Raw genomic sequence first — 49672 nt, forward strand, 5'->3', positions numbered from 1 at the left:
TAAAAGGCCGTCTGAAAACTTTTCAGACGGCCTTAGTTATTGGAGAAGGCTATTTCAATGCTTCTAACAGCTTCCCGTGTATTCCACCGAAACCGCCGTTGCTCATGACCAAAATATGATCGCCTGCTTCGGCATTTTTCACAATTTCGGCAACAAAGGCATCGAAGTCTTTGCCTACGTGCAGTTTGTCACCTAAAGGCGCGAGGGCTTCGGCGACGTCCCAGTCCACGCCACCGGCGTAGCAGAACACTTGGTCGGCATTGTTTAAGCTTGCGGGCAGGGCGGCTTTCATGGTACCGAGTTTCATAGTGTTAGAACGTGGCTCGAGGACGGCGAGGATGCGTGCGTTACCGACGTGCTGGCGCAGACCTTCGATAGTGGTTTCGATGGCGGTCGGGTGGTGGGCAAAGTCATCGTAAACAGTGATGCCGTTTACCGTGCCTTTGATTTCCATACGGCGTTTGACGTTTTTAAATGCACTTAAAGCTTCGCAGGCCGTCTGAATATCGACGCCGGCATGACGTGCAGCGGAGATAACGGCGAGGGCGTTCATACGGTTGTGTTCGCCCATCAGTTCCCACGCGACGTGTCCGACTGTTTCGCCGTGATGACGTACGTCGAACGAGCCGTCGGCATGGACGGTACCAACCTGCCAGCCTTGTTCGGTACCAAATTTTTCTACGGGCGTCCAGCAGCCTTTATCCAGAGTATCTTGCAGGCTTTGCTGTTGGCCGTTGCAGACGATGAGGCCTTCAGACGGCACGGTGCGTACCAAATGATGGAATTGGGTTTGAATGGCGCCCAAATCGGCAAAAATGTCGGCGTGGTCGAATTCAAGATTGTTCAAAATGGCGGTACGCGGACGGTAGTGTACGAATTTGGAGCGTTTGTCAAAAAAGGCAGTATCGTATTCGTCGGCTTCGATAACGAAGAATGGGGATTTTGAGTTAGGGTCTTGGCGCGGGGGTTGTGGCAGACGGGCGGAAACGCTGAAGTTTTCCGGTACGCCACCAATCAGGAAGCCCGGAGCGAGACCGGCATATTCCAAGACCCAGGCGAGCATGGAGGCGGTAGTCGTTTTGCCGTGTGTGCCGGCTACACCGAGTACCCAATGATGGTGTAATACGTTTTCAGCAAGCCATTGCGGGCCGGAAATGTAAGGCAGGCCTTTATTCAAAATGGCTTCAATCACATCCATGCCGCGTTTGGCAACATTACCGATAACGTAAATATCGGCTTTAAATTCGTCCAATTGAGCGGCATCAAAACCTTCATGTACGTCTATGCCCAAGGCTTCAAGCTGGGTGCTCATCGGCGGATACATCTTTGCGTCGCAACCGCTGACTTTAAAACCTGCTTCTTTGGCAATAGCCGCTACGCCGCCCATAAATGTGCCGCCGATACCGATAATGTGGATGTGTTTCATGATAAGACTGTCTTTGGATAAATTAATTTTAAAGCCGTCATTATAACGGAGTTTGGATAAAGAAAGGGGTCGTCTGAAAAGTTAGGCAACAACAAGAATAGGAAAAAATGCGAAGAATTGATTTTAAAAGGAGGGCGTTGAGGTTTTGCAAGTATGGGATTGGGGTTAGCCCTGCTTTGGAAAGAGTTATTTGATACGGTAAAGTCGTTCACGAAGGTCAGGTGAAGCATTGCCTCGAACTCCTCCATGCTTGATAGCGTGAAGTTTTCGATAATAGGTTTACTTGGATAGACTTTAGAGAATGGGGGGTATTCAATTAATGCCGTCTGAAAAATAAGTCCTGAGCAAACCACGCTACGACTTATTTTCAGACGGCATTTGTATTCTGTGTTTTGCGATTTCTATTAAAGCGCTGCTTCCGAGCGTTCACCGGTACGGATACGGATAGCTTCTTCAACCGGATAAATGAAGATTTTACCGTCACCGATTTTGCCGGAATGTGCGGTTTCTAAAATGGCATCAACAGCCTGATCGACTTTGTCGTCAGCCAATACCAATTCGATTTTCACTTTAGGCAGGAAATCAACTGCGTATTCTGCGCCGCGATAAATTTCCGTATGGCCTTTTTGGCGGCCGAAACCTTTGACTTCGCTGACGGTCATGCCGGTAATGCCGATTTCAGTCAGGATTTCGCGTACATCGTCGAGTTTGAAAGGTTTGATAATAGCTTCGATTTTTTTCATATTAAGTCTCCTTGTTTGCAAAAAGGCCGTCTGAAACATTCAGACGGCCTTTGTTCCATCAAGTTCGTTCAAATTTTATTTGAGTGAACTTATTTCTTTTTCTGAGCCGGTAGGTCGGTACATACGCCCAATGCCACTTCCGCAGCCATACCGATGGATTCTCCCAGGGTTGGGTGTGGGTGGATGGTTTTACCGATATCGGCGGCATCACAGCCCATTTCAATCGCCAAGCAGACTTCACCGATCATATCGCCGCCGTTAGGACCAACGATACCGCCACCGATGATGCGGCCGGTTTCAGCATCAAAAATCAGCTTGGTGAAACCATTGTCGCAACCGTTGGCAATTGCACGGCCGGAAGCAGCCCATGGGAAGTTGGCTTTGGTAATTTTGCGGCCGGAAGCTTTGGCAGACAACTCGGTTTCGCCAACCCATGCCACTTCAGGAGAAGTGTAAGCAACACCCGGAATAACGCGCGCGTCAAAGTAGGCTTTATGGCCGGCACAGTTTTCCGCAGCAACGTGGCCTTCGTGAACGGCTTTGTGTGCCAACATCGGTTGACCGACGATGTCGCCGATAGCGTAGATGTGCGGCACGTTGGTGCGCATTTGTTTGTCCACTTCGATGAAGCCGCGGTCAGTTACAGCAACGCCTGCTTTTTCGGCGCTGATGAGTTTGCCGTTAGGCGCACGACCGGCTGCCACCAATACGGCATCGTAACGTTGTGGCTCTTTAGGCGCATTTGCACCTTCAAAAGTAACGTAAACGCCGTCTTCTTTAGGCTCAACAGCAACAGTTTTGGTGTTGATCATGATGTTGTCAAAACGGTATTCGTTTTGTTTTTGCCATACTTTAACCAAGTCGCGGTCTGCGCCTTGCATCAGGCCGTCCATCATTTCAACAACATCCAGGCGAGACCCCAAAGTGCTGTAAACCGTACCCATTTCGAGACCGATAATACCACCGCCGATGATCAACAGTTTGCCTGGTACTTCTTTCAGAGCCAGTGCACCGCTGGAATCGATGATGCGTGGATCTTCAGGAATGAAAGGCAGTTTGGTTACGCGGCTACCTGCTGCAATGATACAGTTTTTGAAGGCAACGATTTTTTTCTCGCCGGTAGGAGTCGCTTGCTCGTACACGTCGCCGGTAGTCAGCGACACTTCCAAGTGGTGCGGATCTAAGAATTGGCCGTCGCCTTGGATAACGTCTACTTTACGGCCTTTGGCCATGCCTGCCAAACCGGTAGTCAAACGGGAAACCACGCCGTCTTTGTAAGCACGCAGCATGTCGATATCGAGTTCAGGCTCTGGGTATTTGATACCGTTGGCAGCCAAGTGACGCACTTCATCGATAACGGCAGCATTGTGCAACAGGGCTTTGGAAGGGATACAGCCAACGTTCAAGCAAACGCCGCCCAAAGTTTTGTAACGCTCGACGATGGCAACTTTCAAGCCTTCGTCAGCAGCGGCAAATGCAGCAGAATAACCGCCAGGGCCGCCACCCAATACAACTACGTCGTATTCGGCATCGGCAGAACCGCCGAATTGAGCAGCTTGAGGAGCAGGAGCGGCTGCTTTAGGTGCTTCTTGCGCAGGAGCAGCTGGTGCTTCGGCTTTAGGAGCGGCAGCCGCACCTTCGGCTTCAACGACTGCAATCAAGCCGCCTTCGGAGATTTTATCGCCGACTTTAACTTTAACTTCTTTAACGACACCTGCAACTTCGGCAGGTACGTCCATAGTGGCTTTATCGGTTTCCAAAGTAATCAGGGTATCGTCCACAGCAATGGTGTCGCCTACATTTACTTCAACCGCAATAATATCTACGTTTTCGTGACCGCCAATGTCGGGCACTTTTAATTCAACTAAGCTCATGTCTAATCTTTCTGAATGATGTTCGGACTTCTTTTTTCAGACGGCCTGAGTAAAAAGGCCGTCTGAAAATGCTCGGATTACAGAGTAATGCGGCGGAAGTCTTTCAACAGGTTAGCCAGGAATACGGTAAAGCGCATACCGGCGGCACCGTCGATGACGCGGTGGTCGAAGGACAGGCTCAATGGGCACATCAGGCGAGGAGCGAATTCTTTGCCGTTCCAAACCGGTTTAATTTGGGATTTGCACACGCCCAAGATGGCAACTTCAGGAGCATTCACGATTGGCGTGAAGCCTGTACCGCCGATACCGCCCAAGCTGGAAATGGTAAAGCATGCGCCTTGCATTTCTTGTGGTTTGAGCTTGCCTTCGCGGGCTTTTTTAGACAATTCGGTCAGCTCTTGGCTGATTTGTTTCAAGCCTTTTTGATCCACGTCTTTGATTACTGGAACAACCAAGCCGTTTGGCGTGTCTGCTGCGAAACCGATGTTGAAGTAGTTTTTCAGCACCAAGTTGTCGCCATCCAAAGAGGCGTTGAATTCAGGGAAGGCTTTCAGTGCAGCAACAGAGGCTTTAATGATGAAGGCCAATGGAGACAGTTTCACGCCTTCGCGTTCCCATTCTTTGTTCAGCTGTTTGCGGAATTCTTCCAATTCGGTCATATCCGCTTCCTCGTGTACGGTAACGTGAGGAATCACAACCCAGTTGCGAGACAGGTTTTGACCAGAGATTTTCTTAATGCGAGACAGTTCTTTAACTTCGACGCTGCCGAATTTAGAGAAGTCAACTTTAGGCCATGGCAACAAGTCCAGACCACCGCCCAAAGAGGCAGCGGCAGGTTTGCCTGCACCGCTTTGCATAACGGATTTAACGAAGGCTTTAACGTCTTCGCCCATGATACGGCCTTTCAGACCGGTACCTTTAACTTGACCCAAATCTACACCCAATTCGCGCGCCAGTTTACGTGTGGAAGGACCTGCATGGGCTTTGGCAAAAGCAGCTTCGTCAATTTTGGCAGCTGCAGGTGCAGCTGGAGCAGGCGTAGCGGCTGGTGCGGGAGCAGCAGGAGCCGGAGCAGCGGCTGGTGCAGGTGCGGCAGCTTGAGCGGCAGGAGCAGGAGCAGCTGCGGCGGAACCGGCGGTTTCTACTTCGATAATGGCAGAACCTTCAGATACTTTGTCGCCAACTTTTACAAATACGGCTTTAACCACACCGGCTTCTGTACATGGTACGTCCATAGTGGCTTTGTCGGTTTCCAGAGTAATCAGAGTGTCGTCAACGGCAACAGTGTCGCCAACTTTAATTTCAACGGCAATAATGTCTACATCTGTATGACCGCCAATATCCGGGACAACAACTTTTACAGTTGCCCCGCCTGCAGGGGCTGCGGCAGGAGCGGCAGCGGGAGCTGCAGGAGCCGGGGCTGCATCGGCAGCGGCGGCATCGGTTTCAACGGTCAGAATAACGCCGCCTTCAGAGATTTTATCGCCAACTTTAACTTTAACTTCTTTCACGACACCGGCTGCATCGGCAGGTACGTCCATAGTGGCTTTGTCGGTTTCTAAAGTAATCAGGGTGTCGTCAACGGCAATGGTGTCGCCTGCTTTAACTTCTACAGCGATGATGTCGACGTTTTCATGACCGCCGATATCAGGGACTTTGATTTCTACGATACTCATTTGAGTTCCTTTAATATTTTCAGTTTGATGCCGTCTGAAAACTGTTTCACACGGCATCGGTACAGTTTGTCTGTTCAAACCATTCAAACATTTGGTTTTCAGACGGCCTAATGTTAACAGGCCGTCTGAAACATCAATTAGCGTTTCCAGCTAGGAGCTGCATCGGCTTTAATACCATATTTTTCAATGGCTTGTTGAACGGTTTCTTTGCTGACTTTGCCCTGTTCGGCCAGAGCGCTCAATGCAGCAACGGCAACGTTGTAGCGGTCAACTTCGAAGAAGCTGCGCAGGTTGGCACGGCTGTCGGAACGACCGAAGCCATCGGTACCCAAGACGTGGTAGTCGTTAGGGATGTAGGCACGGATACGGTCAGCATAGCTGCGGATGTAGTCGGTAGCGGCAATAACCGGACCGTCATGACCTTGCAGTTGAGAAGTAACAAACGGTACTTTTGCAGTTTCCAATGGGTTCAGACGATTGAAGCGTTCCACTTCGATGGCATCGCGGTGCAGCTGGTTGAATGATGGGCAAGACCAGATGTCTGCTTCTACGCCGAAGTCGGCTTTCAACAATTCGGCACCGGCAATTACTTCTTGCAGGATGGTACCGGAACCCATCAATTGGACTTTTTTATCGCCTTTTCCGCCGGCTTTCAGCAAGTACATACCTTTCAGTATGTCTTGTTCTACGCCTTCAGGCATGTCCGGATGGGTGTAGTTTTCATTCATCAGGGTGATGTAGTAGAACACGTCTTCGTGGTTAACATACATGCGGCGCAAGCCATCGTGTACGATAACGGCTACTTCATATTGGAATGTCGGATCGTAAGTTACACAGTTTGGAATCAAGTCTGCTTGAACGTGGCTGTGGCCGTCTTCGTGTTGCAAACCTTCGCCATTCAGTGTTGTACGGCCGGCTGTACCACCCAGCAGGAAACCGCGTGCATGCATATCGCCTGCTGCCCATGCCAAGTCGCCAACGCGTTGGAAACCGAACATAGAGTAGTAGATATAGAAAGGAATCATGGCAAAGTCGTTGTTTGCGTAGCTGGTCGCAGCAGCAATCCAGTCAGCCATAGCACCTGGTTCGTTAATACCTTCTTGCAAGATTTGACCGTCAACAGATTCTTTATAGAACATCAGTTGGTCTTTATCTTGAGGGGTGTATTGTTGGCCTTTAGGGTTCCAAATACCGTATTGACGGAACATACCTTCCATACCGAACGTACGGCTTTCATCTGGAACGATAGGCACCACGCGTTTGCCGATTTTTTTGTCTTTCAGCAAAGTAGACAGGATGCGGACGAAAGCCATGGTGGTTGAGAATTCACGGTCACCGCTGGATTTCAGTTGAGTCTCAAATGCTGACAACTCAGGCACTTCCAGAACTTCTTGGGTAGGTTTGCGTTGAGGCAGGTAGCCACCCAAAGCTTCACGGCGTGCATGCAGATATTTGTATTCTTCGCTGTCAGGAGCAAAAGTCAGGTAAGGCAGGTCGCCGCTGTCGATTTGCTCATCGGTAACAGGAATGTCAAAGCGGTCACGGAATTGTTTCAAAGAAGCTTTGTCCATTTTTTTGGCTTGGTGGGCAACGTTTTGACCTTCGCCGGATGCGCCCATGCCGTAACCTTTAATGGTTTTCGCCAAGATTACAGTAGGTTTGCCGTCGGCGTGGTTCACTGCGCGGTCGTAAGCGTTGTACACTTTTTGAGGGTCATGGCCACCACGGTTCAATGCCCAAATTTGTTCATCAGTCATATCGGCGACCAATGCTTTCAGTTCAGGCGTATTGAAGAAGTGTTCGCGAACGTATGCACCGTCTTTGGATTTGTAAGTTTGGTAGTCACCGTCCAAGCACTCTTCCATACGTTTGCGCAGGATGCCATCTTTGTCTTTTGCCAAGAGGCGGTCCCAACGACGACCCCAGATGACTTTCACAACATTCCAGCCGGCACCGGCAAAGTTGCCTTCCAGCTCTTGAATGATTTTGCCGTTACCGCGTACTGGACCGTCCAAACGTTGCAGGTTACAGTTGATGACGAATACCAGGTTATCCAAGCCTTCGCGTGAAGCCAGAGCAATAGCACCTTGGCTTTCAGGTTCATCCATTTCGCCGTCGCCACAGAATACCCATACTTTACGGCCTTTGGTTTTAGCCAGGCCGCGAGATTCCAAGTATTTCAGGAAACGGGCTTGGTAAATCGCCATCAATGGGCCAAGACCCATAGATACGGTTGGGAATTGCCAGAAGTCAGGCAACAGGTGAGGGTGAGGATAGGAAGGTAGACCATGACCGGCAACTTCTTGACGGAAGTTGTTCAATTGGTCTTCAGTCAGACGGCCTTCAACGAAAGCGCGTGCGTAGATACCAGGGGCAACGTGGCCTTGGAAGAATACCAAATCGCCTTCTTCGCCTTCGCCTTTAGCTTTCCAGAAGTGGTTGAAGCCGACTTCGTACATAGTGGCGGCTGATTGGAAAGATGCAATGTGTCCACCCAATTCCAAATCTTTTTTACCCGCGCGCAAAACGATAGCGGCAGCGTTCCAACGAACGAATGCACGGATACGGTGTTCGATGTTTTGGTCGCCGGGGATGCCTTTTTCGTCTTCAACGGAAACGGTGTTCAAGTATGGAGTAGTGGTACCGTGAGGCATACGGATGCCTTTGTCACGGCTGTATTTGACCAAACTTTCCAGCAGATACTGGGCGCGTTCGCTGCCTTCATATTCTAAAACAGAGCTTAACGCGTCTAACCATTCTTTGGTTTCAATTGGGTCAACATCGTGTAATTGGGTGGACATAATATCTATCCTTGTGTTGAGTGTTTTTCAATGACGGAGTAGTACTCCGATATTTTCGTTTGTGAACAAATACGGCTTATAAACGAAAATTCCAAGAGTCAAATTCGAAAAAATTTTAATTATTTAAATATTTTCAATACGTTATATGAAGCAATGAAAATTCTGAAAAATTAAAATTTTTTGCAAACTGGCTAACTTGCAAATGCTATCAGTAATTGGGCAAACTAGCAAATCGCGCTGTTGATATTAATAGGAGGGTAGAGGTTGAATTGATGATTTTTAAAAGTGCCCTTATGATGGTTTTAAAATTAGAATATTAAACAGACACGGTAAAAGTCTCTGTTGTTTAGATGAATAAATTCGAATTCGAAAATTAATTTTCAAAATTTGTCTAAAATCGAAAATTAAATTTAAACTTTGAGTTTGAAAAAGAAAATTCAGACCGTGTTATTTTTTACAAGCGAATGGGCCGTCTGAAGATTTTGGAAGCGGTTAAGAAAGAGTGAAATTTTAAGAGGACGATGATTGAGGAAGGGAAAATTAAAAAATGACATGCACAGGCTGGTTGAATAGCTGGGCATGTCATTTGTTAGTAGTCTGAGAATTTCAGACGGCCTTTAAACTGCAGAGGATTTTTGAGCAAATTGCTTCCATTGAGCTAAAAGCTCTTTGAGAACATCTTGCTGCTCATGTCCATGTTGGATGGCTTCTTGCAGCCAAAAACATGCATTATTGATGTCTTTCTCTACACCCAGGCCGTGGTAATACAGACAGGCAAGATTATATTGAGCCATTGTATCCCTTTGTTTGGCTGCCGCCTCAAACCATTTCGCCGCTTGGGCATAATCGACAGGTACGCCTTGTCCGCTGTAATACATCATGCCAAGATTGGTTTGTGATTTACTGTGTCCTCGTTCTGCAGACTGAAGGTATAGCTCCAGTGCTTCAGCATAATTTTGTTGGCGTTTTAAGCCATAGTGCGCTGCAAATGCTAGCTTGTAAAGACGTTCAGCTTCCTGACGTTGGAGGGCGATTTCTTTCGTCAGCTCATAGTTTTGCTGGTTATTCAATGCGCTGTCAGACAGAAGTTTTTGGTAAGCGACAAGATTACCTAAATCAGCCGAGCGTTGATAATATTGACGCGCGGTGTCTGCATCAACTGCTCGTCCCAATCCGTAGCGATGGATATCGCCTAAAAGACGCAATCCTTCCGGGTCATTTTGATCTGCAGCCAATTTAGCATGCTGATAGGCCTTTTGAGGGTCTCGTTCGGTGTTTTTACCCAGAAGATAGATTTCGGCAAGTGCTACATGCGCATTGCTGTCACCTTGTTCGGCAGCTTTTTCAAACCATTCCAATGCTTCAGCAGGATTTGATACAGCTAAGAGTTCTGCAAGAGAAGTTTGCGCTGGAACAATGTCGTAATCGGCGGCAATACGCAAATGTTCGATTGCTTTTTCAGGGTTTTGTGCAACACCTTGCCCCAATTTGTATTGAAGGCCGAGTTGCCAGTGTGCCGCAATAAATCCCTGTGCAGCGGATTGCTGATAAAGTTTATGTGAATATTCCAAATCAGGAGAGCTGGAATATTGGTAATGCTGGGCTAAGAAGTATTGTGCCTGAGGATTTTGTTGTTCGGCAGCTTTCAGTGCCCATTTGACTGCTTCTTGGTCATTGCCATTGTCTGCATATAAACGCATCAGGCGCAGTTGGGCAGGAGCCAATCCTTCTTCGGCAAGCTCTTGATAGGCGTCAACTAAGTCTTCTATTGCAATCCCTCTGCTTTCTTCTATTTGCAGAAGGTTGTAACGAGCATATGGGTGACCGGCTTGAGCGGCCTGTTTGAGATATGAGACAGCAATTGCTAAATCTTGCGCATTTTCGTGATGTTCGATTAGGCATCCTGCCAGCTGAAATGCAGCCTCAATATGCCCGGCTTCTGCAGCTTCGCAGAGCAATGGGATGGCTCGTGCAAAGTCAGGTGGATCTTGAGTGATTAATTTTTCTGCCAGCAGAAAAGATTCTTCATGTTGTTGAGCATTCATCGGTTTGCTTTTATATTTTGTGAAGGATTAAGAATAAAATAATCGGCCGACAGGGTGCGGCCGTTATGATTTTGTAATTTTGGGGTTATTTACAAAAACAGGCAACCGTATTTGTATTTTTATACTTAGAATAATGGAATAATTTGTTTTATGCTGCATAAATACAACAGAGGCATATGATAAAGTGGGTTGAGAAAATACTTCTGCTGTTTATTCACTTTAAATTATTTATCGTCCGGTTTTTTACGCCACAAAACAAGTAATTTGCCAATATGTTGCACCAGTTGAGCACCCAGTGTTTCACATAGTGCATCACAAATTTCAATACGTTCAGCACGATCATCGCCAAAAACACGGACTTTAATCAATTCGTGCGCTGTCAATGCGGCATCGGTTTCTTTGATGACCGAGTCGGTCAAGCCTTGTTGGCCAACCATAACGACAGGGTGGAGGTGGTGTGCTTGGGCTTTCAAGGCCAAAATTTCTTTGGTGCTTAGTTTGTTGTCGCTCATATTAATAAGTATCCAATTAAAAAGAATAATGGCTATATTGTACGCGATTTAGAACATTTACGGGGGAAATAACGTACAATGCTGATTTTAACTTAAGCATTTCAAATCAAGATGGCTGTACGCTCAAAATCTTCAAAAGCATGGCTGCATGAGCATGTCAACGATCATTATGTCCATATGGCACAAAAGGATGGATATCGTGCCCGAGCGGCTTATAAATTATTGGAAATCAATCAAAAAGATAAATTAATCAAGCCGGGTACGGTTTTGGCGGATTTGGGCAGCGCGCCGGGAAGTTGGTCACAGGTTGCGGCCAAGCTGGTCTGTAAAACTGGGGCAGTCTTTGCTTTGGATATTTTGCCGATGGATGCTATTGAAGGCGTGTCGTTTATTCAGGGCGACTTTAGGGAAGATGCCGTTTTGGAGCAGTTTGAAGCTTTATTGGATAATCGTCCGTTAGACCTTGTAATCTGTGATATGGCACCCAATATGTCAGGCAATGCTGTAACAGACCAGGCACGCAGTTTTTATTTGTGTGAACTGGCTTTGGATTTTGCCTCGCAGCATTTGAAACCCGGAGGCAGTTTTTTGGTGAAGGTGTTTCAAGGCACGGGCTATCAGAAATATACGGCGGCAATGCGCGAAATTTTTGCCAGTGTACAAACTCGAAAGCCGGATGCTTCCCGCAATCGTTCCAGTGAGATTTACCTATTAGGCAAAAATAAACGCTGACAATGTAGGGTGGGTGCTTTAAAATTCTTTCCCTTGATTTTATTTATTTTGTAACCATGGAGCCTGTTCAGTGGGGAATACCATTAAAAACATATTAGTCTGGGTAGTGGGTGGTGCTATGCTTTTAGCAGCATTCAATGCACTCAGCGATAAGCAGGAAGATAAACAGCAAATCGAATATTCTCAATTTATTCAGCAAGTTAATAGTGGCGAAGTATCCAATGTCAATATTGAAGGATCTGTTGTCAGCGGCTATCTGATTAAAGGTGAGCGCACCGATAAAACTGCCTTCTATACCAATGCGCCTTTGGATGACAACTTGGTTAAAACACTGTTGGACAACAAAGTACGCGTCAAAGTGACTCCGGAAGAAAAACCAAGCATGCTGGCCAGTCTGTTTTACAGCCTGCTGCCTGTTTTGTTGTTGATCGGTGCATGGTTCTACTTCATGCGCATGCAAAGCGGCGGTGGCGGTAAAGGCGGCGCCTTCTCTTTTGGTAAAAGCCGTGCGCGTTTGTTGGATAAAGATTCCAATAAAGTGACTTTTGCCGATGTTGCCGGTTGTGATGAGGCAAAAGAAGAAGTACAAGAAATCGTAGATTATTTAAAAGCCCCCAATCGTTACCAAAGCTTAGGCGGTCGTGTGCCGCGCGGTATTTTGTTGGCTGGTAGCCCTGGTACGGGTAAAACATTGCTGGCCAAAGCGATTGCTGGTGAGGCAGGGGTGCCATTCTTCAGTATCTCAGGTTCTGACTTCGTAGAAATGTTTGTCGGTGTCGGTGCGAGCCGTGTCCGCGATATGTTCGAGCAGGCCAAGAAAAACGCACCATGCATCATCTTTATCGATGAAATTGATGCGGTCGGCCGTCAGCGTGGTGCCGGTTTGGGCGGTGGCAATGATGAGCGTGAGCAAACATTAAACCAATTATTGGTTGAAATGGATGGTTTTGAAAGTAATCAAACCGTTATTGTGATCGCAGCAACCAACCGTCCTGATGTACTTGACCCAGCATTGCAGCGTCCGGGCCGTTTTGACCGTCAAGTCGTTGTTCCATTGCCTGATATCCGTGGCCGTGAGCAAATCTTGAAAGTACACGCGAAAAAAGTACCTTTGGATGCATCTGTAGATTTGACTTCTTTGGCTCGTGGTACACCTGGTTTTTCAGGTGCGGATTTGGCAAACTTGGTCAATGAAGCAGCTTTGTTTGCCGGCCGTCGCAATAAAGTTAAAGTCGATCAAAGTGACTTTGAAGATGCGAAAGACAAAATTTACATGGGTCCGGAACGTCGCAGTATGGTAATGCACGAAGATGAAAAACGTGCGACAGCTTATCATGAGGCCGGTCATGCAATCGTAGCGGAAAGCCTGCCGTTTACCGATCCGGTTCACAAAGTAACGATTATGCCTCGTGGCCGTGCATTGGGTTTGACTTGGCAACTGCCTGAGCGTGACCGCATCAGTATGTACAAAGACCAAATGCTGAGTCAGCTCTCAATCTTGTTTGGTGGCCGTATTGCTGAAGATATTTTTATTGGCCGTATTTCTACCGGCGCATCTAACGACTTCGAGCGTGCAACTCAAATGGCACGCGAGATGGTAACGCGTTATGGTATGAGCGACAAAATGGGTGTGATGGTTTATGCTGAGAACGAAGGTGAAGTATTCTTGGGTCGCAGCGTAACCCGTTCCCAAAATATTTCCGAGAAAACCCAACAAGATATCGATGCGGAAATCCGCCGTATTTTGGATGAGCAATACCAAGTGGCTTACAAAATCTTGGATGAAAATCGCGATAAGATGGAAACCATGTGCAAAGCACTGATGGATTGGGAAACTATCGATCGAGATCAAGTTTTGGAAATTATGGCCGGTAAACAGCCTAGTCCGCCTAAAGATTACAGCCACAATGTCCGTGATGACAAAGTAGAAGAGCCTGAGGCGCCTGTTGCTGAAGCTGCTGAACCTGTTGAGCAAAATGAGGTTCAGAATACTGAGTCAGTAGAAGCAGACAAAGCAGATAAATCTGTATAAGGTCTGAAACAGAAAACGGTAGCTTTAAGCTACCGTTTTTATTTTGAAGATAAGCTAAAGGCCGTCTGAAAATTTTCAGACGGCCTGATTTTATTTGGTTAATTACAAAACAGCCAAAGCTGCTTCGTAGTCAGGCTCGTTCGCAATTTCAGAAACCAATTCAGCGTGGAGAACTTGGTTTTGCTCATTCAAAACCACCACTGCACGGGCAGTCAGGCCACGTAACGGGCTTTCTGTCAGTGTAACACCGTAATCGTTAGAAAAGCTGCTGCGGAATGTAGAAAGTGTCACTACATTTTCCAAACCTTCTGCGCCGCAGAAACGGGCTTGTGCAAATGGTAAATCGGCAGAAATGCACAAAACAACGGTATTATCCAAAGAAGAGGCACGTTTGTTGAAAGTGCGGACGGACTGGGCGCATACGCCGGTGTCGATGCTAGGGAAAATATTCAGCACTTTGCGTTTACCTGCAAAGTCAGCCAATGATTTCTCAGATAGGTCTGCCGCTACCAATGTGAAATCAGGTGCAACTTGGCCGATGGCGGGCAAATTGCCGTTTGTAGAAATAGGAGAGCCTTGGAAAGTAACTTGAGCCATGATTCAGTCCTTGTATCAGGGGAAAATAGGATGGGCAGGGTTTTAGTAATGACGGCGGCGGAAATAGAACATGCCTTCGCTGTCAATTTCTAAAATATAGCGGCCGTTTTGTACGGCGGCATAACCGCTTTTGCCTTCGGTATAAGGTTGCAAAGCAGCGTGTGAAATCAGATAGTCGGTCAGTTTGCCGCCATCTTGGGCAATATTGTCCACCATTTTTGCAAAGGCTGTGTGGCAGACGCCGTTGGCTGACCAGCCGGCTGAAACGCCTTTTTCATTTTTTTCCATGCATTGGCCGCTGATGACTTCTAAGTCGGTAGGGTGCTTGCCAATCAGATTGATGACGCCGCCCTCTATGCCGTTAATCGGATAGGTGCGTTGTTTCTTACCTTCTTTAGTTTCGCCTTCTTGAGCTGTACCCAAATCCAAACCGGCCATGGCTTGTTCATCGATATATTTAACTTTGAAGGTAGGCTTGGGCGCTTTGCCTGAAGCAGCATCATTGGCTGCAGTATCTTCAGATTTACCGCCACAGGCAGCCAATGAAAGGCTGAGCAAGATAAGGGGGAAGGTTTTTTTCATATGAGAAACCCTAGAAAACGATTATATTTCAAATGATAAACGATATTATGGCCGTCTGAAATATTCAGACGGCCTTACTATTATTATTTCAACGGACGAATACCTACCGCATCGCGTACTTTATCCAACAATTCGCGTGCTTCTTTACGCGCTTTTTGTGCGCCGGCCTGCAAAATGTCTTCAATTTGAGAGGGTTTGGCTGTCAACTCATTGTAACGCTCGCGCGGTTCTGCGAGCTCGGCATTGATCTTTGCACCCAAGAGTTTCTTAGCCTCACCCCAAGCAAGGCCTTCGGACAGCATTTGCGTGAACTCGGCAGTTTCAGACGGCGTGGAGAAGGCTTTGTAGATTTCAAACAGAGGACTTTCATCAGGCTGTTTCGGCTCGCCGGGTTCTTTCATATTGGTGATGATTTTGTTAACCGATTTTTGGGTTTTCTTGTCGTTTTCCCAAAGCGGAATGGTATTGCCGTAGGATTTGGACATTTTGCGTCCGTCCAAACCGACCAAGAGTTCGACATTTTCGTCGATTTTTACTTCAGGCAGGGTGAAGAGTTCTTGGAAGCGGTGGTTAAAGCGGCCGGCAATATCACGTGCCATTTCAACGTGTTGGATTTGGTCGCGACCGACTGGTACTTCATGGGCATTGAACATAAGAATGTCGGCAGTCATGAGGATAGGGTAGCTGTACAGGCCCATTTCCACGCCGTGATCCGGATCTTCCTGACCGTTTTCGGTATTTGCCTGTACTGCAGCTTTATAAGCGTGGGCGCGGTTCATCAGACCTTTTGCAGTGATACAGGTCAGAATCCAGTTCAACTCCATCACTTCGGGAATATCGCTTTGACGGTAGAAAGTGGTCTGTTCAGGGTTGAGTCCGCAGGCGAGCCATGTGGCGGCAACAGCTTGAGTAGATTGATGAATCATTTCCGGCTCATGACATTTGATGATGCCGTGATAGTCGGCCAAAAAGAGGAATGATTCGGTATTGGAATCTTGCGCCGCGCGGATGGCCGGGCGGATGGCGCCGACATAGTTGCCTAAGTGTGGAATACCTGTTGTGGTAACGCCTGTTAAAACTCGTTTTTTGCTCATGAAAGTATCCTTCGGCATAAAGGCCGTCTGAAAATAAATATGGTGTTGATTATACCTGATTATTCTTGATTTTTCAGACGGCCTTTTGAGTAAAGAGTAGATGGATAATAAAAGTTATGCACATAAAATTATAAAAATAAAACGTTATAAAACAATAAGATAGTAAAAATTGTTGATTAATAGGGTAAATGGCTCTTGAGTTATCCACATTTGTGCTTATATAGGCTCTAACAGAATATATTTGAAGAGGAACTTAAAATGAGATTTGATAAATTAACTGCCAAATTTCAGCAAGCTCTGCAAGAAGGTCAAAGTCTGGCTTTGGCTGCGGACAGCAGCTACCTTGAGGCCGGCTTTATCTTAAAAGCGTTGCTTGACGATCAAAACAGTGGTGCTGCTGCGTTACTGGCTCATGCAGGTGTGAATGTGCCTCAAGTAAAACAACGTTTGCAGCAACATTTGAGCAGCTTGCCAAAAGTATCCGGTCAAGGCGGCGATATTATGCCTAGCCGTGAGCTGCAAGCTGTATTGAACTTGATGGACAAGGCTGCGACCAAACGTGGCGATGCCTATATCGCCAGCGAACTTTTCCTGCTGGCTTTGGTTCAGCAGAATGATGCGACCGGCAAAATTTTGAAAGAAGCCGGTGCGACCGAACAAAATATCAATGCCGCGATCGATGCGGTACGAGGAGGACAAAACGTGAACGATGCGAATGCTGAAGACCAACGCGATGCTTTGAAAAAATACACACTTGATCTGACTCAACGCGCCCGAGACGGCAAGCTTGATCCTGTTATCGGTCGCGATGATGAAATCCGACGTGCAATTCAGGTATTGCAACGCCGTACCAAAAACAACCCTGTGCTGATTGGTGAGCCGGGTGTGGGTAAAACCGCTATTGTTGAAGGCCTGGCGCAACGTATTGTTAACGGCGAAGTGCCTGAATCCCTACGTAACAAACGCCTTTTGGTTTTGGACTTAGCGGCTTTGATTGCCGGCGCGAAATACCGCGGCGAATTTGAAGAACGCTTGAAAGGCGTTTTGAACGACTTGGCTAAAGATGATGGCAACACTTTGATTTTCATTGACGAAATCCATACTTTGGTCGGTGCAGGCAAAACCGACGGCGCAATGGACGCGGGCAATATGTTGAAACCTGCTTTAGCGCGCGGCGAATTACACTGTATCGGTGCGACTACTTTGGATGAATATCGTCAATACATCGAAAAAGACGCGGCACTCGAACGCCGCTTCCAAAAAGTATTGGTTGGTGAGCCAAGCGTGGAAGATACCATCGCTATTTTGCGTGGTTTGCAAGAGCGTTATGAAATCCACCACGGTATCGATATTACAGACCCCGCTATCGTTGCCGCAGCGGAGTTGAGCGACCGTTACATTACCGACCGCTTCCTGCCTGATAAAGCGATTGATTTGATTGACGAAGCTGCCAGCCGCATCAAAATGGAGCTGGATAGCAAACCCGAGCAGATGGACAAACTTGACCGTCGCATTATCCAGCTCAAAATGGAAAAAATGCACGTTGCCAAAGAAAGCGATGATGCCAGCAAAAAACGTTTGGAACTTATAGACGAGGAAATCGACGGCTTGCAAAAAGAATACGCCGATTTGGACGAAATCTGGAAAGCCGAGAAAGCCGCCTCTTCCAGCACTGCCGACATCAAGAAACAGATGGACGACATCAAAGTCAAAATTGAGCAGGCCAAACGCCAAGGCGACTTTGCCCGCGCGTCTGAACTCGAATACGGCGAGTTGCCGAAATTAGGTGCACAGTTGCAAGCAGCAGAAAGCAATCCTGAGGGCAAAAAACAAAACAAACTCTTCCGCACTGAAGTCGGCGCGGACGAAGTAGCCGAAATCGTATCGCGCATGACCGGCATCCCTGTGTCCAAAATGATGGAAGGTGAACGCGACAAGCTTTTGAAAATGGAAGAAGTATTGCATCGCCGTGTGGTCGGCCAAGATGAAGCCGTGCGTGCCGTGTCTGACGCTATCCGCCGCAGCCGTTCCGGTTTGGCCGATCCGAATAAACCTTACGGCAGCTTCTTGTTCTTAGGCCCGACCGGTGTGGGTAAAACCGAGTTGTGCAAAGCTTTGGCAGGCTTCCTGTTTGACAGCGAAGATCATCTGATTCGTATCGATATGTCCGAGTACATGGAAAAACATGCTGTTGCCCGCTTAATCGGTGCGCCTCCCGGCTATGTCGGCTACGAAGAAGGCGGCTACCTGACTGAGCAAGTCCGCCGCAAACCGTACAGCGTGATTCTTTTGGATGAAGTGGAAAAAGCCCATCCGGACGTGTTCAACATCTTGCTGCAAGTATTGGATGACGGCCGCTTGACCGATGGACAAGGTCGAACCGTGGACTTCAAAAATACCGTTATCGTAATGACTTCCAATATTGGTAGCCAACATATCCAACAGATGGGTACTCAGGACTACGAAGCGGTAAAAGAAGTCGTGATGGAGGATGTGAAAGAACATTTCCGTCCTGAAATGATCAACCGTATTGATGAAGTAGTCGTGTTCCATGGTTTGGATCAGGCCAATATTCGCAGCATTGCGAAAATCCAGCTTAAAGGTTTGGAAAAACGTTTGGAAGCACAACATCTGCATCTGAAAGTCGATGATGCTGCCTTGGATCTGATTGCCGAAGCCGGTTTTGATCCTGTGTATGGTGCCCGTCCGCTCAAACGCGCCATCCAGTCAGAAATCGAAAATACGCTGGCAAAAGCATTGCTTGAAGGTAAATATGCACCTGATAGCACAATCCATGTTAAAGAAGATGGTGGTAAGCTCTTGTTTGCATAGGATTTAAACAATGTAGTATGTTGTTGTAAAAGGCCGTCTGAAAGAATTCAGACGGCCTTTCTTAGTTATTGATTCACATCATATATTTATTATGTAATTTGATTATTCATTGAATTTTAGAGAATATTAATTGAAAATCTTGTGACATGGGTTGATAAAGAATGCGATATAATTCGACTTGTTTGCCGAGGTTCTTGCTAAATATCTCATTTTATGTAATAATACTACAATGCAGAAACTGACTAATCAAAATCTTCACATTATTTTGTCGGAACGCTTAAATGATACCGACTTTGTTCTTATTCTCAATGCATTAATCAAATTTTTACGCCGAGGAGGTAAAAAACAGGCTTCCGAACGTTTCGATTTGATTTTATCTACTTTAAAACAAGACGATGCTTTATGCCGTCAATTCAGCCTACGCTTTTATACTTGGCTGTCTAAAGTTCACATTTATCCTGCGCTGATTAAACTGGGTATTTTCTCGCGCCATAGTTTTACCCGGGAAATGGGCATACGGATTTATGAGCGGTTCAGTCCGTCTTATAAAGATTTTTCCAACTTGCGCGAAGTGTTTTTATATCTTTTTCATTCGAAAAACGATGATAAATGGTTGCAAACTTTAAGTTTGCGACAGTGGCTGGGTATGTATGAATTGTTGTTGGCTAAGGCGGATCCCGCTTTACTTCAGACGGCCAGCCGACAATTAACAGATGCACGTTTGCGTGCGGTAGAAATGTTGTCCATCTGGATTGCTTCCGAAGCGATTGAGCCGGATTTAATACGGATTGCCCCCCGTTTGTTGGAAGCGGATTCTGCATTTGTCGCTTTACAGCGCGAAATTGCGAAGATGGTGGAACACTATCGCCATAGCGAAGAAACTTATGACACGGCGCATTTGGAGGTTATGTTTGACCAGTGTGAAAAGCAAATTGACTATTTGCGCCGTCGTGGTACCGGAGCCGGGTCTGGTTCGTCAGTAAAAGTTGCCCACTTGCTCGAACGCCTGCAACAAACCATAGACCGCCTGAAACTGTTGACCAATATTCAAATCGAAACCAGCCGAACCCGCTTAACCGTCAATCTGATGAATGCGATGATTTATGCGGCGGTAGAGCAATACAGCACCAGCCACTTGCGCAAAAGCAGTATCCGAATGCTGGCGCGCAGTATTACGGAAAACAAAAGCCATCATGGTGAGCATTACATTACGCGCAACCGTAGCGAATATTTCAAAATGTTTTATTCCGCAGCAGGCGGCGGCGTAATTATTGCTTTGATGGCACTGAATAAAATCCATATTGCATCTTTAGGATTCGGTGAGTTTACGACTTCATTCCTTGCCGGTCTTAACTACGGCTTAGGTTTTATGTTGATTCATATGTTGCACTGCACCGTTGCAACCAAGCAGCCTGCTATGACGGCGGCGAGTTTTGCCGAGCAGGTGGACTCAAATGAAGGCAGTAAAGCGGTGGACAACAAATTGGCTAAACTGCTGATTGATGTGTGCCGTTCGCAAAGTGTTGCTGTGTTTGGCAATGTATCGATTGCCGTATTGTTGGCGGCAGGGATTGCTTTTGGCTATGCCCATACGCATGGTCAGCCCTTACTAAATGAGGCAGTTACGGCCTATCAGTTCAAATCCATTGAGATTTTTACCCAGCCGACCTTGTGGTATGCCGCTATTGCCGGCGTATGGTTGTTTTGTTCGGGTATTATTGCCGGCTTCTTTGACAATCGTTCCGATTATCTGAACCTGCGTCAGCGCCTGCCGTTTAATCCGTTGTTACGAAAAATCATGCGTCCGGAGCCACGCCGCCGTTTGGCCGCTTATATTCATAAGCATTATGGTTCGCTTATGGGTAATTTTATTTTCGGTATGCTTTTAGGCATGACAGGCTATTTTGGCCATCTTTTCGGCTTGCCGCTGGATATTCGTCATGTAGCGTTTTCTTCGGCAAATTTGGGTTATGCCGCGATTAGCGGTCATGCAGATATATTCACTTTTATGCTTGGCTTGGTAAGCGTATTGGCAATCGGTATGGTAAATTTAGTGGTCAGCTTTTCTTTGGCTTTGGCTGTTGCGCTCCGTTCTCGCAGTACGCGTTTGGGCAGTATGCGTAATCTGCTGAAGAGTTTCTGGAGTCAAGTGAAAGCCAATCCTTTGATTTTGCTGTATCCGGTTCAAGTGAATAACAAAGACAACACGAAGTAAGATTGAAGAAAGGCCGTCTGGATATATATTTTCAGACGGCCTTTTGATTTAAAAACTATAAAGATTAGGCTTGTAGAGATTCGCGGTTTTCCAAAACTTGGTCAATCAAACCATATTCTTTAGCTTCATCGGCGGACATATAATTGTCGCGGTCGGTATCGCGTTCCAAGTCAGCCAAATCGCGATCACAATGTTTGGCGAGTAAGCGGTTCAGTTTCTCTTTGATTTTCAGCAGCTCTTTAGCGTGAATTTCAATATCGGAAGCCTGACCGGCCAAGCCGCCGCTGATGAGCGGTTGGTGAATCATGATGCGGCTGTTTGGCAGGGCAAAGCGTTTGCCTTTTTCGCCTGCGGACAACAGGAATGCGCCCATGCTTGCCGCTTGGCCCAAGCATAAGGTAGAAACATGAGGCTTGATGAAGTTCATGGTGTCGTAAATCGACATACCGGCAGTAACCGAACCGCCCGGAGAGTTGATATAGAAGAAGATATCTTTATCTGGGTTTTCGCTTTCCAAGAACAGTAATTGCGCAACAACCAGATTGGCAGATTCGTCTGTCACCGAGCCGATCAAGAAAACGATGCGCTCTTTCAAAAGGCGTGAGTAGATGTCGAATGCGCGCTCGCCGCGACCGCTTTGTTCGATAACGGTAGGGACAAGGTAATTATTGAAATCGAAGGACATTTTTGTCTCCTGTTAATGATGGAAAAGCACCAAAGCATTTAAAGCGCTTCGGTGCTTTTGATTGTCTGTTTCAGACGGCCTTGGAGCAATTAAGCTTGTGCGCCCATTACTTCGTCAAAAGACAGCGCTTTTTCAGTTACTTTAGCTTTGCTCAGAACGAAATCAACAACGTTGCTTTCTACTGCCAAAGAAGTCGGACCTTGCAGGCGGGAAGGCTCTGCGTAGTACCAGTCGATAACTTCTTGAGGATCTTCGTAGCTTTCAGCGAAGTTGGCAACAACGGCTTTGATTTGGTCTTCAGTTGGCTCAAGTTTGTTTTCTTCAACCAATTTAGCCAAAATCAGGCCCAAAGAAACGCGGCGTTCTGCTTGTTCTTTGAACATATCCAAAGGCAGATCCAAGTTTGCAGCGTCAGCCATACCTTGGTTAACGAAGTTTTGTTTCATTTCGTTTGCCAAGCGGGCGGCTTCTTCGTTGACCAAAGCAACAGGAACTTGCAAATCGGCTGCTTTGAGCAGGGCGTTCATTACTGATTCTTTGGTTTGTTCACCGATGCGGCGCTCAACTTCGCGGCCAACGTTTTTCTTCACTTCTTCGCGCATTTTGGCAACGTCGCCGTCTTCAATACCCAGAGCTTTAGCGAAGTCAGCGTCAACTTCAGGCAAAGTAGCTTCAGAAACGTTGTTCAGAGTGATGGTGAATACGGCAGATTTACCGGCAACATCTTTACCGTGGTAGTCTTCAGGGAAGTTTACGGTAACATCTTTGCTTTCACCGGCTTTCATGCCGACAACACCGGCTTCGAATTCAGGCAACATTTGACCTGCGCCCAATACGAAAGCGTAGTTTTTAGATGCACCACCAGCGAAAGGTTCGCCGTCGATTTTGCCTTCGAAGTCGATGATGACGCGGTCGCCGTTTTGGGCTTCGCGGTCAACATGGTTGAAGCGGGTGCGTTGTTTGCGCAGGATTTCTACAGTTTGGTCAACTTCGGCATCGCCAACAGTCGCAGTAACTTTTTCTACTTCTTGGGCAGACAGGTCGCCAATAGTTACTTCAGGGAAAACTTCAAAAATAGCGGCAACTTTGAAAGACTCTTGATCGTCTTGTTTTTCAACGCCTTCAAAGCGTGGGTAACCGGCAACTTTCAATTCTTGAGCAACGGCAACTTCGTAGAATTCGCGTTGTACCAATTCGTTGATAACGTCGTTTTGTGCGCTTGCGCCGTACATTTGGGCAATCATTTTGAACGGTGCTTTACCCGGACGGAAGCCGTCAATTTTTGCGCGGCGTTGGGTTTGTTTCAGTTTTTTCTCAGTTTCTGCGTTGATTTTGGACCAAGGCAGAGACAATACTACTTTGCGTTCCAGATTTTCTAAAGTTTCAACAGTTACGCTCATCGTAAGCCCTTAAATTTGTTGTGTTTAAACGGTTATCCTTCTGCTCAGTATTCCGAAGAACTTCGGAAGCGTGCATAAGGTCAAAATTTAGCTGCTTAGTATAACACAATGTTTCACGAATAACATAAAAAGGCCGTCTGAAAAGTGGGAAATTCTTTTCAGACGGCCTTTGAGTTTCGATATTGTTGTTTTTTACAGCTGGTCTTTTTGAGCCAGAATCCGTCGGCTGCCGTTGATGTCTGCCGGAGAAAGAACACCGGCATTTTCAAGCGCATCTACCAAATTGGCGGCTCGGTTGTAGCCGATGCGTAATTGGCGTTGGAGGGCGGAAATGGAAGTTTTCCGGCTCTCCAATACGAAGGCAACGGCTTGATCGAATAGCTCATCGCTGTTTGCGTTCGGATTAACAATATTGGTGGTTTCGATGGCTGCTTCGCCACTGAGCAGGCCTTCCACATAATTGGTCGGAGCCTGTTCTTTGACGAAATTGACGACCTGATGCACTTCATCATCGGAAACAAACGCACCTTGCAGGCGTGTCGGTTCTGCGCTGCCCGGTTGCAGGAATAACGAGTCGCCGTATTTGAGCAATTCATCTGCACCCATTTGGTCAAGAATGGTGCGGCTATCGATTTTGCTTTGTACGGTAAAGGCCATGCGTGTCGGGATATTGGCTTTAATCAGGCCGGTAACTACATCAACGCTTGGGCGTTGGGTGGCGACAATCATGTGAATGCCTGCAGCACGTGCTTTTTGGGCAAGGCGTGCGATTTGCTGCTCGACGGATTTGCGTTCAGTCATCATCAAGTCAGCCAACTCATCGATAACGACCACAATCAACGGTAGTTTTTCCAGAGGCTCAGGATCGTCAGGATTTAAGCTGAACGGATTGAGTAATGGCTTGCCTGCCGCTTTGGCCTGTTCGACTTTTTGGTTGAAGCCGTCCAGATTGCGCACGCCGGCATGGGAAAGCAGGCGATAGCGTTTTTCCATTTCGGCAACGCACCAGTTTAACGCTTGCCCTGCCTCGCGCATATCGGTTACAACCGGGCAGAGCAGGTGTGGAATGCCGTCGTAAATGCTCAATTCCAGCATTTTCGGGTCAATCATAATGAAGCGGACTTCGTCGGGCGAGGCTTTGAAGAGCATGGACATAATCATGCCGTTCACGCCGACGGATTTACCCGATCCGGTCATACCTGCGACCAAAAGATGAGGCATTTTTGCCAAGTCGCCGACAACGGGCGTACCTGCAATATCTTTACCCAAAGCAACGGTCAGTTTGGACTTGGCATCGGTAAACACGGGAGAAGAGAGGATCTCACTCAACATCACGTCTTGGCGTTTCTCATTGGGTAATTCGATGCCCATGGTGTTTTTACCGGCAATGGTTTCTACGATACGTACCGCTTGCAGAGACATTGAGCGCGCCAAATCTTTGGACAGGGCGACAATTTGGCTGCCTTTGACACCTTGTGCCGGTTCGATTTCGTAGCGGGTAATCACAGGGCCGGAAGTGGCGGAAACAACCTGTACGCCAATGCCAAATTCAGCCAGTTTGGCTTCAATTAATTCTGCGGTCTGTTGCAATTCATCCGGATTGACGGCAACCGGTTCTTCAGACGGCATACGCAACAGGTTCATGTTGGGTTTGTGGTATTCGCCGTTGTTTTTAGGCTCGGTATCGTCAAACAGGGAAGTTTGGATTTTAGGGGGCGGCGCAACGGATACGGCAACGGTTTTGCGGTTGCTGCTGCTGCCTGCCAACGGAGCAACCGGGGTGGCGGTAATGGTTTTGGCCTCTTTAACCATGCGGCGCGTATTTTGGGTTTCCAAAGCTTCGGAGTGGACATCTTCTTTTTTATTTTGGAATTGAGACAGTTTTTTCATTAGGCTGCCAAACAGGCCGCCCATATGGCTGCCGGATTTGGCCATGACTTCCAACCATGACACCTGAGCCAGCAGGGAAATGGACAACAGCAACATCACCAGCATAATCAACAGGCTGCCTGATTTGCCCAACAGCCAAGCCAAGCCTGAGCCCGCAAGTAAGCCGACCAAGCCGCCGGCGCCAACGGGAAGGGATTCGCTTAATGCGTTGTCAAACAGGAAGTGTTCGATAATCGGGCTGCACACCAGCAGGAGAAACAATGCCAAAGCGGCTACGCCATGATTGTAGGGCTTGTGGTTTTCCTGCTTTTTCATGGGGCGGAAATTTTTGTAGAGGAAAACGCAAGAGGCGGCTATCCACCACCAAAACGATAAGCCGAACAGATAATATCCAACATCGGAAAGATAGGAGCCAAAGAGGCCGCCGAGGTTGGCAACATCATTGCTTTTGGGAACGCTGCGCGACCATGCAGGATCGTCCATGCTGAAGCTGGCCAGGGAAATGGCCAGATAAATGGTGATAACCAAGCCAAACAGCCATAAAGCATCATTAATCAAGTTGACGACATGCTCGGGACGCGCTTTTTTTTCTTCGTTTTTTTGCAGCTCTTTGGCGGCTTTCAGGCGTTGGGAGACTTTATTGTCGGCTTGAGTTTGTGCTTTAGTGGATTTGCGTGTGGTCGGTTTGGCTGCCGGTTTGGTAGAGACGCGTTTTTTTGTTTGGGTTTTAGAAGATTTTGCAGTCATGAGATAAAGGCCGTCTGAAAAGACCGGAGGTAATGTGCGTAAAGGGCAAATTATACCGTATTTACTAGGCACAAGAAATTGAAACGGGCGTAATCATTTTAGGATTCAGGCCGTCTGTTCGGCGTGACGAAAATTTTGGATTTCGTTTCCACCTGTTCAGACGGCCTGATGTTTTGATTGATTTGGACTTACATTCTGCCCAGTTCGCGCTGGAGGGCTTGAATATTTTTCTCCCTATCCAAAACCGCACCTTGCAATGTGCTGATGGCCTGTTGATTGACGCTGCCGCCTTTGGCTGTCCGTGCTTGGCTCAGTTGCTTTTTGGCATCGGCCAAAGCCGCGCGTTCATTGGATAACTCGGTTTCCAAAATAGAACGGCGACTGTTGACGCCGGAGGATTTTGGAACCGGAGGAGGAGCTGTTTCAGAAGCGGTGCGGACAGGGGCAGGTTTGGGTGTTGCCTTATTGTTGGATTTTGCCGCTGTATTTTTGCTTTTTGCCGGAGCAGTTTGTGATGTCGGCGCATTGAGTGTAGGCGCATCGCTAACCGGGGCATCGTATCGGCTGCTGCTGTATTTGCCGACAATCGGCAAGTCGTTGACGGCTTGGCAGTTTCCGCTTGGGCGCGAGGTATAGACAATCGAGCCGTTGACTTCGCAGGTGTAGATTTTTGCGGCGTGGGCTTGGCTGTTGAAAACAGCAAGCGGCAGCAGGGATAGGGTAAGCAGATATTTTTTCATGATTCAGGTAGGGCTGATTCGTTGCAGTTGAGCATTTTATTCTTGTTCAGACGGCATGGGCTGCTGTTTTTTAGCTTTTTTACCGTTCTTGTTTTTGCTCGGTTTGTCGGCTTTTTTCTCTTGTTTATCGGATTTTTCCGCGCGTGCCTTTTTCTTGGGTTTTGCATTGACGCGTTCATCAGAGGCATTGAGGCTGCGGATGTTAAGATGATAACCGCTGCCTTGATGGCCGCTGATTTTAGGCAATTGGGCCTGTGCGCAGGAGGAGTTGGGCTCGGAGGTATAGCTGCCGTTGCCGCAGGAATAAACTGCGGCGGCTGCGTGAAGAGAAATGCCCAAGACGAAAGAGGATACGAGGAAGTATCCGGCTTGTTTGATAGTTGAAGTCATGTTTTTCCGTATTGTGTTTTATTTCAGACGGCCTGATGGCTCTATTTTTATTGGGAAAACTCGGCTTCGACATCAACTTGGATTTGCTCAAGCTCTTCCTGCCATTGCAGCCAGTTTTCTTCCAGTTGCGTTAATTTTACTTTAGTTTCTGTTAATTGTGCGAGTGTCTCTTGCAATTTGGGTTTATTTTCTTCTGAATAAGCAGATTCTTGTGCCAAAAATGCTTCACAGGCCGTCTGAATATCAGTCAAACGCGCGATTTCTTTTTCGGCTTTGTCGATTTTCTGCTGAATCGGTTTACTGCGTTTGGCTTTTTCCTGACGGATTTGTGCCTCGATACGCTTGGTGTCCTTGCGGCTTTGGCTTTGTGCAGATGCAGCGGGGGCTGCTGCTGCGTTTTCTTGTGCCAACCGCCATTGACGGTAGTCGTTCAAATCGCCGTCGAAGTTATTCAGACGGCTTTTGTCAATCAATAGGAAGCTGTCAGTGGTCGCTTCAAGCAGGCTGCGGTCGTGCGATACGACAATCAATGCGCCTTGGAAACTTTGCAGAGCAAGTGTCAGGGCGTGGCGCATATCCAAGTCCAAATGGTTGGTCGGCTCGTCAAGCAGCAGCAGATTAGGTTTTTGCCAAATAATCATGGCAAGGGCAAGCCGCGCTTTTTCGCCGCCGGAAAAGGGCTCGGTCTTTTGAACCGCCATATCGCCAATAAAGTTGAAACCGCCTAAAAAGTTGCGGATTTCCTGTTCACGGACTTCGGGCGAAAGCTGTTGGATATGCCAAACCGGACTTTGGTCTGCGCGCAAGGTATCCAGTTGATGCTGGGCAAAATAGCCGATATTGAGTTTTTCAGAGCGGACGATGCTGCCGGAAAGTAAATCGATTTTTCCTGCCAATGCTTTGATAAATGTGGATTTGCCGCTGCCGTTAACACCCAATAGGCCGTAACGTGCGCCGCTTTCCAGAGACAAGGTGATATCGTGCAAAACGGTTTTGTCGCCATAGCCCAAGTCGGCATGGTCGAGTTTTAATAATGGATTGGGCAGGTGTGTCGGATTGGCAAACTCAAAGGAAAACTCGCTATCCAAATGCGCAGGGGCGATGCGCTCGAGTTTGGCTAATGCCTTCATGCGGCTTTGGGCTTGTACGGCCTTTGTGGCTTTGGCTTTGAAACGGTCGATAAAGGATTGCAGATGTTTGATTTGCGCCTGCTGTTTGACATAGGCGGCTTGTTGTTGCGCCAGACGTTGGGCGCGTTCGGTTTGATAGAAATCGTAATTACCGCCGTATTGGGTCAGTTTTTGTTGCGACAGTTCGATGGTGTGCGTTGTGGTGGCATTCAAGAAGTCGCGGTCATGGGAGATGATGATTTGCGTACAGGGAAGGGAGGCGATATGGTTTTCCAGCCACAATACGGTTTCTAAATCCAAGTGGTTGGTCGGTTCGTCCAAAAGCAGCAAATCGGCACGACAAATCAGTGCTTGGGCAAGGTTAAGACGCATACGCCAGCCGCCGGAAAAGGATTTGACGGGGCGCGTATGTTCTTCTTGTGCAAAACCCAAGCCACTCAACAATTTTGCCGCGCGTGCCGGAGCGGTATAGGCATCGATTTCTTCAAGTTTGGCGTGATATTCGGCTTGCTTCATGCCGTCGTTTTGCGCTTCTGCTTGAGCCAAGGCCGTCTGAAAAGCCTGCAATTCGGCATCACCTTGCAAAACGTAGTCTAAAGCGGAAATATCTAAATCAGGCGTTTCTTGAGAGACGGAAGCCAGACGCCATGTTTTGGGAATAAGAATTTCGCCGCCATCTTGAGTGATTTCACCTTTTATCAGCGCAAACAGGCTGGATTTTCCCGTACCGTTTTTACCGATTAATCCAACGCGTTGGCCGGGGTTGATTACGGCATCGGTTTTATCGAGTAGGACTTTCAAACCACGTTGCAGGGTGAGTTTTTTAATTTCTATCATGATGGCAGGCAAGGGGATAAGTAAAACGAAAGGCGTTATTTTACCTGAAAAGATATATAAAAGGCCGTCTGAACAAGTATGAAAACGAAATCAACGATTTCTATTTCACTTATTCAGACGGCCTTTATGAAATGACAGTCGGAAATGCTTTCAAATTGTCTGTCGTTTCAATTAAATTTGAAGATCGCCATTGTCCGCACGGATTTGGCGCAGGAATTTTTGTGTCCGCTCATGTTTGGGATGATTGAACAAATCTTGCGGGCTGCCTTGTTCGACAATAACGCCGCCGTCCATCACGACGACGGTGGTTGCCACTTCCAAGGCGAATTTGATTTCATGAGTAACGACAACCATGGTCCAGCCTTCTTGTGCCAATTCCTTCATGGTATCCAAAACATCTTGCACCAATTCAGGGTCAAGCGCGGAAGTCGGTTCGTCAAACAGCATCAGTTCCGGCTGAATCGCCAATGCTCGGGCAATACCGACACGCTGCTGTTGACCGCCGGAAAGCTGGTAGGGGTAGAGGTCAATCTTATCGCTCAAACCGACTTTTTCAAGCAATTTGACAGCCTCTTCACGCGCTTTAGCGACAGGCTTGCCTTGTACGGCAACCGGCCCTTCCATGACGTTTTCCAACGCAGTTTTGTGCGGAAAGAGGTTGTATTGTTGGAATACCATGCCGGATTTGCGGCGCAGTGCCAAAATATCGTGTTTGCTTGGTTTTTTGGAAAAATCGATGCTTAACGGCTGCGCATTGTCAAACTCGATCTGACCTTGTTCTGGCATTTCCAAAGCGTTTAAACAGCGTAAAAACGTGGTTTTGCCTGAGCCGGACGGGCCTAAGATAACCACCACTTGTCCTTTGCCGACATCCAAATCGATGCCGCGCAAAATGGTATTTTCGCCAAAGGTCTTATGGATATTGCGGATTTTAATCATGACAACTCCTTATTTGGCGACATAACGGTCAAAACGTTTTTCCAAACGCGCCTGAATCAAAAACAGCACTTTGCAGAAACACCAATAAACCAATGCGGCTTCGATATAAACCGGTAGATAGTCATAGGAGCGATTCGCAATCTGTTGAGTAACTTGGAATAATTCAGTTACCGTTACAACTGCTGCAAGCGAGGTATTTTTGAACAAACCGATAAATTCATTGCTCAAAGGCGGTACGGCAACGCGGAATGCCTGCGGAGCGACAATGCGGCGGAATGTCTGCATATAGGTCATACCGATGGAGAAACCAGCTTCCCATTGGCCTTTAGGTACGGACAAAATTGCCGCGCGTATGGTTTCGGAAGCGTATGCACCAACGTTGAGCGAAAAGCCGATGATGGCGGCAGGAATCGGGTCGATATAAATACCAACAGATGGCAGACCATAGAAGACCACTGCTAGTTGTATTAAAAGTGGTGTTCCACGAATGACAGAAATATAGAATTCAACCACTTTAAGTAGAATTTTTTGAAGAATTCCACCAGGTGGCATGATTCTTACCAAAGCAACGGCTACAGCAATAATCATACCGATAACGAAAGAAGCAATCGCCAGAGGAAGAGATACTATAAAGCCGGCTTTGACCATAGGCCAAAACGCACTGATGAGCATATCAGCGCGTGTTTCCGTCATAAACGGCAGAGAGGCAAGGAAATTATTTAACACTGATGTCTTTTCCGAAGAATTGTTCGCCCAGTTTTTTCAGCGTACCGTCGGCTTTCAGTTCGTTCATGGCTGTGCTGAATTTGGCCAATGCCTCATCATTGCCTTTATTGACAATCAAGCCGGAGCCGACTTTTTCGTCAGCCGGGGCAGACCAAACGATTTTTACACCAGCATCAGGTTTATTTTTCAGATAGTCCAATACTGCCAATTCGTCGTTCAGGGTTGCATCGGCACGTTTTTGTTCAATCAGGGTCAGAGATTGCGCCAAACCATCTACCGGTACGAGTTCTGCACCTGCGGCTTTGGCTTTTTCGCCATAGTTGCTGGTCAGGGATTGTGCGGTTTTTACGCCTTTGATGTCGTCGATGGATTTGATGTTGCTGTCTTTGCGTACAACCAATACGGCACCGCTCCAGCTATAAGGCTCGGATTTGTCAAAAGTCGCTTGACGCTCAGGGCTGGTCAGGCCGACTTGGTTGGCGACCACGTCAAAACGGCCGGCTTTCAAACCTGCCATCATAGAGTCCCAACGTGTTTCTTTAAATTCAACTTTGATACCCAGTTTGTCGGCAACTGCGCGGGTTACTTCGACATCGTAGCCGGTCAATTTGCCGTCTTTGTCATGGTAGGTAAATGGTGCGTAAGTACCTTCCGTACCGACAGTGATGGTACCTTTGTTATTGATGCGCTCAATCAGTGAGCCGGAAGCCGCACCAGATTGTGCCGGAGCAGAAGAAGCTGAGTTGCTGCCTTCTCCGCCGCAAGCAGCCAAAACTACTGCAGCGATGCTGCCGAGTACGAATTTTTTCAACATGGATTTTTACTCCTGACTTTAAGTGTGTCATCTGGTATTAAAGCATGCATTCTAAGCGAAAATGCCCAAAATACAAAATACACCTTATTTCTTAAAAGGCCATCTGAACGCCGATTTGTTCAGACGGCCTTGAGTGGTGTATCAAAATTTCAGCTTATGCAATTTCAAGCCACATGACTTGATAGGGTTGCAGTACCAAGTCCTGATTCAGAGAAACGGTTTGGCCGCTGATCAAATCGTGCGCTTTAAACGGCATGGCCTGCAGGGTGTGCGCACTGATGGTTTGCGCATGTTCGCTGAAGTTGCCAAATGCCAAAAGCGCGTTGTTGCGCATATAACCGATGATGTGTTTGTTGTTGGTGTTGAAGGTGACCAATCTACCGCCATTAAAGCGCGGATTGCTTTGTCGGATGGAAATCATATGGCGCAAACCTTGGAAGATTTGACCGGCAGCGGTCGAGCTGTCATGGCGTTGGTTGTACAACTCCTCATTGTAGCGAGGACGGTGTGCCCAGCGGCTGTCGTCGCTCTTATTGCTGTCTTGCGACCAGTCGTCGTCATTGAGCGTACCCACTTCGTCGCCTAGGTAAATCAGCGGTAGGCCGCCGGTACTCAAAGCAATGCTGTACAAAAGTTTGATGCGGTCAACGGCATGCGGATCGTTTTGAGCCAAGCCGACCAATGCTGCGGCTGTACCGCTGACGCGGCAGTCGCCGGTGTTGGGGTTGTATTGGAAGGGGACGCCGCGCGCGAAGCTGCCGTCGAAATGGTTGACGAAGAAGCGGTTGAGGAATTGGCGGTGGTCGTAGCCGTGGATGCCGAATTGCGATGCGTCTTCGTCGGCAAACGTCCAGCCGATGTCGTCATGGCTGCGGACGTAGTTGACCCATGCGGTATGGTCGGGCAGGTTGTGGCGGTAGGAGAGGGCTTGGTGGAGCAGGTTGACTTCGCGGGTGGCGAGAGTGTTCCACAACAATGCCATTTGCAGAGGGTTGTAGCCGATTTGGCATTCGTCTTGGCTGATGTATTGGACAACTTGGTCAGGATGGACGATGGCTTCGGATTTGAAGAACACGGCTGGCGCTGCGATACGCTTCACAGAGTTAAACGCACGAATCAGGGCGTGTGCCTGAGGCAGGTTTTCGCAGCTTGTGCCCATTTGTTTCCAAATAAAGGCAACGGCATCCATGCGCAGAATATCAACGCCCAAGTTGGCAAGAAACATCATTTCGCCTGCCATGGCACGGAATACCCATGGATTGCTGTAATTCAAGTCCCATTGGAAGGAGTTGAATGTTGTCCATACCCAGCGTCCGTCTTCCAGTTGGGAGAAGCCGCCCGGATGTTGGTCGGGGAAGATTTCACGCAGGGTGCGGTCGTATTGGTCGGGCATCCAACGGTCAGGGAAAATGTAGTAGAAATTGTCGTAGAGCGGATCGCCGACGGCGCAGCGTTTTGCCCATTCGTGTTCGTTGGAAGTGTGGTTGAAGATGAAATCGACAACGGCGGAAATACCTGCTTCGTGCAAGGCGGCAATGACATCGCGCAAGTCGTCTATTGTGCCCAGTGCCGGATTGACATCGCGGTAGCTGCTGACCGCATATCCGCCGTCGCTTTTGCCTTCAGGGCATTTAAACAGGGGCATCAGGTGCAGATAGGTCAGGCCCAACTCTTGGAAATAAGGAATTTTGGCTTTCAAGCCTTGTAGATTGCCTGCAAACAAATCGACGTAGCACACGCCGCCAACCTGTTTGTTGGACAAAATCCAGTCAGGATCATTTTCGCGCGCGATATCAATATCTTTTAAGGATGAGTTGCGTTGGGAATAGCTTTGCCATGCTTGGGCAATTAATTGCTCCAGCATGGGGAGGACGGCTTCGTTGTTGTTGTAAACGTTGTCCAGCTCGTGCATCAGTTTGGGAAAGTGTTCTTCAAGCCGTCTGTCAAACTGTTTCCAGTCTTCAGATGTCTCGATGCTTGCACGCTGTTCGGGAGTGTATATCGATAGGGTGCGTTCTTTAAGGTGATGCAAGGTCAAATCAACCTGTTGAGTCTGGGTCAACATAATGCCTACTCCGAAGTTAAGGTGAAATTGTTTTGAAGCTTGATTTCACTTCTTTTGCAAATCCATGCCGATTGTGGGTGGCTAAGACTGTAATTTTGCGTCAAGAAACTGTCTCAATGATACTGGAAGTGCTTGAGTATGCATAGGGTTTTCAAGGTTAAGGAAGAGGTTTTTTCAAGTGTTTGATTTTGATTAAAAGTAGGGTTGAGCGGATGCAAGAAGCCTTTTGAGGAGGTTATCTTTCAGACGGCCTGAGTCTTGTGAGAAAAACTTTTATTTTTATTATCTTAGATATCTTTTTATTCCAATATGGCCGTTTGAAACATATTTACAGCATAGCGGGTTGCTTGTTTTGTCTAAAAATGTGTCATAGTGATTAAATTCATGACTTCTGATGTAAATCAAAATTCTATAAAGAGGTAGTTATTGTGTTTTAAATAGAGAGAGAATGTATGAGTTTCATTCATTAAAAAATAAATCCATCAGTTTTAATATTGATAGTGGTTATTATATAGATTATCAAGCTAATAAGGAAAAGGTGTTTGTCTGGTTTGTCATGCTTTTTTAATATTATTTTTTAAAATTAGACTTGACCCATTACAAGCAATTACTTAAAGTACCCATCTTATTTTTACACAAGAAAACGGGTTGTCCCGTTCCAAAAAAATGAGCGCAATCAAACCACCACAAATCACCGTATTCGACAGCAAGCCAACCGATGCTTATTTCTTCGGTACTTGCGTTCTCGACCTTTTCATGCCCGAAGCAGGCATGGATGCCATCACTTTAATCGAACAACAGGGCATCCGTATCCATTATCCGATGGAGCAAAGCTGCTGCGGTCAACCGGCCTATTCGTCAGGTCATCCTAAAGAAGCCTTTGATGTTGCCAAAGCGCAACTGGATTTATTCCCTGAAAATTGGCCGATTGTCGTGCCTTCCGGTTCTTGCGGCGGCATGATGAAACACCACTGGCCGACTTTGTTTAAAGGTACCGAGTACGAACAAAAAGCGATTGATTGTGCCAACCGTATCATTGAATTTACCCACTTCCTGCTGGCGATTGGTTACAAACCTGAAGATAAAGGTGAGCCGGTTAAAGTAGCCGTTCATACTTCCTGCGCGGCGCGTCGCGAGATGAATGTCCATTTGTCAGGCTGGCAGCTGATTGACGGCATGGAAAATGTTGAACGTATCGTTCACGACCATGAAAGTGAATGCTGCGGTTTTGGTGGTACATTCTCTGTGAAACAAGCTGATATTTCCGGCGCGATGGTAACTGACAAAGTTGCAGCACTGAAAGAAACAGGCGCAACTGAAATCATCAGCGCGGACTGCGGCTGCATGATGAATATCGGCGGCAAAATTGCCAAAGACGAACCCAATATGCCACGTCCGAAACATATTGCATCTTTCCTGTTGGAACGTACCGGAGGTAAAGCATGAGCGCGCGCGAAAATATTTTAGCGAAATTGAAAAAAGCCGATGCCTTGCCGATGGAAGAACCGCCGGTTTTCGATTATTACCGTGAAATGGGTGTTTCTTGGGCAAACGATGTCGAACGCTTGAAACATTGGGCAGCTGCCATGCGTGCCGTCAAAACTGAAATCTATTGGGTTACCAAATCCAACTGGCCGCAAGTATTCCGTCAAGCAGCCGAAGGCAAAGGCTTGAAAAACATTCTGCTCCCATTGGAAACAGAACATGGTCAGCTGGCCCGTGCAGCTTTGGCCGATACCAATATTGAACCTCGTGGTTTTGAGCGAAAAATTGACGACTGGAAAAACGAATTCTTTACCGATATTGAGGCTGGTTTTAGCGGCTCTAAATGCGGTATTGCCCGTACCGGTACGATTATGCTGGAGTCCAGCCCTGTCGAGCCGCGCAGCCTGAGTTTGGTTCCGCCTGTGCATTTCTGCTTGTTTGACACCAGCAAAATGTACAACGAATTCCATAATGCTGTTGAAGGCGAAAAACTGGTAGAAAAAGGCATGCCTACCAACGTTATTTTGATTTCCGGCCCGTCTAAGACTGCTGATATTCAATTGACTTTGGCCTATGGTGCACACGGCCCGCGCGATTTGGTGGTTTTGGCCGTTCTGCCTGATCACATTTCCCCTGCCGATTTGGAGGAAAAAGCATGAGTTCCCAAACCATTAAATTCCATATGAAGCCGGAAACATTCAAGCAAAACGCCGCGATTTCTTTGCAAGACAAGCCTCTGCGTAAAAGCTTGCGCACAGCGATGGATATGCTGATGACCAAGCGCAAAGCCGTTTTGACAGATGAAGAAGAGCTGCAAAGCCTGCGTGACTTGTGTGAGCATGTCCGTCAACGTTCGTTGTCCAAATTGCCTGCATTATTGGAACAGCTGGAAGAAAAACTGACCAAGTTGGGCGTTAAAGTCCACTGGGCGGAAACACCTGCCGAAGCCTGCCAAATCATTCACAACATCATTACCGATAAAAACGGCAAGCTGATGGTGAAAGGCAAATCTATGGTCAGCGAAGAGATTGAGCTGAACCATTATCTGCAAGACCAAGGCATCAAAGCAGTTGAGAGCGACTTGGGCGAGTTTATCGTTCAAATGGCTGGCGAGAAACCAACCCATATCGTGATGCCTGCCATTCACAAGACCAAAGAGCAGGTTAGCGAGCTTTTCCATCAAAACCTTGGCACTCCATTAACAGACGATGTAGACCAGCTGACCGGATTTGCGCGTAAAGCCTTGCGTGATATTTATAGCACTGCCGATGTCGGTTTGAGCGGTGTGAACTTTGCCGTTGCAGAAACAGGCACTTTGTGCCTGGTGGAAAACGAAGGTAACGGCCGCTTGAGCACCACCGTGCCGCCCGTGCACATCGCCATTACCGGTATTGAAAAAGTGGTTGCGAAGCTGTCGGATGTACCGCCTTTGTACAGCCTGTTGCCACGTTCAGCTATCGGTCAGAACATTACCACTTATTTCAATATGATTACCGGACCTCGCCGTAGCGAAGAACTGGACGGTCCTCAAGAAATGCACTTGGTTCTGCTCGACAACGGCCGTAGCCAAGCCTATGCCGAAGACCAAATGCGCCGTACCTTGCAATGTATCCGTTGCGGTGCGTGCATGAACCATTGTCCGGTTTACACCCGTATCGGTGGTGCGGCTTACGGCACAACCTATCCCGGCCCGATTGGCGAGATTATCTCTCCGCATTTGTTGGGCTTGGATGCGACACGCGATCTGCCGACTGCGTGTACCATGTGCGGCGCGTGTGTCGAAGTTTGCCCAGTACGCATTCCGATTACCGAACAAATGCAACGTCTGCGTGTTGAAGCACAACGTTCGCCAACAGAAACCGTTCCACATCCTATCCGCGGTCAAGGTGCATCGCATACTTTTGGCGAACAAATGGCATGGCGTACGTTTAATGGTATTTTCAGCGGCAGTAAAGCTTATCGAGCATTCGGCTGGGCTGCTACCAAATTCCGTGCATTGACGCCAAGCAAGCAGTTAAGCTGGACCAATAACCATGTTCCGATGAAACCTGCCAAGCAAACATTGCATGAGATGATGGCAGAAAGAAAACGTCAGCAAGAAAAAGCATAAGACTTGAAAATAAAACCTGGGGGATAAAAGCCTCAGGTTTTATTTTTTATTGAATGGTACTGGTGTTGAATGACTGATAGTAATTGATTTTATTATCTTATTTTTATTTCTATTAAATTAAGAGGCCGTCTGAAAATTGAATCTCAGACGGCCTCTTAAGTCTTAACGTTCTACTTCTCTAAATGAATATTCTCATAAATCTGTTTTGCCAAGCGGCGACAGACTTTATGTTTAATTTGAGGGTTATTTAGTACTTTAGCAACACTTTCACCAAACTGTTCAAACAGACCAACCAGTAAATCATCAATCTTTGTGTTGAAATAATCCATAAAGGATGACAAAGGATTGTTGTAGGCGGCATCGACAATATCAGGATTCTCACGAGCAAATTTTTCGACAGATTCAAAAAATAGCTGATCTGCTAATGTAAACTCAGTTGTAAAGGCTTCGTTCAGTTCTTTGATGAGTTTATCCAATTCTTCAGTAAGACTCACTTGGCCAGTACCTACATCAGTAGAGCCTTTTTGCGGCTCTGCCTCTCCTTCGTTCAGCTTGATAGAGCCTTCGCCGATTTGTTGCAAGCGGTAGTATTGCAAAATCGCCATTTTGGATAAGTCCAATTTTTCGCTTTGCTTGCCTCGCGGGAGTTTCATCATCAAGGCTTTGAGATAGACATAGCGTTTTTCATGAATAGAATCAGCATATGGCAGAATCTGCGAAACAAACAAATAGAGATTTAAATAGCTCTGAAGCTGGCTTTTAAAGAGCTTTTGTTGCTCTTCATTATGCTCGGGGTCGTCTGAAATATGCTTATATTTTTCAATTGCCTTATCAATAACCGCATTAAGCCTTTTATGCTCGCTATTGGTAGGCGTTGTTCGACCACTAAACCAAATATTTGCAAACTCATCGATATCATTTTGCGTATAAATTTTCCATTCATCCAAAGTGTTACCTAAACTGGCCAACTTTTCATCACTCGGGATATCGCCTAATGCTGTGCGTTGGTAATAAGGTTTAAAGGCATCATAGATTGCTTCATGATCGTTGACAAAATCCAGTACAAACGTATCTTCTTTGCCTTTTGCCGTACGGTTTAAACGAGAAAGCGTTTGTACCGCCTGTACGCCAGACAACACTTTATCGACAAACATGGTGTGCAATAAGGGCTGATCAAACCCTGTTTGATATTTATCGGCAACCAAAAGCACCTGATAATTATCACTGTCAAACTGTTCGGGAAGCTCAGTTTCTTTAATACCACCATTCATGCTTGGTTCAGAATATTCTTTTTCGGTTTGTTCCGGCAGAATCACTTTGCCGGAGAACGCCACCAGTGATTTAATCCCTTCATACCCTTTTTCAGCAATATATTCATCAAATGCCAATTTATAGCGAACGGCAGCTTCACGCGAACTCGTGACTACCATTGCTTTAGCATAGCCTCCAATTTTATGGCGGGTTACAGACTGGAAATGCTCAATAATAATTTCCACCTTCTGACTGATTACGCTTGGATGCAAATTCACAAAACGCATCAGCTCTTTTTTCGCTTTATGCTTCGGTAACTCAATATCGCTATCAGCAGTCCGCAATAAACGGAAATATTGTTTATAGGTCGCATAATTTGCCAATACATCCAAAATAAAACCTTCTTCGATCGCCTGTTTCATGCTGTAGCTATGGAATGGGGTTTCACCTTGCTCGTTCGGCTCATCAAACAAAGCCAAAGTTTTCCATTTTGGCGTAGCGGTAAAAGCAAAAAAGCTTAAATTATCTTGGCGGCTGCGTTTGAATTGTTCGCGCAGGATATTTTTTTGAACCTCAATATCGGCTTGTTCATCCTCATCCAGATCTAAAAATTCAGCAGCAATCGCAGCTTCAATCCCGCTTTTGTTTAAGACTTGACGCAACTCGCCGGCGGTTTCACCGGTTTGCGAACTGTGTGCCTCATCCACAATAACAGCAAAGCGTTTACCTTCGGTATCAAGTGAAATATGTTCACCATGTTTTGCCTTGGTTTGGATACTGTGCATCACATAAGGGAATTTTTGAATCGTCGTGATGACAATCGGCACATTTGCTGCAAGGGCTGCCGTAAGCTGATGGGTATCCTTATCAATTTTTTGCACCACGCCATCAGTTTGCTCAAATTGCGCGACGGTTTCTTGCAACTGTCTGTCCAATACCACGCGGTCAGTCACAATAATCACCGAATTAAAAATCTTTTCATCTTCAGCATTATGTAAAGAAGCCAAATGATGAGCCAGCCATGCAATCGTATTGGATTTGCCGGAGCCTGCCGAATGCTGAATCAAATAGTTTTTCCCTGCACCGTGCGTTTTAGTATGGGTAATCAATTTTCTTACCGCATCAAGCTGATGGAAACGCGGAAATATCATGCTTTCACTGGTAATATAGCGAAAACCTGAATCCGTGCGGATTTTTCGTTCTTCACGGCTCAAATGTAAAAAACGTCCAATCAATTCCATTAAGCTATCTTTACGCAACACCTCGCGCCACAAATAAGCGGTTCGTACATCGTTTTCAACCGGTGGATTCCCTTTGCCATCGTTAAAACCACGGTTAAACGGCAAGAAGCGTGTATTCTCGCCCTCAAGCTTGGTGGTCATATACACTTCTTGCGTATCCACCGCAAAATGCACCAACGCACGTTTTTTAAATTCAAATAACTTGCCTTGCGAGTTGCGTTCGGTACGGTATTGATACTTCGCATCTTCCACCGTCCAGCCGGTTGCCGACATCTCGTTTTTCAGCTCAATCGTGCTGACAGGAATACCGTTTACCGAAATCACCATATCAATCCGCTCATTATATTCTGTGATAACTTGGCGGGTAATTTTGACGATATTCGCATCGTATTGCTGCTGTGAGGTTTCATTTAAAGTGGAGTTAGGCGCGAAATACGCCATTTTTGCCGTGCGGTTTGCCACACGGAAACCATTACGCAGCACATTCAGGCTGCCTTTAATGTTTAATTCTTGATTCAGCGCCTTGATAAGCTCATCTTGCGCTTTATCTTTAAACAGCATTTCCAAACGTTCCCATAATTTGGGTTGGGTCGTCTGAATAAATGCCACTACATCAGCCGGGAAAAGTGCGGTCGATTTTTCATAATCTTTTGCCAAGCCTTGTTGATAACCGCCTTCCGTTAACAGGCTGTGTTCGATTTCATTTTCAAAGTGTTGTTCGGTGTGCATTCGTTTGCTCCCATTTTATTGATTGCGAGGTAGGTTTGAATCTACCTATGCCCTTTATTCATCAGTGACTTTAATTTTACCGGTTACTGCCTGCGTAATTAACGCCGTGCGGTACTCTTTCAGACGGCCTATGGTTTGATTGACCGTTTCACGCAAGCGGTCGATTTTGGCGGTTTCTTGATCAAGGTAATCTGCAATGGATGTTTGCTCATTCTTAGGAGGAATAGAGATTTTTAACATTGCAAATTTTTCTCTTGGTAATTCCATAAATGTTGAACCTTGACCAAAACTATTCAATGTCGTCTTATTGGCATATAACCAATAATATAAATAATTCACATCATTAGGAGCTAATACTTCCAATAAAAAACAGCCTTGATTAACTACTGCAGGAAGCAACGTAATTGCTAAATGCCCAATTGGTGCACGTTTGGATAAAGCAATACTTTTAGCTGGAGCTAATGAAACACCGCAATTTTCATACCCTTCCTTCGTAATCATTTTCAGGCTGATTGAAATTTCCTTATTTTGGTTGTCTCCTAAATCCTTTGGAGTAAACCAAACAATTTCATCTCCCCAATAATCAGGCTCAGAAGTTTTTGGTGTTGCTCCGTTATGAATTTTGAAAATTTGGTTGCTATGTTTTATATCCCAATGCGCCGGCACATCCCCCAACCATTCTACGCCGCTGTTTTTCATCGGAGCTGCAGGGTTTAAGCCTTTGGTTACGGCATGGGTAATCACGGCGGTACGCTGTTCCGCGAGCTTTTCGAGCAACGTTTGTTGCTTATCAATCAGCGCATCGATTTCACCGAGTTTGGTGTCTAAGTAGTGGGCGATGGCGGTTTGTTCTTTTAGTGATGGAATCAACATTCGAAAGTTGCCAATGTTATCCCAGCTTGCTCTTGGCATTTTAGAACCAAAAGTTGTTCCATTTACTGCATCAATAAAATCAGAAGACACACAAAAATAAAACAAAAACTTCGGGTTCACCGCATTACTAGCTCTGAAAACTAATGCTTCTGTTGAAACTAAACCATTTAGTCTGCTTAAGTGTACTTTTGCTAAATATGGTCGCAATTTGCCAAATAACACATCATTTTCTTGGAATTCATTGGCTATCCCCTCACTCTCTAGCTCAATATCTAATAACAATCTTCCTGTAAATGATTCAATATTCTCTAAACCAAAATATCTCAAATTACTTAATTGGGACTCAACTTTATGGGAAATATTGTTGATTGAAAACTTTAACGGCTTTATTTCCCAATGCTCCGGCACTTCTCCCAACCAAGGAATCCCGCTGTCTTTGTATCTTTCGTATCTGTTCATTTTTAAATCTCGTTGTCGATATCATCGCAGGGAGGTTTCCACTGTCCCTACGATGATATTTTGCAAAATCCGGAAAATTTCCGACCGCTTGTTATTGCAAATTCCCCAGCATTTGCATGATTTCTTGTTCCAAAGCGTTGATTTCGGCTTTGATAACCGCTAAATCACGCGGTGGCTGGTATTCATAAAAATGACGGTTAATCGGAATTTCAAAGCCCAGTTTGGTTTTGCCCTCATCCACCCACGCATCAGGTACATGTGGTAAGACTTCTGCTTTCATATACTCTTCTACCGTTGGACAAAGTGCGGTCAATAATTCGTCCAAATTCGTTTCGTTGTCATAGCCCAAACTTAATGGGAATGGCATTTCAGACGGCATCGGTACCAGTTCGCTATCGCGCAGTTGTGAATCAGCTTCTTTATTGCCTTTGCTGTCCGTGCAAATATCAGCAGTTTGGTCACGCTCGCTTAAGGCTTCTAAAATCGCTTTTTTCAGCGGTGCGCCAATGGTGAAATCTAAGGCTTTTAAGGTCGGATTCAACGCTTTTAAAAATGCCTCACGATTTTTATATAATTCATCGCCCAAGCCATTTAATGCGACAATAATGGCTTGTTGCTGCGCGACGCCAATGGCTTCATCAGCTTTAATCTGCGCTTCGTCTTTGAGTTTTTTGCTTTTGGCTAAATTCACAAAGGCGGTTTGTTCCCACAGTTTTTCAATGCGTTCTGCGCTGGCTTGGAAATTGAGGCACAACGGACGATCTACCGTGATTTTCAAATAAGCAAAATCTTGGTTGTTGAAAATCTTGCTGTCTTTGGTTTCGGCAAAATTGGCATACAGTTTGGTAATATCTGCGATATGCTGTTCAGACAATTCGTTGCGTTTATTGCCGAGCGATTTTTGCATTTTTTGGAAATACTGCGTCGCGTTAATCAGCTGCACTTTGCCTTGCCGTTTCGCGCTTTTCTTATTCGATAAAATCCAAATGTAAGTATAAATACCGGTGTTGTAGAACATTTGATCCGGCAGCGCGATAACGGCTTCAAGCAGGTCGTTTTCAATTACATAACGGCGGATATTGCTTTCACCACTGCCGGCATCGCCGGTAAACAACGGCGAGCCGTTAAATACTACGGCAATGCGCGAGCCTTGACCGTCTTTTTCAGGCTGTTTCATTTTGCTCATCATGTGTTGCAAAAAGAGGAGCGAACCATCGTTGATACGCGGCAGACCAGCCCCGAAACGCCCGTTAAAGCCTTTATCGGCGTATTCTTCTTTGACGTAATCTTCTTGGATTTTCCATTCCACACCAAAAGGCGGATTGGCAAACATATAATCAAAGCGTTTGCTTGGGTGTCCATCATGCGGGGTATAACCATTGCCTTTATCTTTGGCATTTTTTACCCCCAAGGTATCTCCGAAAATAATGTTCTCAGCAGGTTCATCTTTAATCAATAAATCGGCACAACAGATGGCATAAGATTCGTTGTTATACTCCTGCCCGTATAATCCAAGATTGATATTTTGGTTAAATCCTTTTAGGGCTTTTTCAGATTCGGAAAGCATGCCGCCCGTACCGCAGGTCGGGTCATAAATTTCACGGTATACACCAGATTTAGACAGTTCTTGATGATCTTCTGCAAAGGCAATATTGACCATTAGGCGGATGACTTCACGCGGGGTAAAGTGATCCCCAGCTTCTTCGTTTGCTTGCTCGTTAAATTTACGAATCAATTCTTCAAATAAATAGCCCATTTGCGTGTTTGAAATGACATCTGGTGACAGTGTTAGTCCGTGCGACTGCAAATCGCCGATAAAGGTTTGCAGGACTTTATACAGACGATTGGCCTCATCGAGTTTGTCGATTTCTTTTTCAAACTCAAATTTGTCAAAGATATCTTTCGCTTTAGCGGAAAAGCCGTTGATGTATTGGATTAAATTCGAGCGGATATGATCAGGGTCATCCAATAAACGAGCAAGATTAAAACCGCTGACGTTATACAGCGTTTGATTGCGTTGCGTTCCAATAATCGCGGTGAGTTTTTTATCTAACAACGCCTGTGGGAGCTTAACTGTTTCGGTTTTCTTCTGGTTCTCATCAAATAAAGCCTTCATCACATCTGTATGTTTGCTCAAAATCGCATCAAAGCGAGCAAGTACAATTAAAGGCAACATTACACGGCGGTATTGTGGTGGACGATAAGTCCCACGAAGTCCATTAGCAATATTCCAGATAATTGAAACAAGAGTACTGTGATGAGGGTGTTGTTGGATATTTTTAGTGTTCATGATGATTCCTTAGTTTTTCATTAAAAGTTGTTCGGCTAAAGCATTGTTGTATTCATGACGAAGTTGAACCAATTGCTCTAAGTATTGTTTTTCTCTCTGTGCGTGTAAGTGGCGTTCAATGATCTCTTTTTGTTGCGCTAGAGTTGGAATAGTAACAGGCAGTTCTTTCAAGGCTCCTACTGTAGTAATAGGCAGTGAACTACCTCGAGAGACAGAGTTCAAATAATTTTTTGCTGTTATCGCATTATTAAGATACCAAACCATGAATTCCGGCAAAATATTTTCATCATTCAAGTAGATGATAATAAAAGGATTACTTGCTACTACTTTTTCATTTATGTCACCTGTAAAAAGATAAGCACCAGGTTCACCACGTGAAACAAATAGAATTGCATTATTCGCTAAATATTGTGGTTTGGAGTCATATCGCCACTCAATATCAGTGAGTAAATCAGTATTGATTCGGTAGCTATGCTTAGGTAAATCTTTTATTTGTACAGCTTTAACCTCACCAACATCAAGAAAATCCAATGATTCTCTAATAGTAAAGCCTGAGCTCAACTGGGCCAAATGTTTTAGCGCTATGGCTTTCATATAAAAATATCCTTTCTAAAAATATAGTTGAATAATAAGCAGATTAAATTCTGTCTTGACTATTTCTTTTTTCTAAAAATCATTTCATCTTGCAGTAGGTGAAAAAATGAAATTCAATCAGATAATATATTCAATTTGATTTTCTGTCAACTCATTTTTTATTCTACTGCAAATTTTATGTGTATATGATCAAAAAACTTCAGAAAATCTTCCAGACGGCTTGTGAGTAAAGCCATTTGAAGGTTATGTGTTTTAACTTATTGAAAGCCGTAAACAGGTTAAGTACGCCTGTTATACCTAAAAACAGCCCGGATACCTGATTATCGGGTATCCGTGGGGGATTAATGGGGGGATTTGGAACGGAAACAGCTGAAAATCTGAACTTGGATTTAGGCTGTTGGGTAAAAGGGCTTTTTGTAAAAGCCTCAGCCGGCAAAGTTTTCAGCCGCCAAAGGTTCTCTTCCCAATAAAGCTGCAAAATCAGAATAGTCAGCGCATGAGCCTTGCTTGAGTAGGGCAAAGCTGTCTCGGCTGATGATGCCGTTGCTGAGGGTGTTTGCCAACGGCAGTGCTGGGTCAATCAGGCGTAGGGGAACGGGTAGGATGTGTTGCGGCGGTTTGTGATGCAGGGTTTGGCGGAGGGTGGTCAGGTATTCCGCCAAAGTCAGCGTTTGGCTGCCGGTCATATTGATAATGCTATGGTCGGTGTCGGCTTGGACGGCAAGTTTTGCCAAACCTTCGGCAACATCGGCAAGGTGTACGGGCTGCAAATGAAAGCGACCGGCTTCCGGTAAGGGAAGTAAAGGGAGGCGGGCTAGCTTGATGAATAGCTCGCAACTGGTTCCTCCACGTCCGTAAACGACGGATGGTCTGGCTATGGCAATCGGTATGCCGCTTTGAGCAATGGCATCATCGCCACGTCCTTTGCTGCCGACAAAGTTGATGGAGTGAAATGGATCGGCACCCAGCGCGGATAGTTGCACCCAGCGTTTTATACCTGCTGCTTTTGCCCATGCGGCGAGCTGTTTGGGTGTGTGGTGGTGTACGGTTTCGAGTATTTCGGCATGCCGGCTCATGATGCCGATACAGTTGATGAGGACGTTTTGCCCTTCCAATAAACGGCGTGCGGCGGTTTCATCAGGATGAAGAAAGTCGAAGGCGCGGCGGTCGGGCGTGCAAACTTGGTGACCTTGTTCTTTGAGGATTTGAACGGTACGGCTACCGATGAAGCCGCTGCCTCCGAAAATGATGATGTTCATATGTTTTTCTTTATATTGTTACTGAGGCCGTCTGAAAACCTTTAAATCGGTTTCATCACCATCAGGAAGTAAATTACGATAGTGGCGCAAAAGGCAGGGTAGCCGAGCAATTCCCAGCGTCTGGCGTAACGCCAGTAGGGCTCCGGAATGGTGTCTGCGTTTTCTTTATGCGCTTTTTCTGCAATCTTGGCCATGCGGATTTGCAGCCAAACAACGGGCAGCCAGCAAATGCCTGAAAAGATGTATAAGGTAAGCGTCATCCATATCCAATTTTGTTCCAGCATAGTGGCAACAGTGTAGCCGCGTTCATACAGCATCCATAAACCGGATAAGGGCTGGAAAATGACGGCAGGAGTTGTAAACCACCAGTCTGCTTTGATGACCCAATGCGATACGACCGACTGCGCGGCAACCGAGCCGCTGCGGTTTGCCCAAAAGAGATAAAACGCTGTACCAAAGCCGGTGCCGACCATTAAGGTAGCCGAGATGATGTGCAGGGTTTTAACGATTAAATAGGTGTTCATTTTTTATCTCCTACGGATTGATACAGGAAAAACAAAGTAGCCATAATCGGCAGGTTTTTTAGCAAAGGCGCAAATGGATGCGCCCACATTTCAGGCAGCCTGAAGGCGATGATTAGGCTGTATGCCGCGACGGTTATCAGTTGCAGCAGCCATATTGCAGAACGGGAGCGAAAGCGGCTGAAGCATAAAAAGGCAAAACCGATATCCAATAGTGAAGCGGTAATTAATGTCGGCCATTGCAAGGGTTCGGGAATGCCGACCGAATGCAGCAAATCCAATGACATTTCAGGCATGAAAAACAGAGGTTGGGTACCGCTCCAGAGCCATAGCAGCCCCATTGAGTAAGGCAGGTAGGCGGGTAGGGTGTGCGTAGTGTTGTCGGACATGCTGGTTTCCTATTTTGTTTTGGTTTAAATATATAATTAGTCTTTAATTTCTATAATTTCTGTTAAAAGAGAAATTATAGGGCAAAAAATTTTAAATAGGCTCCGGGATTGTTTCTTTGGGTGGGAAATCCATATCCAGTGATTCAAAATCTACCAAAGAATATCAAGCTTCAGATAAACATGCCCATGCAAGGCTGCCATGAGCATGTTTCCATATCCTAAATAGCATTGGCTATGTTTATTGAGAACAAGTCCATTGCCATCATCGGAAAAATTTTTGTATTCCAGCACCTATTTTCAAAATTTTTACCATGGTTGAAGTAGAAAGCTTCAGCATTTCATTTGCCCACATGGTCAGCGTACTAATGAAATCATGGGTTTGTTGGATTCGCTGCTTGGCAGTTTCATTTTCCTGACTAAATTCAGGGCTGTCGATCAGGCTTTGCAAAAATTGCCGCGTCGGTTCGATTTCACGCTGCATACGCACTTCTGCAATGGTGCGGAACAAAGTCCAGACATCATCCGAAGTTTCAAAATGATCGCGCCTGTCGCCCAAGATATGCACGGTATGCACCAGTCTCAGGTTTTGCAGCTCTTTAATACTGTTGCTGACATTGGAGCGCGCTACGCCGAGGGTTTCGGTGATTTCTTCGGCGTTCATCGGTCTGCCTAAGATGTAGAGCAGGGCATGGATTTGCGCAACGGTACGGTTGACGCCCCATTTGGTACCCATTTCACCCCAATGGAGGATAAATTTTTCAGTGGTCGGATTCAGTTTCATAGTGATGGTATTCTATTTTTATCTTTTATTTCTGTCAATACAGAAATAAAGAAATTTTTTGCTATCTGAAATAAAATGTTCAGACGGCCTTTTAATGTATTCTTCTAAATACTTCAATGGGACATCCAACTTTGTCAGCTATTATTTCCTATTAGTAAAAGATGTTGTTCGCAATCCGGTATTTTTTGAATAAAAATTTATCCGTACAATCTGCTGTATCCGATAACGAGGAGTAAACCATGAAAAAAATGCCTGTATTGTTTGTTGGGCATGGTAGCCCGATGAATGCGTTAGATAAAGAAAACCCGTTCAATCAGAATTTCAGCCTAATTACGCAAAATTTTGCCAAACCAAAAGCCATTTTGATGATTTCAGCGCACTGGTACAGCAGCCGTTTGCAGGTTACGTCTGGTGAATACCCTGAAATGATTTACGATTTCTACGGCTTCCCTGAAGAGCTCAGCCAAGTGCAATATCCTGCACCTGGCTCGCCTGAGCTGGCGGAGCAAGTGAGGTCATTATTGCAGCCGGAAAATGTCGAGCTGAACCCGACGCATGGCTTTGATCATGGCGCATGGGCGGTATTGAAATATCTCTATCCCGGTGCTGATATTCCCGTGGTGCAACTTAGCCTTAACCGTTTGCAATCAGCAGAATGGCATTTTAATTTGGCGAAAAAATTAGCTGCTTTACGAGAACAAGGTGTGTTGATTATCGGCAGTGGCAATATTGTGCATAATCTGAGGGCGATCAGTTGGGAGCATATCGATCAAATCGGTGCAGGGTATGACTGGGCGTTTGCTTTTCGTGAAACGGTCAATCAGGCGATTGCGGCACAAGATAATGAAACTTTGGTGCATTATGAGCAGCTAGGCGAAAAGGCCGAGCTTTCAGTGCCAACTCCAGATCATTACTTGCCATTACTGTACATCATGGCATTACGCGAACCACAAGACGAGATTACGTTTTTCAATGATCAGCTGATTGCAGGCTCGCTTAGTATAACGTCGGTTTTAGTGGGGTAAAAAGGGAAAAATTATAGTAAAAGAGATTATCCTTTATTGGCTTTATCTGTTTCAGACGGTGTTTTATATCTATATAAACCATAACCTATTTAGCAAAGATGAGATTGAGTTTATAATCTTCAAATATAAATAATTTGAGCATAACAAGCGATTAAAGCTGAATTTTATTTGCAGTTGGGATGATTAGGTGGGAATGGTTTGATTATATTATAGATAAAAGTTATATCTAATAAAGTAGAGGACCATGTTATATTATTTATGAAGTTTCATAATTTTTTTAGATGCATAATTTTTTTATTACTATGCGTATTCTCTTTTTTCCTTGGTAAGCAAAATTTCTATATTTCAGATTATATTGTTTATGGAGATATCTATGAGTTATCTGAGCTACAGGGAGAGATAGAGGGTAATGAAGTTTTTATTAAATTATTTTTTATTTTTGAATAATATTCCTATTTTGCTTTTTCTACTCAATAGGAAAATAATTGGATTAATATTCTTAGCTTTATTTGTATATTTTATCCATAAATTAGTAGGATTAGATCTATTTTTTATCATTGTCTTCAGTACAATAAATGCAGGTAATTATGGATTAATCATTATATTTTTGCTATATATGATACTTCTGTTAAGCAATATATATTTTTATCTTTGTACACATAAATTGAGATAAGTATGTAGTTTAGAGAAACCCGAATAAGAAAGATAGTGTATTGCACAGTCAAATAGATTTACATTTCTTGACGTTACAAGTGTTCGCACCCCGACTCGTTCGGGGTGTTTGTTTTGTTTTGAATAGATTGAATATTTTGATTTATGTTTTATTTTCAATAAATTAAAAATTTACTGGGCTTTGGGCCGCGTTAAATCTATTTATACCTTTCCAATTGGAAATCTTGGCCGTTCTTCAAAAGCGTGAACGCTATTACCGCCAGTTTCCGCATGATGGCAATTAATATCAGCTTTCTATGCTTCTCTTTCTTTTTCAGACGGCCTACAAATTCTGGAAAGGCATTGCAACGATACGCGACAACGGCAGGCATATAAAGGCTTTTCCGTATTTCCGAACTTCCGATTTTTGATATTCTGAGACCTTTGCAAAATTCTCCAAAATCCCCTAAATTCCCACCAAGACATTTAG

The 49672-nt window shown here is 45.9% G+C and carries 37 protein-coding genes; 8 read left to right on the plus strand and 29 right to left on the minus strand.

The genetic code is table 11. From position 1 onward, the window contains the following. Positions 1-49: 49 nt before the first annotated feature. The 7 genes from mpl to yhbY all read right to left on the minus strand — a co-directional run bounded on the left by mpl (position 50) and on the right by yhbY (position 11077). Positions 50-1426: a UDP-N-acetylmuramate:L-alanyl-gamma-D-glutamyl-meso-diaminopimelate ligase gene (gene mpl, locus HMPREF3022_RS08710; protein ID WP_049344804.1), complete on the minus strand. Its 1377-nt coding sequence runs from the start codon at positions 1424-1426 to the stop codon at positions 50-52. 404 nt (positions 1427-1830) lie between these two features. Beyond that, entirely contained in the window at positions 1831-2169 is a 339-nt protein-coding gene (locus HMPREF3022_RS08715) for a P-II family nitrogen regulator (protein ID WP_003683576.1), read from the minus strand. Between the two features lie 89 nt (positions 2170-2258). Beyond that, positions 2259-4043 carry a dihydrolipoyl dehydrogenase gene (gene lpdA / locus HMPREF3022_RS08720; RefSeq protein ID WP_049344805.1) on the minus strand — a complete coding sequence of 595 codons (1785 nt, stop codon included), beginning with the start codon at positions 4041-4043 and terminating at the stop codon, positions 2259-2261. A gap of 77 nt (positions 4044-4120) precedes the next feature. Beyond that, on the minus strand, positions 4121-5719 hold the full coding sequence (gene aceF / locus HMPREF3022_RS08725; protein WP_070765489.1) for a dihydrolipoyllysine-residue acetyltransferase: 1599 nt from the start codon (positions 5717-5719) through the stop codon (positions 4121-4123). Between the two features lie 137 nt (positions 5720-5856). Continuing rightward, positions 5857-8520: a pyruvate dehydrogenase (acetyl-transferring), homodimeric type gene (gene aceE / locus HMPREF3022_RS08730; protein WP_070765490.1), complete on the minus strand. Its 2664-nt coding sequence runs from the start codon at positions 8518-8520 to the stop codon at positions 5857-5859. A 617-nt stretch (positions 8521-9137) separates the two neighbouring features. Further along, positions 9138-10565: a tetratricopeptide repeat protein gene (locus tag HMPREF3022_RS08735; RefSeq protein WP_049333824.1), complete on the minus strand. Its 1428-nt coding sequence runs from the start codon at positions 10563-10565 to the stop codon at positions 9138-9140. Positions 10566-10789: 224 nt separating this feature from the next. Next, entirely contained in the window at positions 10790-11077 is a 288-nt protein-coding gene (gene yhbY / locus HMPREF3022_RS08740) for a ribosome assembly RNA-binding protein YhbY (protein WP_049333825.1), read from the minus strand. A gap of 111 nt (positions 11078-11188) precedes the next feature. On the opposite strand from yhbY, the gene HMPREF3022_RS08745 reads away from it, so the two are divergent. Together HMPREF3022_RS08745 and ftsH are read left to right on the plus strand one after the other, a co-directional pair. Then, a complete protein-coding gene (locus HMPREF3022_RS08745) occupies positions 11189-11809 on the plus strand; it encodes an RlmE family RNA methyltransferase (RefSeq protein WP_070765491.1) in 621 nt (206 codons plus the stop codon). A gap of 70 nt (positions 11810-11879) precedes the next feature. Next, complete coding sequence (gene ftsH / locus HMPREF3022_RS08750; RefSeq protein WP_049333829.1) at positions 11880-13841, plus strand: ATP-dependent zinc metalloprotease FtsH; 1962 nt, start codon at positions 11880-11882, stop codon at positions 13839-13841. 102 nt (positions 13842-13943) lie between these two features. Here ftsH and tpx read toward each other — a convergent pair whose 3' ends face one another. The 3 genes from tpx to trpS form a co-directional block, all read right to left on the minus strand. Next, positions 13944-14438 carry a thiol peroxidase gene (gene tpx, locus HMPREF3022_RS08755; protein WP_003679194.1) on the minus strand — a complete coding sequence of 165 codons (495 nt, stop codon included), beginning with the start codon at positions 14436-14438 and terminating at the stop codon, positions 13944-13946. A 42-nt stretch (positions 14439-14480) separates the two neighbouring features. After that, entirely contained in the window at positions 14481-15020 is a 540-nt protein-coding gene (locus HMPREF3022_RS08760; RefSeq protein ID WP_049333831.1) for a hypothetical protein, read from the minus strand. An 83-nt stretch (positions 15021-15103) separates the two neighbouring features. Then, the gene (gene trpS / locus HMPREF3022_RS08765; RefSeq protein ID WP_049333833.1) at positions 15104-16114 is read right to left on the minus strand and encodes a tryptophan--tRNA ligase; all 1011 of its coding nucleotides are present in this window, start codon (positions 16112-16114) and stop codon (positions 15104-15106) included. Positions 16115-16372: 258 nt separating this feature from the next. On the opposite strand from trpS, the gene clpB reads away from it, so the two are divergent. Together clpB and HMPREF3022_RS08775 are read left to right on the plus strand one after the other, a co-directional pair. Then, positions 16373-18946 (plus strand): ATP-dependent chaperone ClpB, encoded by a 2574-nt coding sequence (gene clpB, locus HMPREF3022_RS08770; RefSeq protein ID WP_049333835.1) that lies wholly within the window; start codon positions 16373-16375, stop codon positions 18944-18946. Between the two features lie 229 nt (positions 18947-19175). Beyond that, a complete protein-coding gene (locus HMPREF3022_RS08775; RefSeq protein WP_049333837.1) occupies positions 19176-21161 on the plus strand; it encodes a site-specific recombinase in 1986 nt (661 codons plus the stop codon). A gap of 64 nt (positions 21162-21225) precedes the next feature. On the opposite strand, the gene clpP is transcribed toward HMPREF3022_RS08775, so the two are convergent. The 10 genes from clpP to HMPREF3022_RS08825 all read right to left on the minus strand — a co-directional run bounded on the left by clpP (position 21226) and on the right by HMPREF3022_RS08825 (position 33524). Further along, positions 21226-21846 (minus strand): ATP-dependent Clp endopeptidase proteolytic subunit ClpP, encoded by a 621-nt coding sequence (gene clpP / locus HMPREF3022_RS08780; RefSeq protein WP_070765492.1) that lies wholly within the window; start codon positions 21844-21846, stop codon positions 21226-21228. A gap of 89 nt (positions 21847-21935) precedes the next feature. Next, positions 21936-23246 carry a trigger factor gene (gene tig, locus HMPREF3022_RS08785; RefSeq protein ID WP_049333840.1) on the minus strand — a complete coding sequence of 437 codons (1311 nt, stop codon included), beginning with the start codon at positions 23244-23246 and terminating at the stop codon, positions 21936-21938. A 192-nt stretch (positions 23247-23438) separates the two neighbouring features. Then, positions 23439-25883 (minus strand): DNA translocase FtsK, encoded by a 2445-nt coding sequence (locus HMPREF3022_RS08790; RefSeq protein ID WP_049333841.1) that lies wholly within the window; start codon positions 25881-25883, stop codon positions 23439-23441. Between the two features lie 188 nt (positions 25884-26071). Further along, positions 26072-26623 (minus strand): hypothetical protein, encoded by a 552-nt coding sequence (locus tag HMPREF3022_RS08795; protein WP_070765493.1) that lies wholly within the window; start codon positions 26621-26623, stop codon positions 26072-26074. Positions 26624-26659: 36 nt separating this feature from the next. After that, the gene (locus tag HMPREF3022_RS08800; protein WP_070765494.1) at positions 26660-27013 is read right to left on the minus strand and encodes a nucleolar protein; all 354 of its coding nucleotides are present in this window, start codon (positions 27011-27013) and stop codon (positions 26660-26662) included. A gap of 47 nt (positions 27014-27060) precedes the next feature. Further along, positions 27061-28980, minus strand: coding sequence for an ATP-binding cassette domain-containing protein (locus tag HMPREF3022_RS08805; protein WP_070765495.1), 1920 nt, complete (start codon positions 28978-28980; stop codon positions 27061-27063). A 171-nt stretch (positions 28981-29151) separates the two neighbouring features. Further along, positions 29152-29919, minus strand: coding sequence for an amino acid ABC transporter ATP-binding protein (locus tag HMPREF3022_RS08810; protein ID WP_070765496.1), 768 nt, complete (start codon positions 29917-29919; stop codon positions 29152-29154). A 9-nt stretch (positions 29920-29928) separates the two neighbouring features. Next, positions 29929-30645 (minus strand): amino acid ABC transporter permease, encoded by a 717-nt coding sequence (locus tag HMPREF3022_RS08815; protein ID WP_082815495.1) that lies wholly within the window; start codon positions 30643-30645, stop codon positions 29929-29931. Then, positions 30635-31459 carry an amino acid ABC transporter substrate-binding protein gene (locus HMPREF3022_RS08820; protein ID WP_070460706.1) on the minus strand — a complete coding sequence of 275 codons (825 nt, stop codon included), beginning with the start codon at positions 31457-31459 and terminating at the stop codon, positions 30635-30637. The genes HMPREF3022_RS08815 and HMPREF3022_RS08820 overlap by 11 nt, the downstream gene beginning before the upstream one ends. 154 nt (positions 31460-31613) lie before the next feature. After that, the gene (locus HMPREF3022_RS08825; protein ID WP_070765497.1) at positions 31614-33524 is read right to left on the minus strand and encodes an alpha-amylase family protein; all 1911 of its coding nucleotides are present in this window, start codon (positions 33522-33524) and stop codon (positions 31614-31616) included. A 666-nt stretch (positions 33525-34190) separates the two neighbouring features. Here HMPREF3022_RS08825 and HMPREF3022_RS08830 point away from each other — a divergent pair. The 3 genes from HMPREF3022_RS08830 to HMPREF3022_RS08840 are packed head-to-tail and all read left to right on the plus strand — an operon-like array spanning position 34191 to position 37119. Beyond that, positions 34191-34970: a (Fe-S)-binding protein gene (locus HMPREF3022_RS08830; protein ID WP_049323225.1), complete on the plus strand. Its 780-nt coding sequence runs from the start codon at positions 34191-34193 to the stop codon at positions 34968-34970. Next, positions 34967-35668: a LutC/YkgG family protein gene (locus tag HMPREF3022_RS08835; protein ID WP_003679224.1), complete on the plus strand. Its 702-nt coding sequence runs from the start codon at positions 34967-34969 to the stop codon at positions 35666-35668. Before HMPREF3022_RS08830 ends, HMPREF3022_RS08835 begins: the two co-directional genes overlap by 4 nt. Then, positions 35665-37119, plus strand: coding sequence for a LutB/LldF family L-lactate oxidation iron-sulfur protein (locus HMPREF3022_RS08840; RefSeq protein WP_070765498.1), 1455 nt, complete (start codon positions 35665-35667; stop codon positions 37117-37119). The genes HMPREF3022_RS08835 and HMPREF3022_RS08840 overlap by 4 nt, the downstream gene beginning before the upstream one ends. 170 nt (positions 37120-37289) lie before the next feature. Here the strand turns inward: HMPREF3022_RS08840 and HMPREF3022_RS08845 are convergent, their stop codons facing one another. The 8 genes from HMPREF3022_RS08845 to HMPREF3022_RS08880 form a co-directional block, all read right to left on the minus strand. Next, a complete protein-coding gene (locus HMPREF3022_RS08845) occupies positions 37290-40340 on the minus strand; it encodes a type I restriction endonuclease subunit R (RefSeq protein WP_070765499.1) in 3051 nt (1016 codons plus the stop codon). A gap of 54 nt (positions 40341-40394) precedes the next feature. Beyond that, complete coding sequence (locus HMPREF3022_RS08850; RefSeq protein WP_070765500.1) at positions 40395-41672, minus strand: restriction endonuclease subunit S; 1278 nt, start codon at positions 41670-41672, stop codon at positions 40395-40397. A 91-nt stretch (positions 41673-41763) separates the two neighbouring features. Beyond that, complete coding sequence (locus tag HMPREF3022_RS08855; protein WP_049333856.1) at positions 41764-43962, minus strand: type I restriction-modification system subunit M; 2199 nt, start codon at positions 43960-43962, stop codon at positions 41764-41766. Positions 43963-43971: 9 nt separating this feature from the next. Beyond that, positions 43972-44556, minus strand: coding sequence for a restriction endonuclease subunit S (locus HMPREF3022_RS08860; protein WP_049333858.1), 585 nt, complete (start codon positions 44554-44556; stop codon positions 43972-43974). Between the two features lie 425 nt (positions 44557-44981). Further along, positions 44982-45815: an NAD-dependent epimerase/dehydratase family protein gene (locus HMPREF3022_RS08865; protein WP_049333860.1), complete on the minus strand. Its 834-nt coding sequence runs from the start codon at positions 45813-45815 to the stop codon at positions 44982-44984. A 41-nt stretch (positions 45816-45856) separates the two neighbouring features. Beyond that, positions 45857-46339, minus strand: coding sequence for a DUF2269 family protein (locus HMPREF3022_RS08870; RefSeq protein WP_049333862.1), 483 nt, complete (start codon positions 46337-46339; stop codon positions 45857-45859). Further along, the gene (locus tag HMPREF3022_RS08875) at positions 46336-46725 is read right to left on the minus strand and encodes a DoxX-like family protein (protein WP_049333864.1); all 390 of its coding nucleotides are present in this window, start codon (positions 46723-46725) and stop codon (positions 46336-46338) included. The genes HMPREF3022_RS08870 and HMPREF3022_RS08875 overlap by 4 nt, the downstream gene beginning before the upstream one ends. Positions 46726-46987: 262 nt before the next feature. Then, complete coding sequence (locus HMPREF3022_RS08880) at positions 46988-47506, minus strand: GbsR/MarR family transcriptional regulator (protein ID WP_049333867.1); 519 nt, start codon at positions 47504-47506, stop codon at positions 46988-46990. Between the two features lie 239 nt (positions 47507-47745). On the opposite strand from HMPREF3022_RS08880, the gene ygiD reads away from it, so the two are divergent. Continuing rightward, entirely contained in the window at positions 47746-48531 is a 786-nt protein-coding gene (ygiD, locus tag HMPREF3022_RS08885) for a 4,5-DOPA-extradiol-dioxygenase (protein WP_049333869.1), read from the plus strand. An 869-nt stretch (positions 48532-49400) separates the two neighbouring features. Here the strand turns inward: ygiD and HMPREF3022_RS11400 are convergent. After that, a partial coding sequence (locus tag HMPREF3022_RS11400) for a transposase (RefSeq protein WP_141756515.1) occupies positions 49401-49672 on the minus strand: 272 nt, incomplete at its 5' end.

Origin of the sequence: Neisseria sp. HMSC065C04 (assembly GCF_001815375.1) — a bacterium.
Classification (GTDB): domain Bacteria; phylum Pseudomonadota; class Gammaproteobacteria; order Burkholderiales; family Neisseriaceae; genus Neisseria; species Neisseria flavescens_D.

Excerpts from the sequence above, each read along its gene's own strand:
- lpdA (WP_049344805.1), bottom strand. The coding sequence starts at position 4,043 with ATGAGCTTAGTTGAATTAAAAGTGCCCGACATTGGCGGTCACGAAAAC.
- HMPREF3022_RS08735 (WP_049333824.1), bottom strand. The coding sequence starts at position 10,565 with ATGAATGCTCAACAACATGAAGAATCTTTTCTGCTGGCAGAAAAATTA.
- HMPREF3022_RS08760 (WP_049333831.1), bottom strand. The coding sequence starts at position 15,020 with ATGAAAAAAACCTTCCCCCTTATCTTGCTCAGCCTTTCATTGGCTGCC.
- HMPREF3022_RS08840 (WP_070765498.1), top strand. The coding sequence starts at position 35,665 with ATGAGTTCCCAAACCATTAAATTCCATATGAAGCCGGAAACATTCAAG.
- HMPREF3022_RS08850 (WP_070765500.1), bottom strand. The coding sequence starts at position 41,672 with ATGAACAGATACGAAAGATACAAAGACAGCGGGATTCCTTGGTTGGGA.
- HMPREF3022_RS08800 (WP_070765494.1), bottom strand. The coding sequence starts at position 27,013 with ATGACTTCAACTATCAAACAAGCCGGATACTTCCTCGTATCCTCTTTC.
- HMPREF3022_RS08820 (WP_070460706.1), bottom strand. The coding sequence starts at position 31,459 with ATGTTGAAAAAATTCGTACTCGGCAGCATCGCTGCAGTAGTTTTGGCT.
- clpB (WP_049333835.1), top strand. The coding sequence starts at position 16,373 with ATGAGATTTGATAAATTAACTGCCAAATTTCAGCAAGCTCTGCAAGAA.
- HMPREF3022_RS08795 (WP_070765493.1), bottom strand. The coding sequence starts at position 26,623 with ATGAAAAAATATCTGCTTACCCTATCCCTGCTGCCGCTTGCTGTTTTC.
- ygiD (WP_049333869.1), top strand. The coding sequence starts at position 47,746 with ATGAAAAAAATGCCTGTATTGTTTGTTGGGCATGGTAGCCCGATGAAT.
- HMPREF3022_RS08875 (WP_049333864.1), bottom strand. The coding sequence starts at position 46,725 with ATGTCCGACAACACTACGCACACCCTACCCGCCTACCTGCCTTACTCA.
- HMPREF3022_RS08845 (WP_070765499.1), bottom strand. The coding sequence starts at position 40,340 with ATGCACACCGAACAACACTTTGAAAATGAAATCGAACACAGCCTGTTA.
- HMPREF3022_RS08825 (WP_070765497.1), bottom strand. The coding sequence starts at position 33,524 with ATGTTGACCCAGACTCAACAGGTTGATTTGACCTTGCATCACCTTAAA.
- HMPREF3022_RS08775 (WP_049333837.1), top strand. The coding sequence starts at position 19,176 with ATGCAGAAACTGACTAATCAAAATCTTCACATTATTTTGTCGGAACGC.
- trpS (WP_049333833.1), bottom strand. The coding sequence starts at position 16,114 with ATGAGCAAAAAACGAGTTTTAACAGGCGTTACCACAACAGGTATTCCA.
- tig (WP_049333840.1), bottom strand. The coding sequence starts at position 23,246 with ATGAGCGTAACTGTTGAAACTTTAGAAAATCTGGAACGCAAAGTAGTA.
- HMPREF3022_RS08865 (WP_049333860.1), bottom strand. The coding sequence starts at position 45,815 with ATGAACATCATCATTTTCGGAGGCAGCGGCTTCATCGGTAGCCGTACC.
- aceE (WP_070765490.1), bottom strand. The coding sequence starts at position 8,520 with ATGTCCACCCAATTACACGATGTTGACCCAATTGAAACCAAAGAATGG.
- tpx (WP_003679194.1), bottom strand. The coding sequence starts at position 14,438 with ATGGCTCAAGTTACTTTCCAAGGCTCTCCTATTTCTACAAACGGCAAT.
- HMPREF3022_RS08870 (WP_049333862.1), bottom strand. The coding sequence starts at position 46,339 with ATGAACACCTATTTAATCGTTAAAACCCTGCACATCATCTCGGCTACC.
- aceF (WP_070765489.1), bottom strand. The coding sequence starts at position 5,719 with ATGAGTATCGTAGAAATCAAAGTCCCTGATATCGGCGGTCATGAAAAC.
- yhbY (WP_049333825.1), bottom strand. The coding sequence starts at position 11,077 with ATGAGCGACAACAAACTAAGCACCAAAGAAATTTTGGCCTTGAAAGCC.
- clpP (WP_070765492.1), bottom strand. The coding sequence starts at position 21,846 with ATGTCCTTCGATTTCAATAATTACCTTGTCCCTACCGTTATCGAACAA.
- HMPREF3022_RS08880 (WP_049333867.1), bottom strand. The coding sequence starts at position 47,506 with ATGAAACTGAATCCGACCACTGAAAAATTTATCCTCCATTGGGGTGAA.
- HMPREF3022_RS08860 (WP_049333858.1), bottom strand. The coding sequence starts at position 44,556 with ATGAAAGCCATAGCGCTAAAACATTTGGCCCAGTTGAGCTCAGGCTTT.
- HMPREF3022_RS08835 (WP_003679224.1), top strand. The coding sequence starts at position 34,967 with ATGAGCGCGCGCGAAAATATTTTAGCGAAATTGAAAAAAGCCGATGCC.
- HMPREF3022_RS08805 (WP_070765495.1), bottom strand. The coding sequence starts at position 28,980 with ATGATAGAAATTAAAAAACTCACCCTGCAACGTGGTTTGAAAGTCCTA.
- HMPREF3022_RS08810 (WP_070765496.1), bottom strand. The coding sequence starts at position 29,919 with ATGATTAAAATCCGCAATATCCATAAGACCTTTGGCGAAAATACCATT.
- HMPREF3022_RS08745 (WP_070765491.1), top strand. The coding sequence starts at position 11,189 with ATGGCTGTACGCTCAAAATCTTCAAAAGCATGGCTGCATGAGCATGTC.
- HMPREF3022_RS08855 (WP_049333856.1), bottom strand. The coding sequence starts at position 43,962 with ATGAACACTAAAAATATCCAACAACACCCTCATCACAGTACTCTTGTT.
- mpl (WP_049344804.1), bottom strand. The coding sequence starts at position 1,426 with ATGAAACACATCCACATTATCGGTATCGGCGGCACATTTATGGGCGGC.
- HMPREF3022_RS08830 (WP_049323225.1), top strand. The coding sequence starts at position 34,191 with ATGAGCGCAATCAAACCACCACAAATCACCGTATTCGACAGCAAGCCA.
- HMPREF3022_RS08790 (WP_049333841.1), bottom strand. The coding sequence starts at position 25,883 with ATGACTGCAAAATCTTCTAAAACCCAAACAAAAAAACGCGTCTCTACC.
- HMPREF3022_RS08715 (WP_003683576.1), bottom strand. The coding sequence starts at position 2,169 with ATGAAAAAAATCGAAGCTATTATCAAACCTTTCAAACTCGACGATGTA.